Genomic DNA, 57671 nt, shown 5'->3' on the forward strand with positions numbered 1-57671 from the left:
TCCACGCTGCGAGCGGAGGAAACCGTGAAGGTGGGCGTGCTGCACTCGCTGAGCGGCACGATGGCCATCTCGGAGACGTCGCTGCGCGACATTTTGCTTTTTACCTTTGATGAGATCAACGCCAAGGGCGGAGTGCTGGGCAAGAAGATCGAGCCCGTCGTTGTGGATGGTGCGTCCAACTGGCCGCTGTTCGCTGAAAAAGCCAAGCAGCTCTTGGAGCAGGACAAAGTGGCCGTGACGTTCGGCTGCTGGACCTCGGTGAGCCGCAAGTCGGTGTTGCCAGTGTTTGAAAGCAACAAAGGTCTGCTGTTCTACCCGGTGCAGTATGAGGGTGAAGAAATGTCGCCTAACATCATGTATACCGCTGAAGCGGTGAACCAGCAGGCCACCCCAGCCGTGGACTACATGCTGGAGAAGGGCTTCAAAAAGTTCTACCTGCTGGGCAGCGACTACGTCTATCCTCAGACCACGAACCTGGTGTTGCTGGAATACCTTTTGAGCAAAGGTGTGCCGCTTGAAAACATCGGTGGTGGCTTCAAGAAAGATGAGTCCGGAAAGATCATCTCCGCCGGTAAATACACCCCATTCGGTCACACGGACTACCAACAGATCGTGTCCGAGATCAAGCAGTATGCTGCCGGTGGTGACACCTGCGTGATCAGCACGCTGAATGGCGACACCAACGTGCCGTTCTTCAAGGAGTATGCCGCAGCAGGTCTGACCGCTGAAACTTGCCCAGTGGTGAGCTTCTCGATCTCGGAAGATGAGTTCCGTGGTCTGCCTGCCAAGCAGTTGGTGGGTCAGTTGGGTTGCTGGACCTACTTCCAGTCGATCAAGTCCCCAGCCAATGAGAAGTTCATCTCGGACTTCCAAGCCTGGTTGGCCAAGAGTGATGTGCCAGGGATCGTGAAAGAAGGTCGCGTGACCTGCTCACCGATGGTGCTGAGCTATGATGGTGTGTATCTGTGGAAAGCCGCCGTGGAGAAAGCAGGCAGCTTCGAAGTGGACAAAGTGATCGCGGAACTGGAGAAGGGGATCAGCTTTGATGGTCCTGGCGGAACAGTGACGAGCCAGAAGAACCACCACGTGACGAAGAACGTGTATATCGGCGAAACGAAAGCGGATGGACAGTTCAAGATCCTGAAGTCCTACGACAACGTCTATGGCGAACCCTTCCTCAAAGGCACCTTCAAGCCTAAGGAGTAAGGTGTAGAGAACACTTCATAGTTCATAGACTGGAGCGTTCTGTATCCACAGAGCGCTCTTTTCTTTTATTTATAATTCATCGCGAGAAGGCGGCAGGAGTTGGCACTGATTGTGCGACACCCAGACCTACTTTCCGACCTAATTCGCTATGAATAAAGCTTGGCTTCACGGTATCTTTGCCGCCTTCATTTTCTCTTTGAGCGTTAGTCATGCCCAGGAGACCAAGACCGCTCGACAGATCATCTCTGAAGCTGTGCCATTAACTGAGGATAGTGATACTCAGGTTAAAATGATTCAGTCCATGACGGGGTTACCTGATCCTGAGGTGGAGCCTTTGCTCGCCGCATGGAAAGAAGGTTCGATTTATCTCGTGACCGGTGCTGATGGTAAGAAGGTGGCCGTGACTCTGGCGGGTGATCCAGATGCAGCTAAAAAAGAAGCGGCCATTCGCCTGGACACCAAGGAGCCCCTCAAAGATGCGGCGGGTGCGGCGGTGCGTGTTTCGCCCGGCAGCACGGAGGTGGCCGAGACGGATAGTAGCATTCGCCGTGCGATGAAGGCGGTCACTGATTTGGCTAAACTCACGGCTCCTGATGCCAAAGACAGGCTCATGGCCATCAGTCAGCTCGGCATGGAACGCGATCTGGCTAAACTGCCGATTCTGGAGGAGCGGCTCAAAGTGGAAACGGACAGTGGGGTGAAGCGTGCGGTGCAGGAAGCCATCGCCTTGACCCAATTGAAGAGTCCTGATGTGGCTGTGAAAATTAAGGGCTGTGAGGCATTGACCGATATCCATCCTCTCAGTGCCAAAGATTCCTTGGAAGCCATTATCAGGGAGGCGGATCAGTCGGGGAATACCGAGCTGTCATCGGCTGCTCTGAAAGCGCTCAACGCGGTGGAGTCTCATCGTTCGACGGTGAATTTTTTTGGCACGATCTTCCGTGGGTTTTCTTTGGGGTCCGTCCTATTGGTCGTGGCCATCGGTCTGGCGATCACCTTTGGATTGATGGGCGTAATCAATATGGCCCACGGGGAATTGATCGCAGTGGGGGCTTACACCACTTATGTGGTGCAATGCATTTTTGCAGATGGGTTGGCCATCTCTCCTTTCGGTTTTAACGTCTCCATTCCAGGGATGAAGGCCACGGGAACTCTGTATGAATTCTACTTTGTCGTGGCACTGCCGATGGCTTTCATCATGGCGGCTTTGGTGGGGTTGGCTCTTGAGCGCGGAGTGATCCGTTTTCTTTACCGCCGTCCATTGGAAAGCTTGTTGGCCACCTGGGGCGTCTCCCTCGTGCTGCAGCAGTTGTTCCGGTTAATCTTTGGTGCCAACAACGTCCAGGTGGGCAGCCCGTCCTGGCTGAGTGATAACTGGACGATCAATGATGTGATTCTGGGATGGAACCGCGTGTTTGTTATCGGCTTTGCCATTCTGATTGTTGTTGGCACATGGGCCTTGCTGACGAAAACGCCTCTGGGTCTGTTGATTCGTGCGGTGATGCAGAATCGCAACATGGCGGCCTGTTTAGGGGTGCGCACGGAGCGGGTGAATATGCTCACGTTTGGCTTCGGCAGTGGCTTGGCAGGGTTGGCGGGGGCCTTCCTATCCCAGATTGGTAACGTGGGCCCGAGCCTGGGGCAAAACTACATCGTGGACGCCTTCATGACCGTGGTCGTCGGTGGTGTCGGAAGTCTGATCGGCACCGTCGCGAGCGCGCTTGGCATTGGGGTTCTGGATCAGTCACTCCAGCAGATTCTCGGTAATCCGGTCCTTGGTAAGATTCTCGTTTTGGGAGGCATCATCCTCTTTTTGCAATGGCGCCCAGCGGGCCTCTTCGCCACCAAAACACGCAGTCTGGAATCCTGAAATCCAACTTTCACGACACCTTCTTTCATGACGCACTCCTTGCTCGTTCGCCCCATTGCCAAAAGAGAATGGACCTTCACTGCGGTCATCGCTTTTTTCTTCATCGTGCTGATGCCGTTGATGAACTATTTCGGCTGGATCAGTGACTTCACCATCAACCTCTGGGGGAAATATCTCTGTTACGCCATGCTGGCCATCAGTGTGGATTTGCTCTGGGGTTATACCGGGTTGTTAAGCCTCGGGCAGGCGCTCTTCTTTTCTTTGGGGGGCTACATGATGGGCATGTATCTCATGCGCATGATCGGGGATCTCGGGCAGTATCACAAAGACATGCCGGATTTCTTGGTCTTCCTGGGCTGGGAACAGTTGCCCACTTTCTGGAAGCCGTTCAGCAACTTCCCCTTCGCTATGGTGATGATGCTGTTGCTGCCGGGGATTGTCTCCTATGTCTTTGGCTGGCTGGCGTTTCGTTCAAGGGTTCGCGGGGTTTATTTCTCCATCCTGACGCAGGCCCTGACTTACGGTGCCTCGCTCATGTTCTTCCGCAACGATATGCTCATGGGCGGAAATAACGGCTTTACGGATTTCCGCTTCATCTTGGGTTTCGACATCCGCAGTCCCGAGACCAAGCGAGGATTGTTTATCGTGACGGCGCTGGTTCTCTCTCTGACTTATGTGGGATTGCGCTGCCTGACTCGGAGCCGATTCGGTCTGATTCAGCAGGCTGTGCGCGACAGTGAAAACCGCGTGCTCTTCAGCGGCTACTCATCGCCTAACTTCAAACTGTTTATCTTTGTCTTGAGTGCCTTGATCGGTTCCATCGGCGGAGCACTGTATGTGCCTCAGGTCGGCATCATTAACCCGAGTGAAATGACCACAGACAAGTCTCTCGAAGCCGTCGTTTGGACGGCGGTCGGTGGGCGCGGCACCTTGATTGGGCCGATCGTCGGCGCGGTCGGTGTCAATGCGCTGAAAAGCTGGGCCACTCGTGCCTACCCTGACCTTTGGCTGATCATCCTCGGCGGCATGTTCATCATCGTCGTGCTTTTCCTGCCGAAAGGGATCGTCGGGATTCCTGGGATGATCCAAGACTGGCTCAAAAAACGACAGCGCCTCAAGGAATCGGATGACGTCGCTGTGAAGCCTGAGGAAGAAGCTGCATAATTTCATTCACATGGACCATCCGCTCATTCTTAACGCAGAAGGCGTCAACAAGTCCTTCGCTGGTTTTAAAGCCATTACGGATCTCAATTTCTATCTCGTCGAAGGTGAACTTCGCACGGTGATCGGGCCGAATGGTGCTGGCAAAACGACCTTTCTGGATCTTATCACCGGCCGGACCAAACCGGACACCGGCACCATCACTTTTGGAGCATTGACAGAACTGGTGCCGCTGAGCGAGCACGAGATCGTGCGCCTCGGCATCGGCCGTAAATTTCAAACGCCGACCGTGTACACTGAGCACACGGTTTTTGAAAACCTCCTGCTTTCTCTGGAAGGGGTGCGAGGGGTTTGGCAGACACTCTTCAGCCGGACGACCAGCACGGACATTGACCGCATCGATGAGATTCTCAAGACCATCAATCTGGGCATGCGTCGCAATGACCTTGCGGGTTCTCTGTCTCACGGACAGAAGCAGTGGTTGGAGATCGGCATGTTGCTGGCTCAAAACTCCAAGCTGCTGCTGATCGATGAGCCTGCTGCTGGCATGAGTGACGACGAAACGGCACTGACAGGTGAGCTTCTCCTGAAGCTGGCTGGGAAACACAGCATCATCGTCATTGAGCATGATATGGTCTTCGTGAAGCAGATCGCCACGGGCCGAAAAGTGACGGTGCTCCATCAAGGCAGTGTGCTCTGCGAGGGCAGTGTCGATGCCGTGCAGAACGACCCCAAAGTGATCGAAGTGTATCTCGGACGCAAGAAAGCCGCCTAACCAAAGACATGCTTACTCTCTCTTCCATTCATGCATCCATCGGCGGTAGCCGCATCCTACGCGGTGTCGATCTGACCGTGCCCGATGGTCAACTGTGCTGTCTCATGGGCCGCAATGGCGTGGGTAAAACCAGCACCTTGCGCTCCATTGTCGGACTCTTCAAAACGGATAGCGGCAAGATCTCCTTGGCTGGGACGGACATCACCAAGCTGGCCCCTGAAGAGCGGGCACGACTCGGGCTTGCATATGTGCCTCAAGGTCGTGATATTTTTCCCTTCTTAACCGTGGAGGAGAATCTCTTGCTAGGGGCCACCGCCCGCGGGCTGAAGACCAATGGCAAGCTGGACCGGATCTTTACGCTTTTTCCCATCATCAAGGAATTCCTCCCACGCAAAGGGGGCATGCTCAGCGGTGGTCAGCAGCAGCAGCTTGCGATCGCTCGTGCTTTGTTGACGGAACCCAAGGTGTTGATTTTGGATGAGCCGACGGAGGGCATTCAACCGAACGTGATTGATCAGATCGGTGACGCTCTGAAGATTCTGCGCTCTGAAGACAAAATGAGCATTCTTCTGGTGGAACAATACCTCGACTTTTGCCGTGAATTGGCGGATGTATTTTACATCATGGACCGGGGTGCGGTCGTCGCTGAAGGTGGAGTCAAAGATCTCACCGACGAAGTGGTGAAAGAGCACCTGACGGTGTGATCCAATCTGTGTTTTGAAACTATGCCTGAGACTTCTTTGTCTATGATTTCGAAAATGAAGAACCGTGCTATCGGATGGTTCAGTGCTGCAACTGCAACAGTGCTGACGGCTCTGCCTTTGCATGCTCACCACTTGCCTCCGGGCATGGAGGACATCGATGAGTTTGAAGATGGAGCGGCCTTCATGGCGGGGATTCGCCATTTCGTCTCGGGGGCGGATCATTGGTTGTTCGCGGTGGCCATAGGTGCCATGGCGGTCACCGTGATGAGAAGACGTAACGCGAAAAACTTGATGGTTGCTTTAGCTCTCGGGGCAGGCGTTGGAACTGCGTTAGGCGTGAATCAAGTGATGATTCCCGGGGCATCGTGGAGTGTGTTCGCTGCCTTTTTGGCACCTGCTCTGGTGTGGTGCCTGAAGGACTCGTTGTCGGGATGGGGCAAAGCGGGGCTGGTGATGCTGGCTGCGGTGTGGCAGGGTAATCAACACGGGTTGGCTTGGCCTTTGGACTCTGCTTCAGGCTTCTACACGGTGGGGATTTTGAGCACCCTGATGGTCTTTGTCGCCGGTGGTTATGGTCTTGCCTGGGCTCTGCGAAAAATGGTGGTGGCGCTGAGCTCTCGGCGGCTTATTGGGGCGCACTGAGGTTGAGCCGTTGACTCATGGATTGTTGGCCTGTTTTCGTTTCGTTTTCTCCCCATGCACCTTTCCCCGCGCGAACAAGAAAAGCTGTTGATTGTTGTGGCTGCTGATGTGGCTCGTCGTCGGCTCAATCGAGGCCTCAAACTCAATCATCCTGAATCCGTTGCTCTGATCTCCGCAGAGATCATGGAAGGGGCTCGGGATGGCAAGACGGTCGCCGAACTCATGAGCTTCGGCAAAACGATCCTCAAGCGTTCCGACGTGATGGAAGGGGTCGCTGAGATGATCCATGAAGTTCAGATCGAAGCGACGTTTCCTGATGGCACCAAGCTGGTGACGGTGCATCACCCCATCGTTTGATGTCAACGCGACCGAGCTGAATCTAACGCTAAGGCTAGAATGTGTTTTGCGATCTGGATGTCTGAGACGTCCAGATCGCTTTTTACTGTCTGGATTCAGACCGTCGCGAGTTGACGTGTGGCCAACCAGGAGCGCCAGCCGCCAAAGTGGGTGATGTCCTCCGCGGTCTCTTCAACGATGCCTTCGCAAATAAAGCCTGTGACTTGACTGCCATCATCGAGGAGCACCTTGCCAAGACCCAAGGGAGCTCCGATTCCTTGCAGGAATGAGCCGACGGTGTGCTCGGGCATTTCCCAGATTTCCATGGCGATGGAGGATCCTCCGTCACTGACTCGAATCATGCCGGGCCGGTCTGGAATACGCCCTTTCGCACGCAGGAGGAAGAAGCGGTAGCACGGCGCACTGAGAGCATGGCGGACGAACTTGGCTTCGCGCTCACGAAGTTGCCAATGAAGGGCTAGGTCCTCCATGTGTGCGCCACAGACGGCGATTTGCATCAGGGGGCTTTTAGGTTTGGCCACGGTTTGAGGGGTGGGCAGAGGTGCTGCATCACTCAAGACGGAGGTTTTACCGATGGGCAGATTCAAGGACGCATGAAAGTGTGCGGCGCAGTCGAGAACCAAGGCATCATCACAAGCGGGAGCGTAGAAGGTGACACCCCAGGGAAGGCCACTGCCGAGAAAGCCCGCCGGGACGGCACAACCGCAGAGGTCCAGCAGGTTCATGAAGTTGGTATAACGACCCAGATTGCTATTGAGCTGGATCGGATCGGCCTCGACTTCTGCCTTCGTGTAAATCGTGCCGGTGGTCGGCATGAGCAAGGCATCCACCTCACCCCAGACAAGCTGGCTGGATCGCTTGAGCGTCGCGAGCTTGTATTGGGCCTTGAAGGCATCGACAGCGCTGCCTTTGAGTCCGCCCTCGATGATGGTCCGTGTCACGGGCAGCATAGCTTCAGGGTTCTCAGCAAGCAGTTCCTGAACCACAGCCGTCCGTTCTGCCACCCAGGGGCCTTCATAGAGTAAGCGGGCGGTATCGAGAAACGGCTGAATATCGACCTCGACGATTTGCCACCCCATCGTCACCACCATTTGAGCGGCGTCTTCAAAGAGCTTTCTGGCATCGTCATTGCCAAAGAAATCCAGCTGGTCCATGCGCGGCACACCGATGCGCGGCGGCCACTTCATCTCATGAAGTCGGCAACGGCGGCGGGCGTAGGGATCCGTTTCGTCATAGACGGCGGCGAGATTGAAGACATACGAGGCATCGGCGGCGGTTAACGCAAAGATCGAGACGCAATCCAAGGTGCGACAGGCTGGCACCACCCCACTGCAACTGAGCACGCCGCGCGTGGGCTTGAACCCGACCAGGTTGTTAAACGAAGCGGGCACACGTCCCGAGCCCGCTGTATCGGTGCCCAGCGAGAAGCTGCACAGGCCTTTCGCGACGGCGACTCCGGAACCACTGCTACTGCCCCCCGAGATGTAGTCGGGATTGAAGGCATTGTCTGGGGCACCATAGGGGGAGCGAACCCCGACGAGACCGGTGGCAAATTGGTCGAGATTGGTTTTCCCCATGGGAATGGCCCCAGCCGCGATCAGTTGCCCCACCACAAAGGCGTCCTGCTCCGCTTCGTAACTCCATGCTGGGCAGGCGGCCGTCGTGGCATAACCTGCACAATCGATGTTATCTTTGATGGCAAAAGGGATGCCGTAGAGCGGTTTGGTATCAGGAGACTCGCCTTCTAAAGCCTGCAGGGACTGTTGCAACTGTTCCAAACTGGGACGGCTGATCCAAATGGTGGGATCATCCGCAGCAGCACGCTGCCATGCTTCTAAGATGACTTCTTCAGGGGTGGTCGTGCCTTGGCGATAGGCCTGCAACAAAGTGGTGATCGAGAGATCCGGGATCATGCGTGGACGGTCAGGAGGGTTTGGCCAGGGGTCACGGACTGGCCCTCACGCACGTGCAGTGCAGCCACCGTGCCAGCACAAGTGCTGGAGACAGGAATCTCCATTTTCATGGCTTCCACGATGAGGACACATTGACCTTCTTCCACTTGATCGCCTGCCTTTACTTGTAGCTTCCATAAGCTTCCGCTGACCGGACTCACCACAGCTTCATGGCCTTCTGGGATGCTGACTTCGGCACTCCCGCTCGTCGTCGTGGGGGCCGATTCGGTGACATCCAGACCTGCCAGACGCCATCTTTCGCGCTCCGCCTCAAAGGCCTCGCGTTGCATTTTGCGGAATGAACTGATACTTTTAGACTCTCCTTCCAGAAAGCTCAAATAGTCGCTGAGGCAGAAGGTGCTGGATTCAATCTGGGGGGTGAACCGCCCTGCAGGGAACTCGCGCCGCAGCTCGATCAGTTCATCCGCACTGACGAGATAGAACCGCACCTGATCGAAGAATCTGAGCAGCCAGGGTTTGCCTTCTTCGAAGACATCCGTGACACGGTCGCGATTCCACATCTGAATGGTCCGGCCCACGAACTGGTAGCCGCCGGGACCTTCCATACCGTAGATGCACATGTAGGCCCCGCCAATGCCGACGGCGTTTTCCGGGGTCCACGTGCGGGCAGGATTGTATTTGGTCGTCACCAGACGATGTCGCGGATCGAGCGGCGTGGCCACCGGTGCACCGAGATAGACATCTCCGAGCCCTAAAACAAGGTAACTGGCATCGAGGACAATGCGTTGCACCTCGTCCTGACTGGACAGACCATTGATGCGTCGGATGAACTCGATGTTGCTCGGGCACCAGGGGGCATCAGGCCTAACGGACTGCATGTATTTATCAATCGCGAGCTGGGTCTGTGGATCATCCCAGGACAAAGGTAGATGGACAATGCGAGACGGCACTTCGAGATGCTCGACATCGTCTAACGACTCAATTTGCGCGATGATCAGTTGCTCGGCATCGGCGAGCCGGAGATGCTGACCGTCCACATGGATCTGTAGCGAACGAATGCCGGGGGTCAGATCCACAATGCCGGGGTGTTCCAGGGCTTTCAGCTTGAGATAGACGGCGTGCACCCAGAAGCGCAGGGCGATATCGAGCACGAGCGGGCCAAACTCGATCAGGAAGTGCCGATCCCCTGCTGGCCGGAAGACGACTTCAGGTCGGGATCCCTCAGCCGGGATGATGTGACGGATGGCGCTGGCGGGGACGCTGTGCTCGGGCAGGGCAGGCGGGATGAAATCGGCCCCGTTGAGGGCTGCATCCAAGCTGGCTTCGAGGGCTTCCGCTTCTTCGAGAGTGATGGCTTGAAAGCGGATTTTCTCCCCGGGTTTCAGTTGGCCCAGTTTCCACAGTTCCGCATGGGCGACCACCGCTGGGCAGACGAATCCGCCCAAGCTAGGGCCATCAGGACCGAGGATGATCGGCATATCGCCCGTGAAATCGATGGCCCCGATGGCGTAGGCGTTGTCGTGGATGTTGGAGGGATGCAGGCCGGCTTCGCCTCCATCGGCACGTGCCCATTGGGGTTTCGGTCCGATCAACCGCACCCCGGTGCGAGCGGAGTTATAATGAACTTCCCAGTCGGTGCCGAAAAACATCCGGATGTCTTCGGGGGTGAAGAAGTCGGGCGCACCATGGGGGCCATAGATGACGCGGATGATCGTGGGACCGTTGGCATCAGCGGTCACGGAGAGTGGGTGCACCTGGGCGATCTTTTCCGCTGCTGGTGTGGCGATGTCTTGCCCTAGATGTAAGACATCCCCCACTCGCAAGGCGCGGCCTGCATGACCGCCAAAGTTGCCTAACGTAAAGGTGGATCGGCTGCCGAGATAAAGGGGCACGTCCAGGCCTCCACGAATGGCAAGGTAAGCCCGGCAGCCTTGGCCATCGGCTCGTCCGAGTTTCAATGTCTGACCCGCCTGGATCTTGACGGGTTTCCAAAACGAAATCGGGGTGCCATCCAGCTCGGCCTTCAGGGGCGCGCCGGTCAGGGCAATCGTGGCATCCGTATTGAATCGTAATGTCGGGCCTGAAATGGTGATCTCCAAACCTGCGGCTCCTTCCTGATTGCCGACGAGGCGATTGGCAACACGCAGGGCTAGCGGGTCCATGGCTCCCGACGGTGGGACGCCGATTTCCCAATAGCCCAAGCGACCTGGATAATCTTGAACGGTGGTTTGCACGCCTGGCGCAAGGACGTCCAGGGTCGGGGGGTGATATTGAAACTGGGTGGCGAGGGCGCGTGTGGTGATGCGGCCTTCCATAAACAGCGGATCACGGATGACTTGCCGAAGGTAGGTGAGGTTGGTCTCGATGCCGCTGATGCGTGTCGCTTCCAGGGCTTCTTGGAGCTTGGTGATCGCTTCGGCTCGATCCTTGCCGTGAACGATGATCTTCGTCAGCAGGGGATCGTAATAAGGTGTGACTTCGGTGCCTGTGGTGACCCAGCCATCGCAGCGGGCCATGGGGGGAAGTTCAACTTCGGTTAGGCGTCCACAGCTTGGCTGAAAGTCCTTGTTCGGATCTTCGGCATAAACACGAACTTGGATCGAACTGCCCGAGGGGGTGAAGCGATAGTCGGCCAAGTCAAGGTTCTCACCCGCAGCGGTGCGGACCATCCATTCCACCAGATCCAGTCCGGTGACGGTTTCTGTGACTGTGTGTTCGACTTGCAGGCGGGTGTTCACCTCCAAGAAATAGAACTCTCCACTGTCGGCATCGTAAACGAACTCAACCGTCCCAGCGGAGCGATAATGAACGGACTCCCCCAGGCGCACGGCACAGTCCCACAAAGCTTGGCGGGTGGATTCAGTGAGATTCGGAGCCGGGGTTTCTTCAATGATCTTTTGATTTCGCCGTTGGGTGGAACAATCGCGTTCACCGAGTGCGACGACTTTGCCTTGGCCATCCCCAAAGATCTGGACCTCCACATGGCGAGCATTCACCACCAGCTTCTCCACAAAGACACCTCCGTCGCCGAAGCTGGATTTGCCCTGACGAACGACGGATTCAAAGGCCGCTCGGAGGGAATCCGCATCATCACAACGACGCATGCCGATGCCGCCTCCGCCTGCGGTGCTTTTCAACATGACAGGAAAACCAATGCGAGACGCTTCCTGAATGGCTTCATCTGCGTCCTGGAGGAGGTCGGAGCCAGGAACGAGGGGCACCTGACAAGCAAGGGCGCGTTCCCTGGCGGTATGCTTCAAACCGAAGGCCCGCATCTGATCGGGTGTCGGTCCCATGAAGGCGAGCCCCGCAGCTTCACAGGCCTCCGCAAACCCCGGGTTTTCGCTCAAGAGACCATACCCTGGGTGCACGGCTTGGGCACCCGAGAGTGTGGCGACTTCAATGAGCTTCGCCTGATTGATGTAGCTTTCGGAAACAGGTGCAGGGCCTAACAAATAAGACTCGTCAGCCATGGCAACGTGAGGAGCATCACGATCGGCTTCTGAATACACGGCCACAGAACCCATGCCGAGTTTCTTGAGGGTGCGAATGATGCGGCAGGCAATTTCGCCGCGATTGGCGATCAGAACTTTGGAGAACATAATTCAGTCCCAGATAAGAACTCTCACAGGCGTGGGGTTATAGGCGTTGCAGGGGTTATTCAGTTGCGGGCAGTTGGAGATGAGGGCGATCACGTCCATCTCAGCGCGCATTTCGACGTAGAAGCCGGGGCCTGAGACACCGTCGGCAAATCGGAGTTGGCCGTCTGGACTCACCGGCACATTCATGAAGAAGTTGATGTTGCAGGTGATGTCACGTTTTCCCAGATCATGGCCCCAGCACTGCACTCCCCGGATGAAGCTGTCTCGGCAGGCGTGCATGGGTTCTTTGTCAAAGGCGTAGCGCATGACATTGCTCTCTCTGGAGCAGGCACCCCCGAGCGTATCGTGATTACCGCAGGTATCGGCCACAATGGTAAGCAGAGGATTGCCCCGTGTGGACATCAACCGAGTCCCCGTGGTCAGATACAGAGCGGCTTGATGGCGGATGGTATCGCTGGCGCTGTAGCGTTCGACGGGATCATGGGCGCTGTAAAAGAGGGTATCGGCAGCTTGGTTACCTTCCAGATCCACGATGCGAAAGGTCTGGCCCTTTTTGATTTCATGGACCCAATGATCTCCGGCCAGAACGGTATGGTCGTAGCAAGCCTGTTCAGGATCGAGTGTTGAGGGGGTGGGAATGAAAGCACTCATTGGGCGAGTAAGTAGAAGTCCTGGGTGTTGCGGTAAGCCCGGGCGTTTTCAGGACGGACGGTCAAGCAGGGGTCGTCCTGCGCGGGAGGTTCACTCTGAAAGACCTCGAGCTTGATCCGGCGTGGATGGTAAACAGGATCGGGATCGAGCGGATGCTGGCAGGTGTTGAGAATCACCAGTGTGTCCATCTCAAAACGAAGATCGACCGAGTCACCCGCTTGGGAGTGATGACTGACGAAGTTCAACTTACCGGACTCGTCGGCAGTGACTTTGCTGAACCAATTGATGTTAGGCACGAGGTCTCTTTCTCCCATGCCCCATTTGGAGAGCTCGATCAAAAAGCACTCGCGGGCATTTCGGTAAAAGTCATTGCGGGCGGCCTGAAAGGTTTTGTCCCCATATTTTTGATGCACTAAGGCTGCATCACTGCCGCCGCAGACCGTGTCATGCCAGCCTGGAGTGTCCTGCGTGATGGAGGCAAACAGGCGGCCCATGTCTGAATGCAGACAGTAAGGGGCACGCAGGTAAAAGATGTGCTGCCCTTTGAGGGTGTCAGGCATGTTGTAGCGTTCATGCCGCTCAGTGGCGTGGTAGAGCAGCATGCCAACATTGGCACCGCCTTCGAGATCCGTGAGTCGGAGGGTCTTGTTGCGGCCAATGATGCGTGACCACATACCCGCACCGGTTAATTCGAGAGTGTAGAGAGGATGGCTCATTCGAGGTTGAGAGAAGTCATTGCCCTTCGGGTGGAGTCGCTGGGGGCGGTTCTTCCATTTGGGTTTGAATAGGTGGGAGTAAGGTTCGACTGAGGTTGAGCCGACCCGCCAGGACTCCTTTGCAGGCTAACAACTGATTGGCAATTTGACGCAAGCGCTTGGCGGGGCCCTGGACGAGGATGACCTCCATCGTATTGCTGTTTTCCAAGAGCACGTGAAGGGAACTGATCACATGGCGAATGTTCTCATGCTGAATGTCTGCGATTTGCTGCTTCAGCCCTGGACGTTTGTGATCGTAAAACAGCGTGATGGTGCCTGCCATCATTCGATTGCCCTTGAGGCTGTAGTAATCTGCGATGTGTTGAGAGAGGACTTCGGAGATGGCTTGGGAGCGGTTCTGAAACCCCCGTTCCTCCATCAGTTCTTCAAATTGATGAAACAGCGCATCGGGTAGCGAAATGGTGATTCGCTGAGCGTTTTCGGGTTTGGCTGAGTCACTGGACATTGCCCTGATTTTTTAGCACTGCTTGCGCCAAGCGTATGAAGTTTTTATCGAGAAGTATGACGATTGAAGTCTGTGGGTAAGAGCGAGAAAGGGGGGCTTATTCCACGTCATCACCCACCTCGGTGAGCCGAGTCATGGGTAGCTTGTCGAATTTGGGCTTCGCATGGCTATCTTCCGGATGAATGATGGTTTCCAGATGCTGCTTGGTCGCGATGAATTCGGGTGAACGAAGTTGATCGTGATTTCTGGGTCTGGGCACGGGCACTTCGACGATCTCCCGCACACGCCCAGGCCTTGGGTCGAGCACGAGAATGCGATCGGACAGGAAGATGGCCTCATCCAGATCATGCGTGATGAAGAAGATGGTGATGTCCACGTTCCTCCAGATCTGAAGCAAGTAGGCCTGCATCTGCTGGCGTGTCTGGGGGTCCAGAGCACCAAAGGGTTCATCCATGAGGAGGATGCGCGGCTCATTGGCAAGCGCTCGTGCAATGGCGGCACGTTGTTTCATGCCGCCGCTGAGCTGATGGGGATAGGCATCTTCAAATTTATCCAACCCCACCAAGGCTAACCATTCACGGGCATGAGATTCATTGGTGGTGGAGGCCTTGCCGGCCATGCGGGGGCCAAACATGACATTCTGTTTCACCGTCAGCCATGGGAACAGGGTGTAACTCTGGAATACCATGCCTCGATCACGCCCGGGGCCGTTGACGGGCACGCCATCGACGAGCACTTGACCTTCCGTCGGAGTTTCTAGACCGGCGAGAATGCGGATCAGGGTGGATTTGCCGCAGCCTGATTGGCCGAGCACACACATGAACTCACGACGATGAACATCGAGATGAATGTCTTTCAAGGCCACCACCTCACCTCCCTTGGAAGGAAAGCGTTTATGCAGCCCGGAAATCTGTAATAGTTTGGGACGCGCTTTGAGTCGGTCAAAGCGTGCTTTCACCGCCGGGGCTTGCTCCAGATAGTTCAGGCTGCTGATCATGAAGCGGTCGTGGTGGAAGTGGACTCCGAAGGGATCTGGGCAGGAAACTTGCGTCGTGTGAGTCCTGCGATTTTTGACACCAATCGAGTGATGATGCTTTGGCGAGATTGCTCCATCCAGGGGAAGAGGAATCGACCGATGAGATCCAGAAGCTGGTCCATGAAAAAGCCGGATAAGCCGATCAGAAGAATGGCCGGATAGACGATGTCGAACTGGAAGCGCCGTCCATGCGTGTCGATCACCTCGGCCAAACCACTTTTGAAACCCAGCAACTCGGCAATGACCAGCCAAGTCCATGCCGTGCCGAAAAGAAGACGAAGATCATTGTAAAGGTTCGGCAGAATCCCTGGGACAACCACGTGCGCCAGGAGTTGGCGCTGATTGGCCCCGAGTGTCTGCGCTGCCTCAAGTAAAGAGCCATCCAGGCGGCGGGTGGTTTTCGCGATGGTGAGGATGGCGCAGGGAAGGGTGCCGAGAAAAACGAGCATGATCTTCGGCCCGAGATCGAGACCGAAGATGGCCATGAGCACCACGCCAAAAGCGGGTGCGGGCATGTAGCAAAAGAAGTTGGTGAAGGGCTCGATGAGCTTGGAAAAGAAATCGAAGGTGCCTGCGATGATGCCCAAGGGCGTGGCGACTAAAATGGCCAGTAGATAACCCAAGACGATCGTGCGCCAGGACTCACCGTAACGTTGCAGCAGCGTCTTGCGTTCAGAACCGGGTTCATCGCTGTCAGCGGAGGGGGCGTCGGCACTGATGCCTTTCCAGAAGGATTTGGCGACCACGTCTGGAGGCACCAGATAGACCGGGCGGGATACTTCCTCGGAGGAATCTGGGATCAGCTTCAAGAGTGACTCCGTCGGCCATTCCGGCGCGACTTGATCGAGCAAAGCCGCGTTGGCTTGGATGATCTTCAGGTTCTCATCGGTCAAAGGTTGTTTGGGGGCCTCGAGTTGGCCCTTGGCCAACTGGGTCCAAACTTTACGAATGGCCTCATCATCGGTTTCAAGGCCTCGGTTTAACCAACCGTTAATCACCGCGGTGGGATAGAGCTGACGCAGGATTTTTTTGTTTTGACGACTTGAGCTGGTTAACGGAGTTCCTGCTTTCCTTGCGGCACGGATGTCTTCGTTATCCTGCTCGATGGCGGAGGTGAATTGCTTCCAGGTCACCGGGTCCACGCGATCCCCAGCCGTGTAGATATTCTGCACGCGAGGGCTTTCGGCGGAGATGGTCACGAGGTGGGCCACTTTCCACCACGGACCGTAGGCTGCCACGCACCAGACGATGAGTGGCAGACTAAAGGACATGATCATCAGCAGGGAGGCACGGGCCTGATCGAGTTCTTTACGAACTCCAAACCAGTGTTTGCCTGCGGATGCCATGAGAAGGAGGTCAAGTCAGAGTGAAGGATCGTGAGACGAGCCGTTATTTCCCCAGCACTTCTTTAGTGAAGGAGGGATCGAGATAGGCTTCAATGTCCGCAGGCTTTTCATAGACCTTGAACTTCACATTGAAGTCATCCACCACCTTGGTGCTGCCGTAAATGGAGCCGAGGCCATCGGCTTTCTCCCAGGCTTTGAGGGCTTCTTCGGGGGAGAGGATTTTGGTGCCGTCCAGCAGAGGTTCATACTCCGCAGGCTTTACCCCGACACGCTCAGCCAGGATGGCCAGGGCATCGTCCAGGTTTTTCTCTTCGCTGAGGTAGGAGACAATGCGATACCACACCTTGACCACTTTCAGCCATTCATCACGGCGGGCTTTGACACTGGCGGGATCACAGAAAAGGCCGTCATAGATCAGGCCGGGGGCGTCTTTGGAGGTGAAGACGGGTTTCGAGCCGGGGACCAGTTTCAGGGCTTGGCCTGAATTGGGCTGCCAAGCAGCGATGGCGTCCACTTCACCCGAGGCGAACACCTGAGGCGTGTTGTTGGTGGGGGTGTTTTTAATGGTGATGTCTCCTTCTGCCATGCTGTTGAGCTCCAGCCCTTTGAGAAGCAGGAGGTGTTCGACAAAGCCTTCTTCAAGAGCGACGGTTTTGCCCTTCAGATCTTTGAAGGAGGCGATGCCGGGTTTGACAACGATCATGTCATTGCCATTGGAGTAGTCATTGAGCAGGATGGCGACGGAGGCTTTACCCGTGGCACCCGTGACGAGGGCATCTCCGTTGGTGACGCAGACGGCATCCAGCTTGCCTGCCGCATAGGCTTCCATGGACTTCACGTAATCCATCCAGACAAATTCAGTCTCGACGCCTTCTTCTTTAAACCAGCCCTTCTTGATGCCGATTTCCCAAGCGACCCAACCGGGCCAGTCGGAATAACCAATTTTAAGCGGTTCGGCAGCCAAGCTGAGGAAAGGGGCTAGGCAGGGGAGGAGTAGAGCAAGGACTTTTCGTTTCATGGAGTCGTGGGTTCGGGTTTCAAAAAGGCCTCAATACCAAAAGCACTCCACGTGCCAATGCCATACAGGTATCCTGGTGCGTTCATACTAATCAGGGTATAAAATCATAATTCGGATGTGCGTTTTTTTAGATTGGCTAGCATGCTTTCTGCTTTTGAAAGGAATCCTTCATGATCATACCCGGCCAAATCATCCACCCACCCGACGCTGAGGATCTCGATGCCAATGTCGGGCTGGCCACCAAAAGGCTTGTTGTTGCGAATACGGGCGATCGGCCTGTGCAAGTCGGCAGCCATTTCCACTTTTATGAGGTGAATACTTCGCTGGATTTTGACCGGGCGGCCTCGCTCGGTTTTCGTCTGAATATCCCCGCCGGCACTGCGGTGCGCTTTGAGCCGGGAGATACCCGTGAGGTCGAAGTGGTCGCCTTCGCCGGTAAGCGCGAGGTGTATGGCCTGAACAATTTAGTCAACGGACCCCTGCCCGCATGAAGATCACACGCAAACAACACGCCAGCATGTTCGGCCCAACGGTGGGCGATCAGGTGCGCCTCGCCGATACGGAGCTCTTCATTGAAGTGGAGCGGGATCTCATCGCGGAGAAAGGGGGCTACGGCAACGAGGTCAAGTTTGGCGGAGGCAAGGTCATCCGCGATGGCATGGCGCAGTCGTGCTTGGCCCTGGATGCCGAGTGCCTGGATCTGGTCATCACCAACGCGACGATTTTAGATGCCGTTCAAGGGGTGATCAAAGCCGATATTGGGATCAAGCATGGTCGCATTGTTGGCATCGGTCATGCGGGTAATCCTCTGCTGCAGGATGGCATTGATATGGTGATCGGCGCGGGCACGGAAGTGATCGCCGGTGAGGGATGCATCATCACCGCTGGGGGCATTGACACCCACATTCACTTCATTTGTCCTCAGCAGATCGATCATGCTCTCGCCAGTGGCGTCACGACGATGCTCGGTGGAGGCACAGGTCCGGCCCATGGCACCTATGCCACCACATGCACACCTGGGATCTGGAACATTCATCGCATGCTGGAGGCGGCGGATGAGTATCCGATGAATTTGGGCTTTTTAGGCAAGGGCAATTGCTCCACACCTGCTCCGCTCCGCGAGCAGATTTTGGCAGGAGCGATTGGCTTGAAATTGCATGAGGACTGGGGCACCACACCTGCGGCGATTGATACCTGTCTGGGGGTCGCCGATGAATTGGATGTGCAGGTGGCGATCCATACGGATACGCTGAATGAAGCTGGCTTTGTGGAGAGCACGCTCAATGCCTTCAAAGGACGCACGATCCACACCTATCACTCGGAGGGGGCTGGCGGTGGTCACGCTCCCGACATCATCAGGGTGTGTGGTGAGGCCAATGTCTTGCCCTCCTCAACCAACCCGACACGCCCCTTTACCATTAACACCATTGATGAGCATCTGGACATGCTCATGGTCTGCCATCACCTGGATTCCAAGATTCCAGAGGATGTGGCGTTTGCGGAATCTCGTATCCGTCCTGAAACCATTGCGGCGGAGGATTTGCTGCATGACCTCGGAGCGATCTCGATGATGTCGAGCGATAGTCAGGCCATGGGACGACTTGGCGAGGTCATCACTCGCACGTGGCAGACAGCGCACAAGATGAAGACCCAGTTTGGCAAGCTGGATGGTCCTGAGCATAACGCCGCCGATAACTACCGTGCGCTGCGTTACATCGCCAAATACACGATCAACCCGGCTCTTACGCACGGCATCGCTCATGAAGTGGGCAGCATCGAGGTCGGTAAGCTTGCGGACCTGGTGGTATGGAAGCCGATGTTTTTCGGAGTGAAACCAGAGGTCGTGCTGAAAGGCGGCATGATCGCCATGGCCAACATGGGCGATCCCAATGCCAGTATCCCGACTCCACAGCCGATGTTTTACCGGCCTCAATTCGGTGCGCATGGACGCGCGAAGTTCAATACCAGTATCACCTTTGTGAGCCAAGCAGCGCTATCTAGCGGAGTGGTCAAGCAGCTCGGTGTGTGTAAGAAACTGAGCGCTGTGCAAACCTGCCGAACGGTGAGTAAGCGCGACATGCTCTGGAACAATTACCTGCCCAAAATCGAAGTGGATCCAGATACCTACACCGTGAAAGCCGACGGCCGAGAACTCCGTTGTGAACCCGCCAGTGTCTTGCCCATGGCCCAGCGGTATTTCCTTTTCTAGAGCCTTATTTTATCCATTGTGGAGATATCCATCACTGACATAATATGAGGAATGATTCTGGAAACCATTCCCGAGATTCAGTCGCTCACGGTCGATCAGAAACTTCGACTCGTCTGGGAGATTTGGAATGATGTTTCGAGAGATGCATCGCTATCTCCCAGATCTGAATCGTTGCTTGCTGAGCGACTTGCTGAATATGACGCCAACCCTACTGCTGTCCGCACCACGGATGAAGTCACTGCTGGTATTCAACGTCTCAAGCAGAGATTGGCTTCAGAGCGACCATGAATCAGACCCTATGGACGCTTGGGGCAGAGATGGATGTCCAGGCCATTTACGAACGTCTCGAAGTATTGGAAGAGGGGATGGGCGATCGGTTTTATGGAGAAGTCTTGGCCGATCTCAAGTTATTGGAGGCGTTTCCAGAGATTGGCTCTCTGGTTTATGGAGACAGGCTTCGACGGGTCTTTGTTTTCAACCGCAACTATGGTCTCTACTATGTGGCCGAGAAAAGCAGGCTGGTGATACATGCCTTGTTAGATCTCCGGCAAGATCCGGATCAGATTCGGCGTCGTTTAGGGAGGGCATGATGTCATGATCTTAGTGCAACGAATGCTCTCGGAGACGTCCATGCGACCTGTCTCCGAGCAGGTGGAGCTTCTCGTCGAGCGACGGCTTTTTCTCAAGCGGCGTTGGCGTGGTGTGGCTGGGGATGGAACCGAGTTCGGTTTCGATCTCGAGTCACGACTGAAGCATGGAGGCGTGGTTTATCAGACCGAATCCGTGGACTATGTCGTGCGCCAGGAGACGGAATTGGTTTATCAAATCCGCCCTGAAAATCCCGAGCAGGCGGCTTTGATGGGATGGAAGATTGGTAACCTGCATCTCGGTGTGCAGGTGATTGACGGGTTCATCCGCATCGTTCACGATACTGCTGTTCTCCAACTCTTTGAACGTGAAGGTTGGGCCTATGAAGAAGTTCACGTTGTGTTTAACCCCTTGCGTGTGACGGCCCATGCTTCCTGAGTGGTTGCCTTGGTTACTACAGGTCAATGATTCCCAGTTCCCCTCGGGGGCCTATGCTCATTCCATGGGCTTGGAGGAACTTGTGCAGCGTGGCGTGGTGCAGAAGCCGGAGGATTTGGAGAGGTTTCTTCAGCATCAGATCATTCCCAGTCTGTTGGCCTTTGAATTGCCCTTTTTGGTGAAAGCCCACGCCTGTGCGGCTGCTGGGGACTATGCTGCTTTACGCCTGATGGATGATGAGTTGGAGGCCTGGAAATTAGCGGCGGAGTTGCGCCAAGCGAGCCGCCAGTTGGGTTCTCGGCGTTTGGCGCTGGTGCAGAAGCTGGATGCGGATCCTGCGCTTACCTCCTACGCGCAGAGTGAGGCTCCCTGTCATCACTTGATCGTGTGTGCCTTGGAGTTGAGACATCTTCCGGTGACGGCCGTCGTCTGTGCCTTCGCTTTGCAAACCATCAGTGGTTATGCCATCAGTTCGATGAAACTCATCCGCCTAGGGCAGGAGCGCTGCCAGCTGATCATCCGGGGTTGCATGACCCTGATCGCTCCTCGTTTAGACGCCTTGATCTCGACCCCGTCCGAACGTCTCGGCTGGTTCAATCCTCTTCTCGAAATCGCCTCGATGCGTCATGCACGGGCCAACGAACGTCTTTTCATTTCTTAATTTAACATGAGCAATCCACGACCTTTACGGATCGGCATCGGAGGGCCTGTCGGCTCTGGTAAAACCATGTGTGTGCTGCGCCTCTGCCAATGGCTGAAGGATGAGTATTCTCTCGCGGTCATTACCAATGACATCTACACCCGTGAAGATGCGGAGTTTTTGCTGCGCCAGAATATCCTGCCGGCGGATCGAGTCATGGGTGTGGAAACCGGCGGCTGTCCGCATACGGCGATCCGTGATGACATCAGCATGAATATGGCGGCGGTGTTGGAGTTGGAAAAGCGCCATGCGGATCTGCAACTGCTGATCATCGAAAGCGGTGGAGACAATCTCTCCGCGACCTATTCCCCTGAATTGGCGGATGTTTTCATCTTCGTCATCGATGTGGCTGAAGGGGATAAAATCCCGCGCAAGGGTGGCCCCGCCATTCGCACGAGTGATTTGCTGTTGATCAATAAGATCGATCTTGCGCCCTATGTGGGGGCGGATCTTGACGTGATGGATCGGGATGCCAAGCTGATGCGAGGTGAACGCCCCGTGATCTTTGCCGATATGAAATCGGAGAAGGGCAAGGATGCCTTGCTGGGATGGCTGAAAAAAGAGTATCTGTTTGTTTGAGTGACTGGGTGAATCCTTGGTTAGGTGCGGATGAAACCGCTGCTAGCCAGGGGCATTGTTTGAATCAGATTTCTTTTTCGGCCTCATGCGTGGTCATCTCACTCTCACCGCTTCTGCCTATGACGATGGCCGGACTTATCTGAGCCAACAGTCTTTCCGTGCACCCCTGCACCTGAGTAAACCCCATGAGGATGCGGGGGCTTTGGTTGTGAATATCGTCAATCCGACAGCTGGTATTTTCGATGGCGATTGCATCGAACTAGCCGCTGAAGCGGAGAGCCGAGCTTCGGTGATCTTGACCACCCCCAGTGCCAGTCGCGTTTATCGCTCGCGCAGCGGAGGGCCAGCACGGGTCTTTCAAAAGTTCACGGCACGCTCAGGCTCTCATTTGGAGTTCTTTCCTGAGCCGTTCATTCCACAGGCAGGGGCACGTTATCAGCAGCAGACCGAGCTGCATGTGGAGGGAAGTGGGACCTTGCTTTATTTTGACTGGCTGAGCCCGGGGCGAGTGGCCAGTGGTGAAGTCTTCCAATATGCCGAGCTGCTCTGGGATCTGGATGTCTGGTGTGATGGAGTCCTGGCGGCTCGAGAGCGTTATCGGCTTTCTCCAGAGGATGATAGCCTGGAGTCCATGCTGCGAATCAGTCCGCAGGCTCATTATCTGGGGTGTTTCTTTTTAGGGGCACCTTCATTACCGGTAGAATCATTGGAGGCGCTTAATTCGCCGGAGGCTTATCTGGGGTTTGGCCCTCTCAAAACGGGTGGATACACGATCAAAGCGATTTGTCGCGATAGCCTCAGTGCTCGACGGGTCTTGCAGGATCTGCGTCGTCTATTATACACGGCCCTCGAGAAGCCGATGCCGACCTTGGGACGTTATCTTTGAGAAGATGCTCAGCGGGGTGCGCCTGGGGAGGCGTGTTGGTGGATGCATATCGAAACTTTGGGCTCTTTTTTGAGTCTGGTTTCACGGTCTATCACTAGGTGATTTCCCCTGATTCCACCGAGTGGACACGATTCTTCAGAGTTGAGAGCGGCGATGGCGAAACCGCTGCCTAAAATCCTCTTGCACCTCCGCCCCTCCCACCGGAAGTCTGAGGCTCCATTTTCCCGACCATGCAAAGCCTTTGGAACGATACAGAAGCCGCCACCTTTGGAACCGACCTGCTGGGCCAGCGTGTTTACACGAGCCGCTTGCTCGGTCGCAATCCAGCCTTGGTTCTGCATGGAGGGGGTAACACCTCCGTCAAAGTCACTGAAAAGGACTTCTTTGGAGATGATGTCGAGCTCTGCTATGTGAAAGGCAGCGGATGGGACCTCGCGACCATCGAGCGCGAAGGTTTCTCACCTGTGCGCATGGACGCTCTGATCAAGATGTCCAAGCTCGCTTCGATGAGTGATGCGGACATGGTGCTGCAGCAGAAGGCTGCCATGACCAACCCGAATGCCCCGGCGGCGAGCATCGAAGCCATTTTACATGCCATCCTGCCATTCCGGTTCGTGGATCATAGCCACGCCAATGCGATCTCGGCGCTGACTTGCAATGCGGAGGGCGAAGCCCGTGTGAAGGAACTGTATGGCAATCGCGTGATCATCGTCCCCTACGTGATGCCCGGCTTCATCCTGGCCAAGACGGTGGCGGATCTGATTTCAGGTCGTGACCTGCGTGCGGAAGGCGTGCAAGGACTCGTGCTGCTGAAGCACGGTCTGTTTACCTTCGATGACGATGCTCGTAAGAGTTATGAACTGCACATCGAGATGGTGACGATGGCCGAGGAATATCTGGCCCAGAAAAGTGGCCAAGCGGCTGCGGCTCAGACTGAGGCTGCGACCGATCTCAAGGCTCTGGCAACGCTGCGCCAAGCCGTTTCGAAAGTTCGTGGATATCCCCAGATTGCGCGGTTGAATGCCAGCGCAGAAGCGGCCGGTTATGCGGGCTTGGCGGGTGTGGCTGAGTTTGGCACCCGTGGGCCCTTGACTCCGGACCACAGCATCCGCACGAAACGCGCTCCGGCGTTCATCGGTGAAGACATTGCGGCTTCCGTGCAGAAGTATGCGGATGATTACAAAGCCTACTTTGACCGGAACGCTGCCGGTCACACCCAGCTCGATGCGGCCCCTCGGTTCGCCATCTGGCCTAACCAAGGCGTGGTGAGCTTTGGCGATACGCTGAAGGATGCTAAGATCGTCGCTGATATTGCCGAGTCCACCGCAGCGACCGTGCAGTTGGCTGAGAAGGTCGGTGGTTGGGAGCCACTGCCTGAGAAGGACATCTTTGAAATCGAATACTGGGAGCTAGAGCAAGCCAAGCTGCGCAAAGGCCCTGCACGTAAAGTGCATCAGGGCAAGGTCGCCCTCGTGACCGGTTGTGCTGCGGGTATCGGTTTTGCCATCGCCGAAAGTCTGGCCGAGCAGGGAGCCCAAGTGGTGGGTCTGGACATTGACAAGGAGATCCCCGACATCATGAAGAAGATCGGTGGGGTCGGGATCGTGGTGAACCTGACGGAAGACCAGCCCGTGCAGGAGGCCATCGACTTTGTGGTCAGTGAATACGGTGGTATTGATATCGTCGTCAGCAACGCCGGCATCTTCCCCAAGAATGAGCATCTGGATGTGATGCAGCAGATGGATTGGGATCGCACGATTTCGATCAACCTGACCAGCCATCAGAAGCTGATGAACAAGGTCATCCCATACGTGAAGCTGGGCATCGAGCCGAGCATCATCTTCGTGGGCAGCCGTAACTTCAAAGCCCCCGGCCCAGGTGCTTCTGCCTACTCCTGCAGTAAGGCTGCGCTCACTCAACTCTGCCGTGTGGCGGCCCTGGAGCTCGCTCCCTGGAGAGTGCGCGTGAACATCGTGCACCCCGATGCCGTGTTCGATACCAAGCTCTGGACCCCCGAGGCCCTTCAGCGCAGCGCTGAGCGCTACGGCATGACGGTGGATGAATACAAGACCAAGAACCTGATGAAGGTGGAGATCAAGAGCAAGGACATTGGCAACATGGTCTCCGCCATGGCATCGCCACTGTTTGCTAAGGTCACCGGGGCTCAGATCCCTGTGGATGGTGGCAATGATCGGGTGATTTGATGGCTTAGAGCAGTCTTGATCTTCTCCGGTGCTCATTTAAACTGGTCCAATGAGCACCCATCAACTCATGCATGAAGCGGAGGACCTGTCTTCTGAGGAACTCCGTGAATTGATCGGTCAACTGGTGGAACTGAAGAACAGCCGCTTGGCTCAGGAGCAAGCGGAAGGGAAAAGTGCGGTGGAATTGTTCCGCCAGCTGCAGCGCCAACTGCAACTGACGCCTGAAACTGCGGCTCAATGGAAGAGTGCGGTTGCTGAGGCGCGTGAATGAATTGCGGTCATGGTCTATCTGGACACCAATTTTCTGATCGATGCTTTGGTGCCTGGAAGTTCTCAGGAAGCTCAGGTTTTGCAGTGGCTAACGTCGGGTGAGAGTCTTCATGTGAGTACGTTGGTTTGGGGAGAGTTTCTGTGTGGTCCATTGTCTAGCGCTGCGGAAGTCCTGGCTCGCAGTTTATTTCCCATGGCAGAACCTTTGACCCGAACTGATGCCGAGATGGCTGCCCGACTTTTTAACGCCACCGGGCGACGGTCGAAAAGTTTTGCTGACTGCTGTATTGCAGCAGTCGCTATTCGCGAATCGGCTCAGTTGGCGACGAGCAATCGGAGCGATTTCTTGCCGATGACGGGGCATGGCTTGAGCTTGGCTTGATTTCCCGATAGCGCGTCATCCATCTCCGAGCGATAAAAGGGGCATGCGTTCTGATTTCTTCCGTAAGCCCACCGGCTCCCGCACACCGCGCCCAGGTTCTGCCCAGGGGCCGCGTCCTGGCGGGGGGAAGCCTAGCGGTCCGCGACAGGATCGTAGTCAAGGTGGCACCTCCTGGGAAAAATCGGCGGATTGGTATGACCGGATTCTCGGGGAGCGCGGGTCGGAGCTGTATCAGGCGGTGGTGATTCCTCAGGCTCTTGATTTGCTCCAGCCTCAGCGTGGGGAATTCATTTTGGATCTCGGATGTGGGCAGGGCGTGTTTTCGCGCGCGATGGCCGATAAAGGCGCGAAGGTGACGGGGGTGGATGCCGCACCGACGCTGATCGCCAAGGCGAGAACCTATCAGAGCCGGACACCGATCCGTTATTACGATCGAGACGCCGCAGAGCTCGGTGGGTTGGGAGAGTTTGATGCCGCATCCGCCATCCTCTGCCTGCAAAACATGGAGCATCTGGATAAGGTGATCGCCGCGACCGCAGCGGTTTTAAAACCCGGCGGACGCATGCTCTGGGTGCTGAATCACCCGGCTTTCCGGATCCCTCGCCAGACCTCCTGGGGCCATGAAGAAGAGCGGAAAATTCAGTATCGTCGAGTGGACGCCTACAGCAGCACGCTGGGCATCCCCATCACCATGCACCCCGGCAAGGCGGACAGCGAGAGCACGGTCAGTTTCCACCGGAGTCTGGAGACCTTGACTGCGACAGGCTTCGCGGCGGGACTCAGCATGGTGGGATTGAAAGAATGGTATTCGCACAAAGAAAGCCAACCTGGGCCGCGTGCTCGTGCTGAAAACCGGGCTCGCAAGGAGTTTCCGCTGTTCCTGGCCATGCTTTGGCGAAAGTAAGTGCGTCACAACGTGGTTTTAAACGGCTAGCATTCTTTCCGATGAAATACCTCGCTCCCGTCTGTTTCCTGGGTCTTCTCCTCGCGGCTTGTGCCAGTAAACCTGCGCCGGAAAGTCCGGTGGAGGCCCTGGCGGGGCGCGCCTATTTTGTGACGTATGTGAAGCCGATCTTTGAGTTGCAGTGCCTGCGCTGCCATCAGGGGGCCAATCCTCCGGCGGGTTTATCCCTCGTTCAGCGCAGTGGTGCGTTTGCTCCGAGAAAGAGAGATAAGGCTTACATCGTTCCTGGAGATCCTGAGGCATCGCTGCTTTACACGGCCGTGACGCGGGAGGGAACGCACCCTCTCATCATGCCGCGTCTGGACATCACCCTAACCGATGATGATATTGGTGCCTTGCATGAATGGATCGAAGACGGTGCATACTGGCCTGACAATCCAGACGGTTTTCTTCAACCCCGATACAACATCGAAAATCCTTGATTTGACAAGGTTTAGCGTGCGGGCAACTCCAAGTGATACAATTCTCACTAACTAGTTTTTTAGAGGCTCTGTCACAAAAATACCCACATGCGCCAGTTTGCGCGTAGCTGGCCTGAGGGTTGCTCGACAAGGTTATCCTTGTCCTAACCAACCGACATTTTTACATGGGCAAAGAATACGACACCACTCCCCAGACCGTCCCGCATGTAGCGACGAAATATCGCACCATCTGCACACCGGTCCCTCATCCAGATTCAGTCCAACACATTGAGCGGAGTCGCAAGTATGAGCCCCTGTCCATGCGCGGCATGCCTCCCATCGTCTGGGATCGGGCCGAAGATATTTCGGTCTATGACAAGTATGGTAACCGCTGGTTAGACTGGAGCAGCGGCGTGCTGGTGACCAATTGTGGTCACGGTGTGCCCGAGGTGCGTCAGGCGATCATTGATCAGGTCAACAGCGGTTTGATTCACAACTACGTCTTCCCGAGCGAAGAGCGTCCTGAATTGGCCGAATTGATCGCCAGTGTTTCTCCAGAGCCGCTGAAGAAGGTGTTCCTCCTGAGCACTGGTAGCGAGGCCACCGAGTGCGCGATCAAGTTGAGCCGCGCGCACGGCATCGCAGTCGGTGGACGTGAAAAGATCGGCATCATTGGATTCGAGCGTGGTTATCATGGACGCACTCTGGCTTCTCAGCAGGCGGGTGGTATGGCCGGGCAGAAGACCTGGATCGTGAATATGGACCCGGCCATCATCAACGTGCCATTCCCGGATGGGTATTGGGAAGATGACAGCAGCTTCGATGGTTTCCTTCAGGCGGTGGAGAAAAGCGGCATGAAGCCCTCACAAATCGCGGGTGTGATCATGGAGAGCTATCAGGGTGTCGGTCCTGACTTCGCGCCGGTGGAATACATCCAGAAACTGCGTGCCTGGTGCACGGAGCATGACGTGGTGCTGACCTTCGATGAAGTGCAGTCAGGCTTTGGCCGCACAGGTAAATTCTGGGCCTTTGAGCATTACGGCGTGGTGCCGGACCTCATCTGCTGTGGCAAGGGCATCTCGTCATCCCTGCCTCTGAGTGCGGTGATCGGGCGTCCCGACATCATGGACCAGTTCCCGCCTGGGTCGATGACCAGCACGCATACAGGCAACCCCGTCTGCTGTGCCGCCGCTCTGGCCAACATCCGCAAGATCCTCAACGACGATCTCACGGGCAATGCGGCACGCTTGGAGCCTGTCCTCCTGGCCGCCTGCAAAGCCATTCAGGAGAAATACCCGGACGTGATCGGGAACGTGACTTGCGCCGGGCTGGTGGCCGGGATCCAGACGGTGAAGAAGGGCACAAAACAGCCTGACCATGATCTGGCTCATCGAGTCATTGAACTCTGCTATCAAAAGGGGCTGCTGTTCTTCGCACCCGTGGGTGCCTGGGGCCAAACTGTGAAAATCTGTCCGCCACTGACCATCCCACAGGAGGCTCTGGAGGAAGGCATCGCTGTCATGAGTGAAGCTTTTGATGAAGCTATTGACGAAATGTATGGCGAGGAAGAAGTCGAGGAAATCGACGAAGCGGTGGCTGAGCTTGTTTGATCCTTAACGATCACTGAAAAAAGAAAACCATGACCGTCGATCGCGGTCATGGTTTTTTGTTGGGGACGCTGGAAATGAAATTCGCAGAGGGGATCAAGCGTGCCTGCCTTTGAAGGTCAGCTCGGCGATGCCGGATTTATCCAGCCCACCCAGGCCCAGGCTCACCATCTTTTGGTATTGGGAGATGGTGGCATTGTTCAGAGGCAGCGTGAGGCCGACGCTCTCCGCCATGCCTCCGGCGATGCCGCTGTCCTTGGCCGCATGCTCGGCTGAGAACCAGCAATCGTGCTCACGGGCCACCATGTCGGCGCTATCGGTCTCCAGCACGCGGCTGTTGGCTCCGGTTTGGCTGAAGACTTCCCGGATCATCTCGAGATCATGACCGAGGGCGGCGGCGAGTCCCAGGCCCTCGGCAAGGCCGGCGGTGTTGATGTTCATCACCATATTCACCAGGGCCTTCACCTCAGCGGCGCGGCCTGGGCCGCCGATGTAGCGGCGGTTGACGCTCATGTTTTCGAGCACGGGCAGGACCTTTTGATACACGGCTTCATCGCCGCCGAGCATGAGGTAGAGCTTGCCCTCACGGGCATGGCTGATGCTGGAGGCCATGCTGGCTTCCAGGCTATCGGCTCCGGCTTGTTTAGCGGCTTCGTAAATCTCGCGATGCACGGTGGGAGAGACGGTGGCGCAATTGATGAAGATCTTGCCTGAGGCACCTTGCAGCAGGTTGTCACCCGGGCCGAAAAAGATGCCGCGCATGGCTTCATCATTGGTGACGACGGTAAAGATGATGTCGGCGGCTGCGGTGACTTCGGCCAAAGTGGCGGGGGCGGCGCAGCTGAGCTCTGCGGCGAGGGAGTCTGACAGCAGGCGGTGGCTATCGTAAACCGCCGTGATGGGATAATCACATTCTTTGAGACGGCGAGCCATGTTGGCTCCCATTTTTCCGACTCCGACAAAGGCAATGGTTGGTTTCATACAAGGAGATGCAAGCAGGTCTGACGTGAGCTTTGGAGAGAAACCCTCAGGCCGCCGTTTGGATTACGGTTCTAATCCGCTCCGGTGCAAGATTTTCTCGATCTGAGTTGGGTCAAAACAGTCAAGGCAATCCCGAGGCGGTCAGGAGAACTCACCCGTTTCTACGGCTGCGCTGAAGCGGTGAGATCGAAGGGGAAACTGGTCTCCCCTGGAAACAGCACGGAGAATTTGGGGTGCTCAACGCCGGATAGATAATTCCGAAACACGATGGCCAGCGGCGTGGCCTTCGTGGCGCGGATCCGCCAGCCTTTGCTGCCTTCAGGGACCGTCGTCTTCCAAGTCCCTGTCAGCACGACGATGTCGTCTTCGCTATCCAGAGGGGCACGGTCAAGACCGGTGAATTCAAAGCTGAACTCGGGTGTGATCTGCCCTGTCGGTTCGAAGATGAACTCGATGTATTTTTTAACCAGCTCTTGAGCCTTTGTTTTGAGTTCCGTGACACGTTCTGGGCTGAGGCTGGCCACGATGGGTTGCATCAGGGAAGGGGCGGTGTTGGGATCGGCTGAAAAACAGCGTGGATCGACCTCGACCGTCAGTGTGCATTGGCCTTCGGGCGTAAAAAAGGTGCGAACAGGAATGTCCGGGACCGGGTGGCCATGGACGAAACTGGCAAGAAACAGGAGGAAAAGACTCAGGCAGTTTTTCATGGAATTTTAGGCTTGTATGCAAACAAACTTTATGATCAATCGTTGGATGAACTGCAACGTTTGTGGTTGCCTGTGTCCAACAACAATCCTTCAAAATCTATGAAAAAAGCTCTCGCTACTCTTGCTCTGGCCTCTCTGGCACTTGGTTCCGCTTACGCCGGTTGCGGCAAGGTGGTCACTAACGAAGGCAAACTGAAGTCCTTCGACGCCTCTACGAAAGCCGTCGTCGTCGTGGAAGGCGGTAAAGAAGTCAAACTGACGCTCACCCCATCCTCCAAAGGTGCTGAAGAGGCTGAAGGTCTCGTGGGTAAGAAAGTCAAAGTGGACAGCGAACACGGTAAGATCACCAGCATCGCCAAGGCGTAATCAGCCCCATTCATTGTCTTGGAAAAGGCTCGGCAGAAATGCCGGGCCTTTTTTGTTTTTGGGGACAAATCAGCGGGCTTGGCGTCGTTGTCTGGAGCCATGCGTTATCTTTTAGCTGCCGTTTGTCTCAGTCTAGCTTCCCTCGTTCAAGCTGCCAATCAGCCGAATATCGTCGTCATCTTCATGGACGATATGGGGTATGCCGACGTGAGTTGTTTCGGTGCGCAGGGCTATACGACTCCGAACATTGATCGCTTGGCTCAAGAAGGGCGGAAATTCACCAACTTTCATGTGCCACAGCCCGTCTGCAGTGCCTCCAGGGCTGGCTTACTGACCGGTTGCTACCCGAATCGCATCGGCATTCATGGGGCGCTCTCCCCGAAAGCGACACACGGCCTCAGTGCTGATGAAATGACCCTGGCCGAACTGGTGAAGCAAAAAGGCTATGCCACGGCTGCTGTCGGCAAGTGGCACCTGGGGCACTTACCGCCCTTTTTACCCACCCAGCATGGCTTCGATGAGTATTACGGCCTGCCGTATTCCAATGACATGTGGCCATTTCACCCCGAGGCCAAGCCTGGTTCTTATCCCAAGTTACCGATGATCGAAAACGATCACGTCGTGGATGAGGAGGTGACGCCCGAGGATCAAACCCGCCTAACGACGGATTACACCACGAAAGCGGTCGGTTTCATTGATCGAAACAAAGATAAGCCGTTCTTTCTTTATCTGGCACACAGCATGGTGCACGTGCCCCTTTATGTGAGTGAGAAGTATAACGGGAAGTCGGGTAAAGGATTGTTTGCCGACGTGATGATGGAGGTGGATTGGTCCGTGGGGCAGGTGATGCAAGCGTTGGAGAAAAATGGCTTGAAGGACAATACCTGGGTGATTTTCACCTCCGACAACGGCCCGTGGCTAAGCTATGGCGATCACGCGGGCTCTGCGGGAATCTTGCGTGAAGGGAAGGGGACCATCTGGGAAGGCGGCACCCGTGTGACGGGTATCATGCGCTGGCCAGAGCAGATCCCTGCGGGCACGACCACAGACACCATGATGATGACGATCGATCTGCTACCCACCGTGGCGGCTGTGATCGGTGCCGATTTACCCGATCATCCCATTGATGGCATGAATGTGTGGCCCATCATTCATGGCGAGGAAGGGGCGAAAAACCCGCATGATAGCTATGCCTTCTATTACCATCAAAATGAACTCCAAGCCGTGACCAGTGGCGATGGACGCTGGAAACTCATCCTGCCACATACCTTTCGCACGCTGGGAAATCAGTCCAAGGCCACCGGAGGCAAGCCTGTGAAATATCAGCCTGAAAAAGTCCTGGAAGCTGAGCTCTACGATCTTTACGCAGACCTCAGTGAGTCAAAAAATCTCGCTGCTCAGAGCCCTGAAATAATGGCCGAATTGCAAAAGCAAGCGGTGCTAATCCGTGCCGAATTGGGTGACCAATTAATGAAGATGCCGCGTGGAAAAGGCACTCGAGAAGCTGGTCATGCATTGGCAAAGTAAATACGTTGTGATTCAGCATTGAGTTGGGACGCTCCTATCGAAGGAGGTAAGGCGGCACCTGAGCGTGCCTTCTGAGGCCATTTTTCCCTGATTTCAGGCCTTTTCGGTTACTTTTTCGAAGTTTCCGAAAATCGCGTCTTGCTGCTTGAGGCCCTTTGCGGATAAAAATAAAAAATCCCTTCTGTGCAGCAACCCACGGGCCGAAACAGAAAAGGAAATTTCCCCCCCCCAGCCATCATGAAAATTCACACAGCTCTCGCTATTCTCGCGTTCGGTGTCGGCACAGCAAGTGCCCAGACAGCTGCCCCCGCCGTCAAAGTGGATGGTGGAAAATTGGAAATCAAATCCATCCAAACGCCTCAGTTCCAAGCTAGCAATGTTGGCGAAAAGCGCTGGCGGCCCAAAGATTGGATGGAAGTGGATTTTTCTTTCCAGATCAAGCTCCCTCAATCTGCCGGTGGCAGGAACGGGGCGCTGGACTCCCTGGCGGTGACTTACTACATCGCGCTGAATGCGCAGACGAAAGATGGCAAATACGAAGTCATCAAAGGGGCCTTCAATTACGTCGATATTCCCGCATCTGAAGATTGCCATGCACTGGCTTATGTGAGCCCGGCGACATTGCGCCGTTTGCTTCAGAAAGATGGTTTTACCCCCTCTGACATCAAGGCTTGGGGTTATGAAGTGACGGTCGGAGGACAGCGCATCGAGGGCAATTCCAGCATGGGAAAAGCTCCGTGGTGGGAAAAGACAGAGAGTTTCTCCATGAACGAAGGTGTGATGCTGGCGAAGACCGAGACCCCTTTTGGTATCCTGTGGGGTGATTACGACGTCAGCGCCAAGAAGCAGTAATCCCTGCTTTCTCATCTCTTCTTTAAAGCAGGCTTTAGAAATAAAATAGCATGGCAGACAGCAAAAGCATAGCGGTCCTGAATCTCGGCTCACAGAGGTTGTCAGGTGCCATTTTCGGTAAATCAGGGGGCGACCTCGTGCTGAAGAAATACGAGTTCATCGACATGACGGGAGATCCCACGGTCGATACCTCCCGGATTCCTCAGTTGAAAGTGGGTGTCCAGGAGCTTGTGGATCGCCTCAAGATCAAAGGGAGTTCCGTTTGCTACGCTGTGGCCGGCCACACCGTGTTTTCCCGTTTCGTTAAGCTGCCTCCCGTTCAGGGGGATCGGATGGATCAGATCGTCGAGTTCGAAGCTCGCCAGAATGTGCCTTTCCCGATCAACGAAGTGACTTGGGACTATGAAGTGGTCTCCGAAATGGGTGAGACTGAAGTGGTTATCGTGGCGATCAAATCGGATTCTCTCAATGAGATTAACGATACCGTCGCCGGAGCAGGTCTGAAGACGAGTTGCGTTGATCTGGCTCCACTCGCCCTGTTCAATGCTTTCCGTTACAGTTATCCCGATGTGGATGAGCCTGTGGTGATTATTGATCTCGGAGCTCGGTCAACGAACCTTGTCTTCATCGAAGATGGTCGATTCTTCACCCGCAACGTTTTGGTCGGTGGCGCAACCATCACCAATTCGGTTTCCAAGGAATTTGGCATTGGTTTCGGTGATGCAGAGCAGCAGAAGCTTTCGGTCGGTTACGTCGCCCAAGGCGGTGCTGTTGAAGAGGATTCTGACCCCGCCATTGCTGCTTTGTCGAAGGTGATTCGTAACTCGGCAACGAGACTGCATGGGGAGATCATGCGCACGATCAACTACTACCGCACTCAGCAGGGTGGTTCCCAGCCGAAACGGGTGTTTGTCTGTGGGGGCGGCGCCCTTCTCGGCAACATGGCCCTTTTCTTGGAAGAGAAGCTGAAGCTTCCGGTGGAAGTCTTCAATCCTCTCCGAGGCGTTCAGTTGGCGGGAGTCAGTGCAGATGCAGTCGCCGCTGATGCCCCTTTCATGGGCGAATTGGTGGGCTTGGCTCTGCGTTCCTCGGGGGGGTGCCCTTCCGAGATTGAATTGGTGCCAGATGTTGTCGCCAATGCTCGTGATGCAGCCCGCCGTGCCCCAGCCTTGATCACTGCAGGCCTCTGCTTGTGGGCAGCTCTAGGGGCTGGAATGATGTATTTCAAGAATACGGAGCGTGTGACCCAGGAGAAGCTGAGCGCCATGCAGGCTGAGAATAATGGCCTCATTGGGATCGCGAATCAAATTCGAGCCCTTGATGGGGTGCAGGCACAATCCATCGCGATGGTTCAACCGCTGATGGAAGCCGTGGGCGATCGTTCCTACTGGGTGCGCTTGCTCAGCGAGATGAATGGTAAGTTCGAAAATGACCTCATCTGGTTGACCACCATTGAACCCTTGAAGGATGGCAAGCCATTGACACCGCCCCTCTTCGGTCAAGAAGAGAGTGCTGCCGCAGAGAGCCCGACGAAGCCCAAAGCTGGCCAGGCCCCTGTTTACGAATTGCGCATTCAAGGCCTTTATCGCAAAAACGATGAGGGGGAACAAGTGGTTTACCGCTTCGCCAGCGCCTTAGCTAAGATGAGCTGGTTTGCCGCTGATAAGTTTGAAGAAAAGCGTGCCAATTTCGTGAGCGCCGAGAGCGGTGTCGAAGAAGACCGCTATGCTTATAAGTTTAACATCAAGCTGCCCCTGAAGCAGCCCATGCAGTTCTAAAAAATGAGTTGGATCCAACAAAACAAAGGGCCGGCTGCCATCCTCGGCGTCACGGCGGCAGGCGTGGCAGGTCTCGGTTACATGCTGTTTTCCTCCTATTCCAGCTACTCCGCTACCCTGGAGCAGTTTGATTCGGTCAACACCAGCATTGCGGCCATGAAGAGTGCTGCGCTGGCACCCACTCCAGAAAACCTGGCTCTCAAGCAGAGCTTGGTGAAAGAGTTTACGGACGCCACCGGGCGTCTGTCGCTGGTGCTCAATAAGCTTCAGGTTAACAATGCGCCGACGACTGATACGGAGTTCCAGGCGAAGCTGAAGGCCAAGATTGCGGAATCACGCAAGACCGCCGCCGATCACGGCATGGGATTGCCTGCCGTTTATAATTTGGCCTTTGATCGCTACACCGGGGAATTGCCCAAGTCTAACGATGAAGCGACCGCACTTTCTGGTTATCTGGATGCGGTGGACACGCTTGTAAATACCTTCGCAAAAGCCGGAGTTAAGCAGCTTGAGATGCTGGAGCGTTCCGAACTGGATTCCGAAAAAGCGGCATCCACAAAGCCTGCTCCTCGTGCTGCGCAGACCCGTCCAGGTGTCCCCGGGCGTCCGGGTGCCCCAGCTGCGGCTGCTCCGAAGCTTTCAGAGCGCCGTCAGGTTAAAGTTCTGCTCACTTTGGATCAAGCCGCTCTTCAGATTCTTCTGAGCAATCTGGCAAGCCCTTCAGAAATGCCCTACTTCACAGTGGTGCGTTTACTGCGCATTGAGAATGAACGTAAGGATGGGCCGCTTCGTTCCGAAGCAAATGTCCCTGCACCGGCTCAAGCTGTGTCTGAAGACGGTGTCTCCGCCCCGCTCGTCCCAACTGAAAATCAGGCGGTAACGACGACCAGAGCAGCGGAGCCTGCACCGGTGGATTCTGTAGCCGTTCTTGGTAACGAGAAGCTCAGGGTCTTCATGGAGATTGACTTGGTTTACTTCTTGAACGCTCAAACTGCCAATGCTGGCACCAAGTGAAGTCGAGAGATCGTCATCACGACCTAAAATCAAATTTGTGATATGCAGAACAGGAACGGGAATTACGAAAAAGTCCTTTTAGGCGTCGCCGCAGCGATTGCCCTCGGGGTCGCAGGTTACCTCGTCTGGACAAGCCAGAGCTTTAGCGAGCGTCTGGTGCGGCGGACTGGCAACTCCAAGAACGATCCAGGACAGCCGCCGACTGCTTTGGTGGATGCGACCATCAAGCGTTTAACCGAGAAAACAACTTGGGTGTCGCCGGTCATCAACGGCAAGCCTGTTCCTCTGAATAAATCGATTCTTTTGGTTAAAAAGGGAGATCAGCTGTTCGACCTTCAATTGGAAGAACCGCAGCTTCGCCCGCCAATGACCAATTCTTACTTGGTGCAGAATGATTTGCCCAACATTCTGTCTCCTAACGTGGGAGATCTAGACGCTGATGCAGACGGGTTCAGCAACCTCGAAGAGTTCAATGCTAAAACGAGCCCGCGTGATCCCAAGAGCCATCCTCCGTTTACCGACAAGTTGGTTCTCAAGCGCCGTATCACCTACGATTACATCATTAAACTCAACAGTAGTTCTTCGCCGTATCAGGTGCAGAGGCTGAAGCCAGACCCCAAGAAGAGCGTCTTCGTTTCACCTGGAGATGAGTTCGGTTTCGATAAGGACGTGATTCGCTTCAAGGCGGTGGGCTTTGAGGCCAAAAAGACAGCCGATCCTACGGTGGGTGAAAAAGATGTGTCTGAGCTAACGATGATCGACAAGGCAACCAACAAAGAGTTTAAGCTCGTGCGTGGATCCGAAACCAATTTGGCGGAGTATGAAGCCGAGTTTGAATTTCTCTTGGGTGACCGCCCAACCCGGACGGTTAAGAAGGGGGACACCTTCCAGATTCCAGGCATTGGCACCACCTATCGCCTGCTCGAAATCGAGGAAAACAGCGCTGTGATTCAACCTGTGGACGGCGGTGAAGCCATCACTGTAACCAGAGGCTAACTTTTTACAAACCAACCAAAAAAACATCTCGCCAGACAGACGCAAATCCTGCTAAACAGCTCGGCTCATTGTTAATTTCGACAAATCGCTCCCTTTTATGATGCACCTCTCTCGAATGAAGAAAAAACAGATTGCCTTGATGGTCGCTCTCGCAGCGCCTGTGGCCGCTACCACTGCTTTTGCAGGTGAAGGCGGCGCCAGCGTTCCCGGCATTGCCGAGCGAGAAATCGCTCGCCGCGCCGCCCGCATTGAGGATGCGCGCCAAGCGATGGAAAAAGGTGACGAGTTTTTCGGTAAAGGTGACTATGAGGCTGCTTTGGCACAGTATCGTTCTGCCAAAGACATCCTGGACCAACTGCCCAACGCTCCATTCATCCAAGACTGGCGGGATTTGGCCAATCTCAAGTTTGCTGATTGTGCGATCGTCGTTGCTCGTGAAAAAGCCAAGATCGGTGATTATGTGGCAGCGAGAAAGCTGATCGAAGAAGCGGAATTGGCGGTTCCAGGCCACCGTGCAGCTCGTGTCTTTGCTAAGCATCTGGATGATCCCGATCGCTGGCCGCCCGCACTGACTCCTCAGCATGTGGAAAATGTGGACAAGGTGAAGAAAGGTCTGCTTCTGGCCAACAGTGCTTTGGAGATTGGCGACTATAACAAGGCTCTGGAAGCTTTTGAGGACGTCATCCGCATTGACCCTTACAACTCGGCCGCCCGCCGTGGTATGGAGAACACGGAGAAGCGCCGGGCAGAATATTTTGATTCTGCTCGTGATCATCAGCGTGCACGCATGCTTAACATGGTCAATGAAGCCTGGGAGCACAAACCCCCAGTTCGTGGCTTGGTAGTCGATCCGATCGCCGCAGGCGGCGCAGAGCCTACCGTGTATCTGACTCGGAAGATGCAGAGCATCATCTTTCCTCAGGTTCAATTCGCAGGTGCTAGCATCGAGGAAGCGGTGGAGTTCCTCCGCGTCAAGAGTCGCGATCTGGATTTGACGGAAACCGACCCTGCCAAAAAAGGTGTCAACATCATTCTCAAAGCTGGTGATACGGCTTCCACAGCGACGATCAGCCTGGACCTCAAGGATGTTCCTATGGTGGAAGCCCTTCGTTACGTCACTGAGCTGGCTCAGATGAAATACAAGGTCGAGCCTTTTGCGGTCATGATCGTTCCCGTTTCGGATGCGACTCAGGAGCAATACACTCGTATCTACCGTGTTCCGCCTGATTTCCGTAGCCTGGGTGGTGGTGGTGCCGCTGCGGCTGCCCCAGCAGCCTCCGCAGACCCATTTGCCTCGACATCAGCCGCTCCGACCAGCAGTCTGATCGTTCAGCAGTCTGCTCTCGATATCTTGAAGTCTCAAGGCATTCAGTTCCCTGAAGGAGCTTCGGCGGTGTTCAACCCGGTCACTTCTCAGTTGATCGTCAAAAACACACAGCCAAACCTTGATCTGGTTGAGGCCTTTGTGGACTCGATTCGCGGCCAAGGTCCGAAGCAAATTTATATCACCTCCAAATTCGTCGAAGTTTCCCAGAAGAATACCGACGAGCTTGGCTTTGACTGGTTGCTCGGAACGGCTGGTAGCAATGTTGAAATCGGTGGTGGCACAGACGGCAACTCCGGCCTGAGCAGCTCCACCATGGTTTATCCGGCCAACATCGCCAGCATGGTCACAGGTGGTGTCATTTCCCCAGTCAGCCGTGGTCTGAGAACGGGTAACAATGCCATCAGCGGAAATGCCATTGATGCCCAAATTACCGGTCTCTCTGATGTCTCCGAAGCACCGGGCGTGTTCAGTGTGGCAGGTGTTCTCACGGACCCACAATTCGGTCTTGTGATTCGTGCATTGGCTCAACGCAAAGGTGTTGATTTGATGAGTGCCCCGAGCGTCACCACCAAGGGCGGGCAGCGTGCAACGATCGAGGTGATTCGCGAATTCATTTATCCGACTGAGTTCGATCCACCGCAGATCCCTACTAACGTGGGCAGCACAACCGGTGGTGGTGGTGCAACCGCGATCCCTGTGACGCCGACAACCCCGACTGCTTTCGAAATGCGTCCAGTGGGTGTGCGTATGGAAGTGGATCCCACTGTAGGTGCGGACGGTTACACCATCGACTTGAACTTGGCTCCTGAAGTGACTGAGTTTGATGGGTTCATCAACTACGGTAGCCCGATCTACAGCGTGACTCCAGCATCGCCTCTTCAGCGAATCTTCAACGCAGCTGGTGTGTTGATTGCTGAAATCGATCCTGTTCCTGCTTCTCGTGTGGAATTGACTCCGAACGTGATCAATCAGCCCGTCTTCTCCACCCGTAAGGTGCAGACGGCTGTTACGATCTGGGACGGTCAGACGGTGGTTCTCGGGGGCCTGATTCGTGAAGACGTGCAGGACGTGGAAGATAAAGTGCCCGTTTTGGGCGATCTGCCCTTCGTTGGTCGCTTGTTCAAGTCCAACGTCGAAGACCACTTCAAGCGTAACCTGATGATCTTCGTCACTGCTAAGATCATTGACCCAGCGGGTCAGCCGATCAATCCGAACATGCAGAATGGTGGCCAGGGTAACGCCGCCGCCTCGGTCGGTGGCGACAATCCGCTGCTTCCATCCGTCGGGAACTAAGTTCACGGTTTGACTCCGTTTTCAAACAGGCAGGTGATCCTTGATCACCTGCCTGTTTGCTTTTACAGGATCAACTAAAGATATGAAATCTTGGATCGTCACCGGAGGGATCGGCTGCGGCAAAAGCTCGGTGTCAGCCATGCTGGCTTCCCACCTGTTGCCCAAAGGGAGCCGTTTTTTTTCGGCCGATTTAGCAGTCCAGAAACTCCTGGATGCTCCAGAGACGTTGGTGCAATTGCGTGCACGGTTCGGTCAGAAAGCGATCGAAATGCGTGAAGGGAGAGAGGTCGCTAATCGGGCATGGCTGAGAGGAGAGGTTTTCGAGCGGGATCAGCAAAGACTTCTCTTAGAAGGGATTTTGCATCCCGGGGTTTTAGTGGCTCTGGAGAAGGATCGAGAGGAGCAGCGAAAGGCGGGAGTAAATCTTTTCCTTGCGGAGGTGCCTCTGCACTATGAGATTGGAGGCTCAGTTTCAGCAGATCTGATCATCGTGGTGGCTGCCAGCCAAGCGGTTCAGAAAAGGCGGTTGATGGAAAGTCGAGGTCTCGACGAATCAATAATCGAAAAGATGTTGAGGGCTCAGTGGCCCATCGAAGCCAAAGTTGAGAAAGCGGATGTGGTCATCTGGAATGATGGTGATCGCGCTGCTCTCGAAGCGCAGGTGCTGACACTGGTAAGACAGCATTGGCAAGCATGAATCCAACCGACACCTTAGAGACCCCTCCCCAGGTCCAGTCCCCCACTCCTGAAACCCAGCCTGTGGCTACATCCGACGCATCGGCTTCGGGGGTGACTGCATCTGGTGTGGAAACGTCCAGCGCCTCTGAGCTTGCCCCGGTAAGTGACAATGCTGAGCCGAAAGAGAAATTCTCCCCACCCGGAGCTGAGCCGCCATTTCCCGTGGAGATTTCGTTAAACGATCTTCAGGATGCTTCTCTGGCGGAGATCCAAGCCCAAGCTGACGCGGTGGGTTTCAAAATGAACGCGAGCCGTTCGAAGCATCAGCTCATTTATGATCTGCTGGCCTGGATGGCCGATCACCGCACGAGAGTGAAGGTGGACGGGATTTTGGAGATTGGGCCGGAGAATTTTGGCCTCATCCGCTATCCTAAATACAGCTTCGCTCCCCTGCCGGAGGATGTTTTCATCCCTCTGTTTCTGGTGAGGAAATTCAATTTACGTCCAGGCAACCGCATCACGGGCTATGCACGGGCGCCGAAAGATCGTGATAAATATTTGGCCATCGATCGCATCTTGGAGGTGGATGGTGTCTCCATCGACACTTGGCAGCCGCCGACTCACTTTGACAAGCTGACGGCGATGTTCCCGAACGAGCGGATCATCTTGGAGATGCCCAAGCCTTGCCCGGTTTCTGTGCGGATCATGGACCTGATCGCACCGCTAGGGAAGGGGCAGCGTGGTTTGATCAACGCGTCTCCGCGCTCGGGTAAGACCGTGCTGCTTAAAGACATCGCGAAAGCGATCGTGCATAATCACAAGGAGATCTCGTTGATCATCCTGTTGTTGGATGAGCGTCCTGAAGAGGTGACGGACTTTGAGGAATCCGTCAACGGCTGTGAGATCTACAGTTCCACATTCGATGAAAGCCCGAAGAGGCATAGCCAGTTGGCTGAGATCGTTCGCGAGCGCGCCTGCCGCCTCGTGGAGGCAGGTAAGGATGTCGTCATCTTGCTCGACTCACTGACTCGTCTGGCCCGTGGGTATAACAGCATGACGGGTGGCAAGGGCCGCACCATGTCTGGCGGTATGGACTCCAAGGCCATGGTGAAGCCGAAGAAGTTTTTCGGTGCTGCTCGTAATGTCGAGGAAGGTGGGAGTCTAACCATTATTGCAACGGCATTGATCGAGACGGAAAACCGCATGGACGATTTGATCTTTGAGGAGTTCAAAGGCACCGGCAATATGGAAGCCACGCTGGATCGTGAGATCTCGGAACGGCGCATTTTCCCGGCGTTGCATGTGCTCAAATCGGGGACTCGCCGTGACGATCTACTTTATCACCCGGAGGAGTTCAAACGGGTCTCTGCCATCCGCAAACAACTCGCCCAGGTGCCGGCTGTGGAAGCCCTCGAACTGTTGATCCGCAATATCAACCGCACGAGCAACAATGCTGAAATTTTGCTGACAGGCCTGAAATGAGCACGGCTCCGCGATTGACTCCTCCCGAAGTTATCCCAGGCGATTACGTCTTTATCGATTCGCCGGATCAGCTTCAGCAATGGCTTTTGGAAACAGAAGCACATCTGGCGCAATCTGCGGATAAACGTTGCTGTTTGGATACGGAGGCGGATTCGCTGCATCATTATCACGAAAAGCTTTGTTTGCTCCAGGTCGCCTGTGCAGGGCGATTCGCATTGGTCGATCCTTTGGCGATCTCCGATGTCTCGGCTTTGCTGAATCTTCTGGATCGGCATGAGCTTTGGTTCCATGGCTCCGACTATGACCTAACGATGCTCCGCCGCACTTATGGTTGGGCGCCCAAGGTCGTGCGTGATACGCAGATCGCCGCCCGCCTTGTCGGCATGCGGCAATTCGGCTTGGCCGCGTTACTCCAGACGGTTTTCGGTCTGGAAATCTCGAAAGCCTCGCAGAAGGCGGATTGGAGCCGTCGTCCCTTGCCTCCACATATGCTCTCTTATGCGGTCGATGATGTGAGGTATTTGTTGCCGCTGGCAGATTACCTCATGCAATTACTCCGCGAGAAAGGACGTGAGTTTTGGTTCGAGCAAAGCTGTCTTGAACTCCAAGAGGATGTTGCCGCGCGCAGTGCGGCACCGAAGGAAGATCCTTGGCGGGTGCAGGGCAGTGGACGTCTTCATCCGAAGGGGTTGGCCATCTTAAAAGCCATGTGGGAATGGCGGGAGAAAATCGCGATGGAGAAGGACATTCCATGCTATCGCGTCATGTCGAATAAACAGATGGTGGCGTTTGCCGAGGTCTTTGAATCGGGTGGGGTCATGCACCCCCCCGCGGGCTGGCGTCCGAAATGGAAGAAGGAATTCCACGAGCTCGTGGCTGAAGTCTTTAAAGCCGGTCAGTCCGCTTGGCCTCAGCGAGTTAAGAAAGCGAAAGCTCGGCTCACGGATGCTCAGCGTGACCAAATCGATCAACTCTGTGGCATGCGCGATAAAATCGCTGAAGCGCTAGATATCGAGAGCAGCTTGTTAGGCTCCCGGAGCACTTTGGAGGAAGTCGTGGCCGTGCAGGCTGGGGTCGGTGCCTTGATGGAATGGCAGCGTGAGATTTTAAAAGCGCCTCTGGAGAGCGTTTTGAGTGCTCAACCTCAGATGAGTTGATCGCGACGATACGATCCCCTGTGCATCGGGTGAATCACAACTGGACCCGATGACAAACTTCAAATCGGTTGCCGCAGGGATCCTCGAAAAACATCGCATAGTAGCCCGGTGCATAAGCCATCGGGCCTTCAATGTTTTGAGCTCCCGCTAGATCGGCGATGTCGGCAATGGCGTCCACGTCCTCCACGGATGCAGCCCAGAAGGCGATGCGGTTTTCATTCGGCACATGCCGCTCAGATTCGGTGACTCCGAAGAAGGCGGCCACACCGTGATCGGCAGCTTCATACTGGAGCCATCCGGGCACATTCATACGGCGTGAGAAACCCAACGCTGGCAGCAACGTTTCGTAAAAGAGAGTGGCCTCGGCGAGGTTCGTGACACGAAGATCAATATGATCGTAAAGTCGGCGCATGACGATTCAAGGGGGGGACTACTGAATCGGATCAGGGCCTCACAATGGATGGGGAAAATAGATGGCGAGGTGACAGGTGCCTGATCAACGCGGACTCTCGAAAAAGATGTAGTTGGTCGAGTAATCGCTGAATTCAAAATACACGCGCTTTTCGCCGTTGTTTTTGATGCCATCGAAGTTCTCATCCAGCACTCCGTAGCCAAACCGATAAGGACGTGCAGTCACGTCAGTGGTCGCTGTCGCCGTCGTTAATTTATCGACCTGGATGAACTTTCGCACCAGCTTTTCCCCGGCGTAAATCTCCAGCACGCCGTTGACGCCGGTCCAATTCTGAAGTGAGCGGCCAATCTGGTTTTGAGTTTCCTGAGTGCAGGATGCCAAAAAGATGAGTGAACTGAGTAAAAGTAAGTATTTCATACCAGAAGCATGTTCGGATCACAGTGACGCAGCGAGTGGAAAGGGTTCCGGTTTTTGTAGGCGGAAGGAGCTTATCGAGTGGCAACAAAAACGGGCAGACCGGAAGGCCTGCCCGCATGAGAAGATTCAAATCCTGGTTAGGCCTGTGAAGCCGAGAGGTCTTTGTTGAAATACACCTTGATGTATTTCATGCCTTTGCGGTCATCGAACCCGCGTTCGAGAAGAGGATCGTTTTCAGTCGAATTGTTGCTGGGTTTGACGTGAATCTCCACACCGGTATCGAGCTTCAGCACGGCACTGATGCGCTTTTTCGCCTTTGTGACGTCCTTTTTGGAGATCTCAAAGGATTTCTCCAGAGGTTGGCCTTGCTCTTCTTCGATCTTGGCTCGGTGCTCTTGGAAGCGGCTCACGGCTTCGGGCGTCTTCAGCACTTCTTGTTCGAATTCTTCCAGATCAAACTTTTCACGCTCTTCAAAGTATTCGAGGGCATCGCGGGCTGCAGAGCAGGTTTCCCAAGGTGGAGTGTCATCTTCAGGTGTGGACTCTTCCAAAAACTCCACGGCCATCTTGGCATAGGCGTTGGTGAGGAAGGCGGAGTCCGGCACAGGTTCCACCCCAAGGAAATCACGCACCCAGAAGCGGGAGTCGCTGCCGCTGCGATCAAAGGTGAGGACGTAATAGCCCTTCTTGGACCAATGGTCGAGAATCAGACAGCCCTTATCGATCTTATCAGGATTGATGCCCTGCTCGGTGGAGATTTGCAGGTCACCGTCCTTGGCGGTGATGCTGAGGAAGGGGACCACGCTTTCGGACTTCAGGATGCAGAGTCCTTGAACGAATTGATCGTCCACCTGGGCCTCTTTGATGTGGGCGATGCAGAGGTCCCCCGATTTGATGTTGGGGTGATTGGACTTCGAGTAGAGGTGTTTGGCGATTTCGACTCCTCGCTTCAGTAGCCCATCTTTGCTTTCGAAGATGGCTTTCACGCAGGTGTTCATCTCGTGATGATCCAGCGAGGAATGATGGGTGAAGCGATGCGGCGTGAGATTTTTGAAGGGCTTCAGAAAAATACCCGTCAATGTGGGCTGGTCTTCCTCAGAAATGGCGAAGACTTCCTTCGAAGTCTGGAGGGGTTCTTCACGTTGAGGATTGCCCACTTTGGCAAGCACGACATGAGTGGCGGAGGCGGTGTTGAGGCGGAGCTTCACAGACATAAAAAGGGGGGCGCGAGCTTAGACAGGAAAACGGTTTGGAAAAGAAAAAGAGGGCTTTTTATGCGACGATTCAGTCAGCACGGCCCGTTTGGGGCCGCGTAAGATCCGGGTAGATCTGGCGATCCAGATGGACTCAAGGTTTAAGACCGTGGAGATCCGGCACTAGCCTCGAGTGAGCAGCTTGTTTTTCTCGTCCAGTGAAACGTCTTGGGGCTCACTGAAAGCCATCGTCAGCGTGGAGCCATCGCCTTGGATCACACGGAGCTGAAGCAGGCGGAAGGTCTTGGGCGAAATCTGGAGATCGAGCTGTTTCAGATGTCTGCGGATGAAGGGGGCTTTAGGCCGTAGAGAAATGGCGGTGACATCCGCGTTCTGCTCCACCGCATCCACCAGGAAGTGCTGTTGGAGCTCCTCGGGAGAAGCTTCATTGCCACTGAGAAAGCGTGACCACATGCGATAACGGGCATCCTTCGCGTCAAGATTTTGCCATTCGCCATCGCCTTCGCGGACCCGAAAATCGGTCAGGTCATTGACCAAGACCGTCTGCGGCGGCTGGCCGAGTTCCCAGCGAAAGGCACCGTCTTTAAAGCGCCAAAATTTACCCGAGGTCGTCACCGGATTTTTCAGGGCAGGAGTGGACCGTGTCTGGCGGAAGTTCACCACCATGTCAGGCATGGTTTTCTGCGCTTCAGCCCATTGCTTGAGTAACGGTGGCAGGGGCTTAGGGGCGGGGCCTTGGGCTTGAACGACAGCGGCATTCACCAGAAACAGTGCGACCCAAAGGAGCCGAAGAGGATGGAACGAGTTCATAGCGATTCAGGGCAGGGATGATTTGATCTGACGAACATACGCCTGCACGTCGGGTGCCAGCAAAAACGCTGAGACAACTACAACTCGCCGCGCACCCGCTTGTAAGACTTCGGGCAGTCGCGCCGCATTCACTCCACCGATGCAAAAGATGGGGAGCTGAACTTGTCGATGAACCTCGGTAATATCGTGCAGACCGATCGGCACATAGTCGGGTTTCGTGCCGGTGGCATACAGCGGGCCAAAGCCAATGTAATCAGCTCCTTCGGCCTCTGCGGCTACGGCTTGGGCGAGGCTATGCGTGGACTTACCCACAAAGACGCCCGGTCCTACGGCGGCACGAGCTTTTGCCACGGCATCATCGTCTTGTCCCACATGCACACCTTCACTACCGACGCTGGCGGCGATTTCGAGATGGTCATTGATGATGAGTGGCACACCATGCTCTCGGGTGATGGGATGCATCACCCGAGCGAGTTTTTCGATCTCCGATAGCGAAAGCTTCTTGGCCCGCAGTTGGAGCAAATCCACTCCGCCCTCACACAGGGCTGCCGTCATGGACTCGACCTGAGCCGGGGCGCAGTAGCCGAGATCAACGATCCCGTAGAGACGTGCGGAAGACAGGGCTGGAAAAGCCGGAGTGGACATCTGAATCGGTTTCAGGACGGACTTAAGACTCGGTGTCGGTGGATTCGGGCTCGGTGCCTGATTCAGCCTCGGAGGATGGAGCGTCAGTTTCGGCGGCGGCTGGAGCTTCGGCTGAAGTTTCACCCGTGATCTCAGGCGTTCCTTCGCTGTTGGCTTCGGCTTCCTCTTCGTCATCGGCGATCACGATGGCGACGTCTTGGATGACTTCGTCCTTCTTGAGGTCCATCAGCTTCACGCCTTGAGCGTTACGACCTGTCTCACGAATATCGGAGACTCGGATGCGCACGTTTTGACCCTTGCTGGTCATGAGCATGAGCTGGTCAGAATCCGCGACAGCCAGGGCTGCGACGACCTTGCCCGTCTTCTCGGTGACATTCATGGTGATCACGCCTTTGCCACCACGATTGGTGAGGCGGTATTCTTCGAAGGCGGTGCGTTTACCCAAACCATTTTCGGAGACCACGAGCATGCGCTTGGTGTGATCCACGGCGGTGAGGGAGACGAGGAAATCGCCTTCCTCGACACGGATACCACGCACCCCGGTGGAGGCACGGCCCATGGAGCGAACGTCGGTTTCCTCACAGCGCACACACATGCCTTCGTGGGTGCTGAGGCAGATCTGGCTCTGACCATCGGTGAGGATGACCTGGATGAGGTCGTTTCCTTCTTCGATGTTGATGGCGATGATGCCGTCCTTGCGGATGTTTTTGAAGGCATCCAGACCGGTCTTTTTCACGGTGCCATCTTTGGTGGCGAAGAGCACGTATTTCTCAGGGCTCCACATGCTCTCATCGGCCACGCCTTGAGCTTCGAGACGCAGGACGCTGTTGATCTTCTCTTCCGGGCGGAGGTTCAGCACGTTTTTGATGCTGCGGCCACGACCGGTGCGGGGTGCTTCCGGGAGCTGATAGACGCGCTCCACATACACACGGCCTGTGTTCGTGAAGAACATGAGGAAGTCGTGCATGTTGGCGCTGAACAGCGTCTCCACGAAGTCGTCTTTGTCTTCTTTGGAGGCGGCTTCCCGGGCTTCCATGCCCTTCAGACCTTTGCCACCTCGAGCCTGGAGACGATACTCATTGGTCGGTGTGCGTTTGACGTAGCCGAAGTGCGTGAGCGTAACGATGTTGGGCTCGTTCGGGATGAGGTCGATGGTTTCAATACCACCACCAGCGGCATCGATACGGGTGATGCGTGGGGTGTTGTATTTGGACTTAATGGCCTGCAGCTCATCTTTGATGATGCCCAGCACGCGCTGTTCTTTGGCCAGGATGTCCATCAGATCGGTGATGGTGGCCAGGAGTTCATCGTAGTCGCCCTTGATCTTGTCGCGCTCCATGCCCGTGAGCTGGTAGAGACGCAGTTCCAGGATTTGATCCACCTGGGTATCGGTGAAAATGTAGCGGTCTCCCTGCACGCTGGGTTGGCTACGGATCAAGATGCCCAGACGTTCGGCTGTGGCGGTGCTGAATTCGTAGGACTTCAGTCCGGCACGAGCTTCATCGCGGTTACGGCTGTCGCGAATGATGCGGATGAAATCATCCAGATGGCCGAGGGCCAAGAGGTAGGCTTCCAACTTCTCGGCCTGTTGCTCGGCTTTGCGCAGGAGGAAACGTGTGCGGCGGATGATCACCTCACGACGGTGCTCGATGTAGCAGGCGATGGCGTCCTTGATGCTGAGCACGCGTGGGCGGCCTCCATCGATGGCTAGCATGTGAATGCTGAAGCTGCTTTCCAGGGCGGTGAACTTGTAGAGATTGTTCAGCACGACCTGAGCGCGAGCGTCGCGCTTCAGTTCCACCACGACACGGGTGTTTTCATCCGACTCATCTCGCACGGAGGTGATCTCAGCGATGACTTTCTCATTCGCCAATTCGGCGATGCGTTTCACCAGTTCCGCACGGTTTACGTTATACGGGATCTCGGTGATGATGATCTGCTCGCGGTTGTTATTCTCCACGATCTCCGCCTGACCGCGCACCCGCACGCTGCCGTGGCCAGTCTCTATATACTCGCGAATGCCATCCACGCCTTGAATGACGCATCCCGTCGGGAAGTCGGGGCCTTTGATGAACTGATTCAGGCCGATGTTAGTGATGGAAGGATCATCGATCTGTGCGCAAACAGCATCCACCACTTCACCCAGATTGTGAGGAGGCATGTTTGTGGCCATACCCACGGCGATACCCGTGCCGCCGTTCACCAAAAGGTTGGGGAAAGCCGCAGGGAAGACGGTCGGTTCAGTGAGACGTTCGTCATAGTTAGGCACGAAGTCCACCGTGTCCTTCTCCATGTCGGACATGAGCGTGCCGCCCAGCGGGGTCATACGGGCTTCCGTATAACGCATGGCAGCCGGAGGGTCACCTTCCACCGAGCCGAAGTTCCCCTGGGGGTCGATCAAGGTCTCACGCATGGCCCAGGGCTGACCCATGTGCACCAGCGTGGGGTAAATGACCGCTTCACCGTGGGGGTGATAGTTACCGGAAGTGTCACCGCAAATCTTGGCGCACTTCATCTGCTTCTTCGGCGGATACAGCCCCAGTTCGTGCATCGCAAACAGGATGCGTCGTTGAGAAGGCTTGAGGCCGTCTCGCACGTCCGGCAACGCACGAGAGATGATGACGGACATCGAGTAATCAAGGAAGGAATTCTTGACCTCGTCGGCAACGGAGATGGGCCGGGTGTTGGATTCTTGCATGGGGAAAGGAGAGACTAAAAATGATTAGGCCCTGGAGAGGGCATTGGCGGAAACAAAGAGATTGCGGACGCGGAATTCAGCAGGGCTCTCCTGCAGGAGGATCATCCGCAAACCATGCGTTTTGGCTGCAAAGAATGGAATTTCGAGAATCCTTTTCGATTCTTGAGCCCAGTCAGGGGCGGAAATCCCATGTTGATGGCTCAGCCATGCTGCTGCTGCTGCAAGATAAGCATCTGCAACGCCTCCATCTTGAAGTCGGGCGTCAAGCAATGCAGGCTCTTCTTGCAGAAGTGCGGCATCTGGCGCCACTCGAAACTGGTCTAGATAATCACGCAAAGCGTAGCCAAACTCTTGCTTAGTGGTCACCGTGGCAAACTGAGCGGCTAAGGTTGGTATGTGAGTCGGTGCACGATTCATCCAACACCTCCCTCACTTAAAATTTCTTCGACAAAGTAACGTGTTTTTGGGGTGAGATTGGATTCAGGATAATAGCGACAGACAATTTCCAAAACCTGACCCGTGCTTTGAAGCCCGAGATGTTTAATCAGAGTTAGAACATCTTCTTTGTCGCCTGAGGTGTCATAGTCGCCAGCTCGAGCGGCTAGACATTTCATGGCTAAAAGATATTGCGCCGAGGGTCGCAAGATTCGCAAGTGACTGAATTGAGGCATGCCTTCAGCCACGAGGTCGCCTACTTGAGATACCCAACCTTTGACGCCATCGTTTAGCCAGATCGAAGGTAAATCCAATTCGTCAGCAACTTCCTCTACCGCGCCAGCTACAATCGTTTTTGGCACGAAGATTCCATCGACATCGCGAGTGCTTTGACGAGCATCGAAGGCGAGGATCATCGCGGCACCGCCGAAAATGCATAACTCTCCCGTCACCTCTTTAGATGCGAGCTTGTCGTTCAAGGCCGCCAAGGCGGCAATGATTTGCTCTTTAGATAACTGGAAGTTGGAACTCATGAAGCTTTGCGGCCTATGGGACCGATATCGACAACATCAAACATCCAAATTCCGCACGTTGAGCGCGTTCTCTTCGATGAAGTGTTTGCGGGGTTCGACGATGTCGCCCATGAGAATGGTGAAGATGCGTTCCGCCTCTTGAGCGTTGGACTCATCCAGTTTGACCTGGAGAAGCGTGCGCTTGTTCGGGTCCATCGTGGTTTCAAAGAGCTGCTTGGCGTTCATTTCACCGAGACCTTTGAATCGTTTGATCTCCATGCCGCGTTTGCCGATTTCCATGACCTTGTCGAGGATGCCGGGGATGCTGAAGACCGGGTGGCTACGAGCATGGTCACCGTCACCTTCGATCACTTCGAACAGCGGGGTATCCTGGCTGCTGAAGTGGTTCACATGCAATCCGAGTTCATCGAGCTGCTGGAAGCGCTTCTTCATGCCATTGGCCTCATGAATTTCAATGAGACGAGCACGGCGGTGGGATTTGGGGGCTGGAGCCGTAGGGTTGCCATTCTCATCCACCTTCACTTCAGGTTTGCCGAAGAGATGCAGGTCGTTGTTTTCGCGGGCAAAGGCGGCCAGTTGCTCATTGCCCAAGAAGTAGCGGATGTTCACTTCATTGCCTTCACGGATGGTCACCATGTAGTGGGGCAGTGCACCGGTGGCTTCATCACGCTCTTGCAGGTAGGTTTCGAAATCACCGCCGTGACGACGGATGATATCAGCAAACTTGGAGACCGGCACCAGCAGGTCCAGGATGGACTTCAGATGCTCGTCCGAGACGGTGCTGTTATCGCCGAGATTGCGCAGGTGGATTTCACCAGAGCCCATTTCCAGGAGCATGGCTTCCATCTCGGCATCGTCTTGCACATACTCTTCACGCTTCTTACGCGTGACCTGATACAGCGGAGGCTGAGCCACATAGATGTGACCGCGCTTCACGAGCTCTGGCATCTGGCGGAAGAAGAAGGTGAGCAGCAGAGTGCGGATGTGAGAGCCGTCCACGTCGGCATCGGTCATGATGACGATTTTGTGGTAGCGCAGCTTGTCGATGTTGAAGGAGCCTTCCACCTCGCTATCGCCACCGATGCCGGTGCCGATGGCGGTGATCATGGTCTGGATTTCCTTGTTCTGGAGCACCTTTTCCAGACGAGCCTTCTCGGTATTGATCAGCTTACCACGCAGAGGCAGGATTGCTTGGTTATGACGGTTGCGGCCCATTTTGGCAGAGCCACCAGCGGAGTCACCCTCGACAATAAACAGCTCGGTCTTGCTCGGGTCACGCTCGGAGCAGTCGGCCAGCTTACCGGGGAGGCCACCGCTGCTCATGGCGTCCTTACGGATCGCTTCGCGGGCCTTACGGGCAGCTTCGCGGGACTTCGCCGCGATGATGATGTTATTGATCACCGTGACCGCTGTCTCCGGATTTTCATCGAAGTGGCGCATGAGGCCTTCATAGACGATGGAGCTCACCACGCCTTCGACCTCGTTGTTCACCAGCTTAACCTTGGTCTGGGAATTGAAGCGCGGGTTAGGCAGCTTCACGCTCAGCACGCAGATCAGACCTTCGCGGCAGTCATCACTTTCAATGTCCGGCAGCTTGTCTTTGAAGCTTTTAGGATTGGCCGTGATGTAGGCCTTAACGGCGCGGGTCAGGGCCGATTTAAAGCCGCTGTAGTGGGTGCCTCCGTCTGAGTTAGGGATCGCATTGGCGAAACAAAGCGTTTGTTCATTGAGACCTTTGTTCCACTGAAGAACACAGTCGGTCAGGATGAACTTTTTCTTGTCGTCAATCATCACCTCACGGCGACCGGCCAAGGCGATCGGCTCCGGGTGGATCTTGTCTTTGTCCGCGCCGAGTTCGCGTACGAACTGCTTCACGCCATCCTTGTAAAACAGCGTTTCCTGCCGCTCCTTCTCACCACGTTCATCGGTGAGGGTGATGTGGATGCCTGGGTTCAGGAAGGCCAGTTCACGCAGTCGTGTGAGCAGACGCTCATAGACGAACGTGGTGGTCATCGTGAAGATCGTGGCATCGGGGAAGAACGAGATCTTCGTGCCCGTGCGGGTCGGCTCATCCAGATCCCCGAGAACGGTCAGAGGCTCGGTGGTTAGACCGCGCTCGAAGCCGATGGCATAAACTTTGCCGTCACGATAAACTTCACACTTAAACCAGTCCGAGAGGGCGTTCACGCACTTGGCACCCACACCGTGGAGACCACCGGAGAATTCATAGGCACCATCGCCAAACTTGCCGCCTGCGTGCAGGTTGGTCAGCACCAGCTCGACGGTAGGCATGCCCTTGGCGTGCATCTCCACGGGGATACCACGTCCATCGTCTTCCACGCTCAGGGAGCCGTCGGAATGAATCGTGATCCAGACGTTTTTACAGTAGCCGGCCAGATGCTCGTCGATGGAGTTATCCACCACCTCAAACACGCAGTGGTGAAGACCACGTTCATCGGGATCGCCGATATACATCCCGGGGCGGAGGCGGACGGCTTTGAGCCCTTCCAAGTGCTGGATTTGTTCGGCACCGTAGGCCTGGTCGGAGGCGACGGCGGTCATGTTTGACTCGATGGAATCAAGGATTTCGTCTGACATAAAAGTGATCGGTTTCCCATCGCCTGAGTCTGTCCAAAAAACCGCTTCAGAAACGTGCCCGATGGGGAGGGAAACAGGCTAGCAAGCTGCCCCCTCCTGCCAAGGCTTTTTGGTGGAAAAGTGACGTTTTTTCGCCCGCCAAATTCGGCGGCGAGCCAATGACCGTCAAAGCCCTGAAAATCGGGTGTTCCACATGTTCCTCACTGTGGCCATTTGCAGGCTGAAAAAGACGCTTGATTTCTGGTGGAGAACGTTCCGAAAAATGACGGCCTTTGGGCGCGTGAGCGGTCCCCCAAATGCTCCTAAAGCGTTGCTGTCCCGGCGGTATTCTCAGGGGCAGGGGATAGCGAGGCCGACGAGAGGTCGGCATGCAGCATGAGGATGGGAAGAGGCGTGCCGACGGCACGTCGGCGCTCCATCGGTCACTTCACCTTCCAATTCTCGTCAAAGAAGTCTGCCGCCACCACCTTGCCGGCGCTTTCAGCCGTTGGCGGTTCGGTGATGTCCAGAATGGCCCAATCGGGCAGCTTGGGGTTTTGCAGGGAATTGGTGCGGTCGTGCGCTTCACGGAAGGTGAGGCCGGAGTTGAGGACGATACGGCTAGCCCATCTCAATCGATTCCATCGGTAACTCAATACGGGGACATGACTTTTTGCATCATAAGATTTACCCGCCATGGTCAAAGTGGATGAAGTCCATTGAAATGGCAGCTTCGCTGAAATCCGGGCGATCACTGAGTTTCCTTGGGCATCACCCCAAAGGCAAAGGCGGGGAAGATCATCCAGGTCGGCATCATCAGGTATTTCAGATGCCAAAATCACTTTGGGATCTCCTCTCATCAGGCTTCGCCAGCGCTGAATGAAATGCTGGGATTCCGCTTTAACCCACGCATCGACTTGCGGATTTGCACAAGGCTTGTCAGGCAAAACGATAGTGAATGCTTCCTGAAAGAAAGAATCGATCAAACCATCGTCTCCCAAACCTTTGGAGCCAGCCAGGTTAAATTTCCCGGCATAAGTCCATCCGCCGCGAGACTCTTCCTCAGGAGCCTCCCAGGCATATCCGTTGGCACGGCTATCGATCTCATGGAGTGCCTGTCCATCGATAAGCAACTTGAAGCCTTTGTAGGCCTCATTGCGAAGGAAATCTGGATCCAGATAGAACGATGCTACATTCTTGGTTTTGACTCGCAGGAGTTTGGCCGCCTCATCGATCTCTGCCTCAATTCGTCCGTCTTCCCATTGTTTTTTGAGAGCGCCTAGTTCGACCCAAAACATCTTGTTATAGCGGTTGGAACGTGTTTGCAGCACCACCTTCTTCGGCATGGGATCACGACCTTTCTCCACGGCTTGTTCAATCAAGGCCTGCACTTCTTTGATCACTTCGGGGTGATACTTGTGGCCCATGCCTGGACCGATGAGGTGCGGGCGGGTGATGCCTTCTTTGGCTAGCACTTCGGTCATGTATTCGGCGCTGTCACGCTGGGTGTCATTTTCACCGCTGTAGCTGATCAGGGGCACGTTCTTGAAGTTGAGGGCGTAGTCAGGCACGTCATACACGCCCCACAGCACCTGCTCATACCACGGCGGCATCTTATCCGGGGTGAGCTTCTGGTAGCGTTTCACATCCACGAAGCCCGCGCCGGTATGCACGCAGGCCCATTGATCGGCAAAGTGAGCGCCGATGTGCCAGGCACCGGCTCCGCCCATGCTGAAGCCAGCCAGGGCGATGCGGTTCTCATCGACGTTGAATCGAGCCTTGGCATCATCGCGAGCCTCGAACACATCGGTTTCCCCGGCGCTTTTCCAGCCGTTGCAGTAGCGGCCGAAGGGGTGGATCACAATCGTGCCCTTGGGCTGGAACTGCCCCGGCTTTTTGGCGTTGAGTCGGCTGTAAACGAAGTGCAGATCCGTGGCGGTATCACCCCGACCATGCAGCCAGACCCACATGGGCACGGGTTTCTTCCCCTGGCCAAAGGATAAGCCTTCAGGCACTTCCACACCGTAGGGTTGGGCGCTGCCATCGATCTTGGAGTAAAAGCCGAGCACCTTTTGCCCGCTGCCTTCCACCCAGGGGGTTTTGTTTTGCTTCAGGCTGGCGATGCGCTTCTGGGCCTCATCCAGGAGGGCGGTGGCTTTCTTGATGCCGTCCTCGGGTTTCTTGTCATACCACTCATCGAAGTCGAGCGCGTAACGCACGGCCTTGATGAAGATGGCAGCATCGGCGGAGCGCTCGTGCGACTGCACTTTTTTGAACTCTGTCGTGACCTCGGCCAGTTGCTTTTCGATGGAGCTTTCTTGCTCAGCGCTCAGCGCTGCCGTCGGTTTCGGGGGGAGGCTACCGCGGAAGGAGGCGGTGGCCCCATCGGGGCGGAGTTGAGCCGAGGCCAGAGTGGCGAAGGAGAGAGCAAGAAGCAACGGGCGATGCATGGCGGGGAAGGGGACTTAAACGTGGAGAGACGGGTGGAACTTCCAAGCTCGTTCCACAGATGACACGAGTGGCTAGGGTGTGTTTTAAAGTTCGGGAGAGGCTCGCCCGTGAGAAAGTGCTGAAGAGCAAGGCGAACGCCGAAGGGGCTAGGGTGACATAGCCCCAAGGTGTTCAACGCAGCGATTCGGCGCTTCGCTCACAGGGCCCTCCGGGTTGAGTCAGAACGAAGGCCATGGCGGCGTTACTTCGCTGGGCCTGTATCGCAGAGGATACAGGCACGGCGCTCGCGCCTTGCCCTGACCTCCGTTCTGACTCAACGAGCTCTTCCCCCATTTTAAAACACACCCTAGAAACGGATCATGAGACTAAGGCTGGGCCGTCTTAGCCCAGGTGCCGTCGGGAAGCTGGACCTCCATGTCCCAGGTGATGGTGGCTTGCGGGTCCTCCACTTGCACGGAGAACTCAAAGGGGAAGTGAGTGACTTCCTGCCGCTGCGCGGGGCCGTCTCCGATGCGATAGTGCAAGACCGCAGCCTTGGCGTCATGGAGGCCACAATTCACATAGGCGTAGAAGTCTTGCCAGAGGAAGGGGGGCACGGCGAGGCGGGTGGCAAGAGCCTGCCACGGGGATTGACCGAGGGGCCGACGCTCCATGACGGGTAAAGTCGGAAGGCTGGTTTTCGCGGTGGGCGCTTGGCGATGGGTGAGCACATCCAGTTTCACCTCATCCAGGGTTAAAACCAGGAATCCCTGGGTGGGGAGGCTGATCTCGGCCACGCCATGGCTCATGGGAACGTCCGGCGCTTTTTGATTGTTCAGCTTCGCTTGAAGATGGGTTTGCGTTAAGGCTCGCCCCAAGAGGGACTCATCGATATGCAGTTGCACTTTTTGTTCGGCGAGGGCTTGGTTGAGAAGCAGGATGTGCAGCTTCCCGTGTCCTTCGGCCAGCAGGTGATCGACTTTAGGATTGTTCAGCGTGACGGCTTTCTGATTGAGCCAGGGCCACGCTGCATCTTCATAAACATGGCCCGGTGCATGTCCCCAGAGGCGACTGTCAAACCACACGTAACCCATCTGGCGCGTGGTGGGGAAGATCACTTGGCCATGGGACCTCACTTCGGCGTCGGTAAACAAAAAGTCTAACACCGAGGCGGTGAAAGGAGCGATGTGATGGACATACAGGGACGTGATGTCGGGGCCTTTGACGGGATAGTCTGCACGACGAAACTCATCGGTCTGCCCATCGAGATAATAGCCGGGGTAATTGGCATAACGACCGATCATGGCGTTGCGTGCGGCGATGCGAAAGGCGGGATCTCCGGTGAGATGGCTCATGCGCAGCAGATTGGCCGCCCACACACTCATGAGGATGTTGGCCTGGCCCTCCCGGCGGACATAGGTGAAGGGATGCTCAAGCCCGAGTCCAATGTTGCTCACGGTCCAGGCAGGGACTTCGCGTTCAGGGATCTTCGGGGCTGGGGTATCAATGGAGCCTTCAGTGGCAGGGCCCTCATAGACACCCACACGTTTGCGGCCATTTCCCCACCACCAGATGGAGCGTGCATGATCATAGACACCCCCGGGATTCAGTTTCACAGTCTGGCTGCGGGTTGGGAGCTTGGGTTGGGTCCAGAGGGTGGTGATCAATTCGCGAGCGCCCTCGGTCGCCGCTGTGAGGAATCGTTTTTCCCCGGTGGCTTCATAGAGATGCAAGAGCCCTTCCCAGTTGGAGGTGTAGGAGACATTGACAAAGTGGCGATCACCCGGGTCCTTCAATGGGGCAGGGGCTGCGAGTTGGGCGAGATACTTGTCCCCCAATGCCACAGCCTCATGCTTCCACGTCGTCTCACCCGTGGCCTGATACAGGGCTAAGGCATCATCGAAGGGCTGGCCATGACCATTGGGCGTGGTGCGTCGCAGTTGCTGATCCGCCGTCAAGGCCAGTTCGGCAAAGGCCCCTGTGCGGCCTTGAGTCATGGTCAAAGCGGAGGCGTAGGTGGCGGCACCGAACAGCTTCACGGGACCCTGCATCGGCTGATGCTGATAGTAGTTGTCTCCGATCTCTGACTCGATGGCGAAGTGGGCCGAGGGGCGAGACAGTAAGAACTCCAAGGAGGGTCTCGCCAACTGCTCGTAAAGGGTCCGGTCACCCGTGAGCAAATAAAGGCTCAGATAGACCAACGGCGAGCTCTGAGTGACCACGTTACGGCTCTCGATCTGCACGCTGCCTTTGGCCTGGGCGTCCCAGCCGGAAGCCGCTTCATCACGCATCAGTTCTAGTAGATTAAAAACACTCTCGGTCAGGGAAAACGTCGTGGGTTCGCGATAGTCCTTCAGGGCGAAAAGCTCATCGGCAATGCCTCGATAAGCGGCATACCAGTCGCCGGGTTGGACCCAGAGACGAAAGCGCGAGCTGATCTCGGTGCCTTCTGAGCGGCTGCCGGGTAAGCCCATGACGGGGGAATAAAGCATCGGTTGAGCCTGCCCCTCTTCATTGCGTAAGCCGAAGCCATAGCGCGAATGATCTTCCCGTAACCATGCATAGGGGATCTGGTCGGGATCGGCCACGAGGGCGCAGGAGACTCGGTTTCG

The 57671-nt window shown here is 55.6% G+C and carries 52 protein-coding genes (1 of these 52 running past the window's edge); 31 read left to right on the forward strand and 21 right to left on the reverse strand.

Annotated features, from left to right (window positions below; translation table 11 throughout):
- The 7 genes from urtA to B5D61_RS16670 form a co-directional block, all read left to right on the forward strand.
- The coding region (gene urtA, locus B5D61_RS16640) for an urea ABC transporter substrate-binding protein (protein WP_139373312.1) at positions 1-1206 on the forward strand (1206 nt) is incomplete at its 5' end.
- A 148-nt stretch (positions 1207-1354) separates the two neighbouring features.
- Positions 1355-3076 (forward strand): urea ABC transporter permease subunit UrtB, encoded by a 1722-nt coding sequence (gene urtB, locus B5D61_RS16645; RefSeq protein WP_078814550.1) that lies wholly within the window; start codon positions 1355-1357, stop codon positions 3074-3076.
- Positions 3077-3103: 27 nt separating this feature from the next.
- A complete protein-coding gene (gene urtC / locus B5D61_RS16650) occupies positions 3104-4240 on the forward strand; it encodes an urea ABC transporter permease subunit UrtC (protein WP_078814551.1) in 1137 nt (378 codons plus the stop codon).
- A gap of 10 nt (positions 4241-4250) precedes the next feature.
- On the forward strand, positions 4251-5012 hold the full coding sequence (urtD, locus tag B5D61_RS16655) for an urea ABC transporter ATP-binding protein UrtD (protein ID WP_078814552.1): 762 nt from the start codon (positions 4251-4253) through the stop codon (positions 5010-5012).
- Between the two features lie 8 nt (positions 5013-5020).
- Complete coding sequence (gene urtE / locus B5D61_RS16660; RefSeq protein WP_078814553.1) at positions 5021-5716, forward strand: urea ABC transporter ATP-binding subunit UrtE; 696 nt, start codon at positions 5021-5023, stop codon at positions 5714-5716.
- A 54-nt stretch (positions 5717-5770) separates the two neighbouring features.
- Entirely contained in the window at positions 5771-6358 is a 588-nt protein-coding gene (locus B5D61_RS16665; protein WP_176159486.1) for a HupE/UreJ family protein, read from the forward strand.
- Between the two features lie 54 nt (positions 6359-6412).
- Positions 6413-6715, forward strand: coding sequence for an urease subunit gamma (locus B5D61_RS16670; RefSeq protein ID WP_078814555.1), 303 nt, complete (start codon positions 6413-6415; stop codon positions 6713-6715).
- A gap of 95 nt (positions 6716-6810) precedes the next feature.
- On the opposite strand, the gene atzF is transcribed toward B5D61_RS16670, so the two are convergent.
- From atzF to B5D61_RS16710, 8 genes are all read right to left on the reverse strand, one after another.
- Positions 6811-8628: an allophanate hydrolase gene (atzF, locus tag B5D61_RS16675; RefSeq protein ID WP_078814556.1), complete on the reverse strand. Its 1818-nt coding sequence runs from the start codon at positions 8626-8628 to the stop codon at positions 6811-6813.
- Complete coding sequence (uca, locus tag B5D61_RS16680; RefSeq protein ID WP_078814557.1) at positions 8625-12230, reverse strand: urea carboxylase; 3606 nt, start codon at positions 12228-12230, stop codon at positions 8625-8627. Before uca ends, atzF begins: the two co-directional genes overlap by 4 nt.
- A gap of 3 nt (positions 12231-12233) precedes the next feature.
- Positions 12234-12881 carry an urea amidolyase associated protein UAAP2 gene (locus B5D61_RS16685; RefSeq protein WP_078814558.1) on the reverse strand — a complete coding sequence of 216 codons (648 nt, stop codon included), beginning with the start codon at positions 12879-12881 and terminating at the stop codon, positions 12234-12236.
- On the reverse strand, positions 12878-13597 hold the full coding sequence (locus B5D61_RS16690) for an urea amidolyase associated protein UAAP1 (protein ID WP_078814559.1): 720 nt from the start codon (positions 13595-13597) through the stop codon (positions 12878-12880). The genes B5D61_RS16685 and B5D61_RS16690 overlap by 4 nt, the downstream gene beginning before the upstream one ends.
- 16 nt (positions 13598-13613) lie before the next feature.
- Positions 13614-14102 carry a nickel-responsive transcriptional regulator NikR gene (gene nikR / locus B5D61_RS16695; RefSeq protein ID WP_078814560.1) on the reverse strand — a complete coding sequence of 163 codons (489 nt, stop codon included), beginning with the start codon at positions 14100-14102 and terminating at the stop codon, positions 13614-13616.
- 97 nt (positions 14103-14199) lie between these two features.
- On the reverse strand, positions 14200-15099 hold the full coding sequence (locus tag B5D61_RS16700; RefSeq protein ID WP_078814561.1) for an ABC transporter ATP-binding protein: 900 nt from the start codon (positions 15097-15099) through the stop codon (positions 14200-14202).
- Complete coding sequence (locus tag B5D61_RS16705; RefSeq protein WP_078814562.1) at positions 15096-16484, reverse strand: ABC transporter permease; 1389 nt, start codon at positions 16482-16484, stop codon at positions 15096-15098. The genes B5D61_RS16700 and B5D61_RS16705 overlap by 4 nt, the downstream gene beginning before the upstream one ends.
- 43 nt (positions 16485-16527) lie before the next feature.
- On the reverse strand, positions 16528-17502 hold the full coding sequence (locus B5D61_RS16710; protein ID WP_078814563.1) for an ABC transporter substrate-binding protein: 975 nt from the start codon (positions 17500-17502) through the stop codon (positions 16528-16530).
- Between the two features lie 173 nt (positions 17503-17675).
- Here B5D61_RS16710 and B5D61_RS16715 point away from each other — a divergent pair, with 173 nt between their 5' ends.
- The 14 genes from B5D61_RS16715 to B5D61_RS16780 all read left to right on the forward strand — a co-directional run bounded on the left by B5D61_RS16715 (position 17676) and on the right by B5D61_RS16780 (position 28733).
- Positions 17676-17993: an urease subunit beta gene (locus tag B5D61_RS16715; RefSeq protein ID WP_342753386.1), complete on the forward strand. Its 318-nt coding sequence runs from the start codon at positions 17676-17678 to the stop codon at positions 17991-17993.
- On the forward strand, positions 17990-19711 hold the full coding sequence (ureC, locus tag B5D61_RS16720; protein ID WP_078814565.1) for an urease subunit alpha: 1722 nt from the start codon (positions 17990-17992) through the stop codon (positions 19709-19711). Before B5D61_RS16715 ends, ureC begins: the two co-directional genes overlap by 4 nt.
- 51 nt (positions 19712-19762) lie before the next feature.
- On the forward strand, positions 19763-19999 hold the full coding sequence (locus tag B5D61_RS16725; RefSeq protein WP_078814566.1) for an addiction module protein: 237 nt from the start codon (positions 19763-19765) through the stop codon (positions 19997-19999).
- Entirely contained in the window at positions 19996-20301 is a 306-nt protein-coding gene (locus B5D61_RS16730; RefSeq protein ID WP_078814567.1) for a type II toxin-antitoxin system RelE/ParE family toxin, read from the forward strand. Before B5D61_RS16725 ends, B5D61_RS16730 begins: the two co-directional genes overlap by 4 nt.
- A 40-nt stretch (positions 20302-20341) precedes the next feature.
- Positions 20342-20737, forward strand: a complete 396-nt coding sequence (locus B5D61_RS16735; RefSeq protein ID WP_176159487.1) for an urease accessory protein UreE — start codon at positions 20342-20344, stop codon at positions 20735-20737.
- Positions 20727-21398: an urease accessory protein UreF gene (locus B5D61_RS16740; RefSeq protein WP_078814569.1), complete on the forward strand. Its 672-nt coding sequence runs from the start codon at positions 20727-20729 to the stop codon at positions 21396-21398. The genes B5D61_RS16735 and B5D61_RS16740 overlap by 11 nt, the downstream gene beginning before the upstream one ends.
- 6 nt (positions 21399-21404) lie before the next feature.
- Positions 21405-22016, forward strand: a complete 612-nt coding sequence (gene ureG, locus B5D61_RS16745) for an urease accessory protein UreG (RefSeq protein ID WP_078814570.1) — start codon at positions 21405-21407, stop codon at positions 22014-22016.
- Between the two features lie 85 nt (positions 22017-22101).
- Positions 22102-22902 carry an urease accessory protein UreD gene (locus B5D61_RS16750; RefSeq protein ID WP_139373313.1) on the forward strand — a complete coding sequence of 267 codons (801 nt, stop codon included), beginning with the start codon at positions 22102-22104 and terminating at the stop codon, positions 22900-22902.
- 230 nt (positions 22903-23132) lie between these two features.
- Positions 23133-25106, forward strand: a complete 1974-nt coding sequence (locus tag B5D61_RS16755) for a bifunctional aldolase/short-chain dehydrogenase (protein WP_078814572.1) — start codon at positions 23133-23135, stop codon at positions 25104-25106.
- A 49-nt stretch (positions 25107-25155) separates the two neighbouring features.
- Positions 25156-25377 (forward strand): hypothetical protein, encoded by a 222-nt coding sequence (locus B5D61_RS16760; RefSeq protein WP_078814573.1) that lies wholly within the window; start codon positions 25156-25158, stop codon positions 25375-25377.
- Positions 25378-25386: 9 nt separating this feature from the next.
- A complete protein-coding gene (locus tag B5D61_RS27210; RefSeq protein ID WP_078814574.1) occupies positions 25387-25758 on the forward strand; it encodes a type II toxin-antitoxin system VapC family toxin in 372 nt (123 codons plus the stop codon).
- Between the two features lie 43 nt (positions 25759-25801).
- The gene (locus tag B5D61_RS16770; RefSeq protein WP_078814575.1) at positions 25802-26662 is read left to right on the forward strand and encodes a class I SAM-dependent methyltransferase; all 861 of its coding nucleotides are present in this window, start codon (positions 25802-25804) and stop codon (positions 26660-26662) included.
- A gap of 41 nt (positions 26663-26703) precedes the next feature.
- Complete coding sequence (locus B5D61_RS16775; RefSeq protein ID WP_078814576.1) at positions 26704-27144, forward strand: c-type cytochrome domain-containing protein; 441 nt, start codon at positions 26704-26706, stop codon at positions 27142-27144.
- A gap of 164 nt (positions 27145-27308) precedes the next feature.
- On the forward strand, positions 27309-28733 hold the full coding sequence (locus tag B5D61_RS16780) for an aspartate aminotransferase family protein (protein WP_078814577.1): 1425 nt from the start codon (positions 27309-27311) through the stop codon (positions 28731-28733).
- A gap of 93 nt (positions 28734-28826) precedes the next feature.
- On the opposite strand, the gene B5D61_RS16785 is transcribed toward B5D61_RS16780, so the two are convergent.
- Both B5D61_RS16785 and B5D61_RS16790 read right to left on the reverse strand, forming a co-directional pair.
- Positions 28827-29711 carry an NAD(P)-dependent oxidoreductase gene (locus B5D61_RS16785; RefSeq protein WP_078814579.1) on the reverse strand — a complete coding sequence of 295 codons (885 nt, stop codon included), beginning with the start codon at positions 29709-29711 and terminating at the stop codon, positions 28827-28829.
- 161 nt (positions 29712-29872) lie between these two features.
- Positions 29873-30418, reverse strand: a complete 546-nt coding sequence (locus B5D61_RS16790) for a hypothetical protein (RefSeq protein WP_078814580.1) — start codon at positions 30416-30418, stop codon at positions 29873-29875.
- Between the two features lie 99 nt (positions 30419-30517).
- Here B5D61_RS16790 and B5D61_RS16795 point away from each other — a divergent pair, with 99 nt between their 5' ends.
- The 10 genes from B5D61_RS16795 (at position 30518) to B5D61_RS16840 (ending at position 42888) form a co-directional block, all read left to right on the forward strand.
- A complete protein-coding gene (locus B5D61_RS16795) occupies positions 30518-30784 on the forward strand; it encodes a hypothetical protein (RefSeq protein WP_139373314.1) in 267 nt (88 codons plus the stop codon).
- 99 nt (positions 30785-30883) lie between these two features.
- Positions 30884-32311, forward strand: a complete 1428-nt coding sequence (locus tag B5D61_RS16800) for a sulfatase family protein (RefSeq protein WP_078814583.1) — start codon at positions 30884-30886, stop codon at positions 32309-32311.
- 234 nt (positions 32312-32545) lie between these two features.
- Complete coding sequence (locus tag B5D61_RS16805) at positions 32546-33163, forward strand: Amuc_1102 family pilus-like protein (protein ID WP_342753387.1); 618 nt, start codon at positions 32546-32548, stop codon at positions 33161-33163.
- 50 nt (positions 33164-33213) lie between these two features.
- Positions 33214-34941, forward strand: coding sequence for an Amuc_1101 family PilM-like pilus complex protein (gene mul2B, locus B5D61_RS16810; protein WP_078814585.1), 1728 nt, complete (start codon positions 33214-33216; stop codon positions 34939-34941).
- Positions 34942-34944: 3 nt separating this feature from the next.
- Complete coding sequence (locus B5D61_RS16815; RefSeq protein WP_078814587.1) at positions 34945-35955, forward strand: Amuc_1100 family pilus-like protein; 1011 nt, start codon at positions 34945-34947, stop codon at positions 35953-35955.
- A 42-nt stretch (positions 35956-35997) separates the two neighbouring features.
- On the forward strand, positions 35998-36951 hold the full coding sequence (locus B5D61_RS16820; protein ID WP_078814589.1) for an Amuc_1099 family pilus-like system protein: 954 nt from the start codon (positions 35998-36000) through the stop codon (positions 36949-36951).
- Positions 36952-37066: 115 nt separating this feature from the next.
- Entirely contained in the window at positions 37067-39571 is a 2505-nt protein-coding gene (locus B5D61_RS16825; RefSeq protein ID WP_245846555.1) for an Amuc_1098 family type IV pilus outer membrane protein, read from the forward strand.
- 82 nt (positions 39572-39653) lie between these two features.
- On the forward strand, positions 39654-40268 hold the full coding sequence (coaE, locus tag B5D61_RS16830; RefSeq protein WP_078814591.1) for a dephospho-CoA kinase: 615 nt from the start codon (positions 39654-39656) through the stop codon (positions 40266-40268).
- Positions 40265-41731: a transcription termination factor Rho gene (gene rho / locus B5D61_RS16835; protein ID WP_078814592.1), complete on the forward strand. Its 1467-nt coding sequence runs from the start codon at positions 40265-40267 to the stop codon at positions 41729-41731. Before coaE ends, rho begins: the two co-directional genes overlap by 4 nt.
- Entirely contained in the window at positions 41728-42888 is a 1161-nt protein-coding gene (locus B5D61_RS16840) for a ribonuclease D (protein WP_078814594.1), read from the forward strand. The genes rho and B5D61_RS16840 overlap by 4 nt, the downstream gene beginning before the upstream one ends.
- A 34-nt stretch (positions 42889-42922) precedes the next feature.
- Here the strand turns inward: B5D61_RS16840 and B5D61_RS16845 are convergent, their stop codons facing one another.
- The 11 genes from B5D61_RS16845 to B5D61_RS16895 all read right to left on the reverse strand — a co-directional run.
- Positions 42923-43300: a VOC family protein gene (locus tag B5D61_RS16845; protein WP_078814595.1), complete on the reverse strand. Its 378-nt coding sequence runs from the start codon at positions 43298-43300 to the stop codon at positions 42923-42925.
- An 84-nt stretch (positions 43301-43384) separates the two neighbouring features.
- On the reverse strand, positions 43385-43717 hold the full coding sequence (locus B5D61_RS16850; RefSeq protein ID WP_078814596.1) for a hypothetical protein: 333 nt from the start codon (positions 43715-43717) through the stop codon (positions 43385-43387).
- 137 nt (positions 43718-43854) lie between these two features.
- Entirely contained in the window at positions 43855-44931 is a 1077-nt protein-coding gene (locus B5D61_RS16855; protein WP_078814598.1) for a nucleoid-associated protein, read from the reverse strand.
- Positions 44932-45093: 162 nt separating this feature from the next.
- On the reverse strand, positions 45094-45741 hold the full coding sequence (locus tag B5D61_RS16860; RefSeq protein WP_078814599.1) for an outer membrane lipoprotein carrier protein LolA: 648 nt from the start codon (positions 45739-45741) through the stop codon (positions 45094-45096).
- Positions 45742-45747: 6 nt separating this feature from the next.
- A complete protein-coding gene (thiE, locus tag B5D61_RS16865; RefSeq protein WP_078814600.1) occupies positions 45748-46386 on the reverse strand; it encodes a thiamine phosphate synthase in 639 nt (212 codons plus the stop codon).
- 22 nt (positions 46387-46408) lie between these two features.
- Complete coding sequence (gene gyrA / locus B5D61_RS16870; protein WP_078814601.1) at positions 46409-49084, reverse strand: DNA gyrase subunit A; 2676 nt, start codon at positions 49082-49084, stop codon at positions 46409-46411.
- A 24-nt stretch (positions 49085-49108) separates the two neighbouring features.
- A complete protein-coding gene (locus B5D61_RS16875) occupies positions 49109-49501 on the reverse strand; it encodes a hypothetical protein (protein ID WP_078814602.1) in 393 nt (130 codons plus the stop codon).
- Complete coding sequence (locus B5D61_RS16880; protein ID WP_078814603.1) at positions 49498-50052, reverse strand: hypothetical protein; 555 nt, start codon at positions 50050-50052, stop codon at positions 49498-49500. Before B5D61_RS16880 ends, B5D61_RS16875 begins: the two co-directional genes overlap by 4 nt.
- Before the next feature lie 36 nt (positions 50053-50088).
- Positions 50089-52650: a DNA gyrase subunit B gene (locus B5D61_RS16885; RefSeq protein ID WP_078814604.1), complete on the reverse strand. Its 2562-nt coding sequence runs from the start codon at positions 52648-52650 to the stop codon at positions 50089-50091.
- 422 nt (positions 52651-53072) lie between these two features.
- On the reverse strand, positions 53073-55079 hold the full coding sequence (locus B5D61_RS16890; RefSeq protein ID WP_078814605.1) for a prolyl oligopeptidase family serine peptidase: 2007 nt from the start codon (positions 55077-55079) through the stop codon (positions 53073-53075).
- Between the two features lie 366 nt (positions 55080-55445).
- Positions 55446-57671, reverse strand: the 3' portion of a protein-coding gene (locus tag B5D61_RS16895; RefSeq protein ID WP_078814606.1) for a glycoside hydrolase family protein. It continues 1239 nt past the right edge of the window; only the last 2226 of its 3465 coding nucleotides appear in the window; the start codon falls outside the window, past its right edge; it ends in the stop codon at positions 55446-55448.

The sequence above is a fragment of the Prosthecobacter debontii genome (genome assembly GCF_900167535.1).
GTDB classification, from domain to species: Bacteria; Verrucomicrobiota; Verrucomicrobiia; order Verrucomicrobiales; family Verrucomicrobiaceae; genus Prosthecobacter; species Prosthecobacter debontii.

What these genes read in the sequence shown, in the direction of transcription:
- urtB (WP_078814550.1), top strand. Translation starts at nt 1,355, where the DNA reads ATGAATAAAGCTTGGCTTCACGGTATCTTTGCCGCCTTCATTTTCTCT.
- urtC (WP_078814551.1), top strand. Translation starts at nt 3,104, where the DNA reads ATGACGCACTCCTTGCTCGTTCGCCCCATTGCCAAAAGAGAATGGACC.
- urtD (WP_078814552.1), top strand. Translation starts at nt 4,251, where the DNA reads ATGGACCATCCGCTCATTCTTAACGCAGAAGGCGTCAACAAGTCCTTC.
- urtE (WP_078814553.1), top strand. Translation starts at nt 5,021, where the DNA reads ATGCTTACTCTCTCTTCCATTCATGCATCCATCGGCGGTAGCCGCATC.
- B5D61_RS16665 (WP_176159486.1), top strand. Translation starts at nt 5,771, where the DNA reads ATGAAGAACCGTGCTATCGGATGGTTCAGTGCTGCAACTGCAACAGTG.
- B5D61_RS16670 (WP_078814555.1), top strand. Translation starts at nt 6,413, where the DNA reads ATGCACCTTTCCCCGCGCGAACAAGAAAAGCTGTTGATTGTTGTGGCT.
- atzF (WP_078814556.1), bottom strand. Translation starts at nt 8,628, where the DNA reads ATGATCCCGGATCTCTCGATCACCACTTTGTTGCAGGCCTATCGCCAA.
- uca (WP_078814557.1), bottom strand. Translation starts at nt 12,230, where the DNA reads ATGTTCTCCAAAGTTCTGATCGCCAATCGCGGCGAAATTGCCTGCCGC.
- B5D61_RS16685 (WP_078814558.1), bottom strand. Translation starts at nt 12,881, where the DNA reads ATGAGTGCTTTCATTCCCACCCCCTCAACACTCGATCCTGAACAGGCT.
- B5D61_RS16690 (WP_078814559.1), bottom strand. Translation starts at nt 13,597, where the DNA reads ATGAGCCATCCTCTCTACACTCTCGAATTAACCGGTGCGGGTATGTGG.
- nikR (WP_078814560.1), bottom strand. Translation starts at nt 14,102, where the DNA reads ATGTCCAGTGACTCAGCCAAACCCGAAAACGCTCAGCGAATCACCATT.
- B5D61_RS16700 (WP_078814561.1), bottom strand. Translation starts at nt 15,099, where the DNA reads ATGATCAGCAGCCTGAACTATCTGGAGCAAGCCCCGGCGGTGAAAGCA.
- B5D61_RS16705 (WP_078814562.1), bottom strand. Translation starts at nt 16,484, where the DNA reads ATGGCATCCGCAGGCAAACACTGGTTTGGAGTTCGTAAAGAACTCGAT.
- B5D61_RS16710 (WP_078814563.1), bottom strand. Translation starts at nt 17,502, where the DNA reads ATGAAACGAAAAGTCCTTGCTCTACTCCTCCCCTGCCTAGCCCCTTTC.
- ureC (WP_078814565.1), top strand. Translation starts at nt 17,990, where the DNA reads ATGAAGATCACACGCAAACAACACGCCAGCATGTTCGGCCCAACGGTG.
- B5D61_RS16725 (WP_078814566.1), top strand. Translation starts at nt 19,763, where the DNA reads ATGATTCTGGAAACCATTCCCGAGATTCAGTCGCTCACGGTCGATCAG.
- B5D61_RS16730 (WP_078814567.1), top strand. Translation starts at nt 19,996, where the DNA reads ATGAATCAGACCCTATGGACGCTTGGGGCAGAGATGGATGTCCAGGCC.
- B5D61_RS16735 (WP_176159487.1), top strand. Translation starts at nt 20,342, where the DNA reads ATGCGACCTGTCTCCGAGCAGGTGGAGCTTCTCGTCGAGCGACGGCTT.
- B5D61_RS16740 (WP_078814569.1), top strand. Translation starts at nt 20,727, where the DNA reads ATGCTTCCTGAGTGGTTGCCTTGGTTACTACAGGTCAATGATTCCCAG.
- ureG (WP_078814570.1), top strand. Translation starts at nt 21,405, where the DNA reads ATGAGCAATCCACGACCTTTACGGATCGGCATCGGAGGGCCTGTCGGC.
- B5D61_RS16750 (WP_139373313.1), top strand. Translation starts at nt 22,102, where the DNA reads ATGCGTGGTCATCTCACTCTCACCGCTTCTGCCTATGACGATGGCCGG.
- B5D61_RS16755 (WP_078814572.1), top strand. Translation starts at nt 23,133, where the DNA reads ATGCAAAGCCTTTGGAACGATACAGAAGCCGCCACCTTTGGAACCGAC.
- B5D61_RS16760 (WP_078814573.1), top strand. Translation starts at nt 25,156, where the DNA reads ATGAGCACCCATCAACTCATGCATGAAGCGGAGGACCTGTCTTCTGAG.
- B5D61_RS27210 (WP_078814574.1), top strand. Translation starts at nt 25,387, where the DNA reads ATGGTCTATCTGGACACCAATTTTCTGATCGATGCTTTGGTGCCTGGA.
- B5D61_RS16770 (WP_078814575.1), top strand. Translation starts at nt 25,802, where the DNA reads ATGCGTTCTGATTTCTTCCGTAAGCCCACCGGCTCCCGCACACCGCGC.
- B5D61_RS16775 (WP_078814576.1), top strand. Translation starts at nt 26,704, where the DNA reads ATGAAATACCTCGCTCCCGTCTGTTTCCTGGGTCTTCTCCTCGCGGCT.
- B5D61_RS16780 (WP_078814577.1), top strand. Translation starts at nt 27,309, where the DNA reads ATGGGCAAAGAATACGACACCACTCCCCAGACCGTCCCGCATGTAGCG.
- B5D61_RS16785 (WP_078814579.1), bottom strand. Translation starts at nt 29,711, where the DNA reads ATGAAACCAACCATTGCCTTTGTCGGAGTCGGAAAAATGGGAGCCAAC.
- B5D61_RS16790 (WP_078814580.1), bottom strand. Translation starts at nt 30,418, where the DNA reads ATGAAAAACTGCCTGAGTCTTTTCCTCCTGTTTCTTGCCAGTTTCGTC.
- B5D61_RS16795 (WP_139373314.1), top strand. Translation starts at nt 30,518, where the DNA reads ATGAAAAAAGCTCTCGCTACTCTTGCTCTGGCCTCTCTGGCACTTGGT.
- B5D61_RS16800 (WP_078814583.1), top strand. Translation starts at nt 30,884, where the DNA reads ATGCGTTATCTTTTAGCTGCCGTTTGTCTCAGTCTAGCTTCCCTCGTT.
- mul2B (WP_078814585.1), top strand. Translation starts at nt 33,214, where the DNA reads ATGGCAGACAGCAAAAGCATAGCGGTCCTGAATCTCGGCTCACAGAGG.
- B5D61_RS16815 (WP_078814587.1), top strand. Translation starts at nt 34,945, where the DNA reads ATGAGTTGGATCCAACAAAACAAAGGGCCGGCTGCCATCCTCGGCGTC.
- B5D61_RS16820 (WP_078814589.1), top strand. Translation starts at nt 35,998, where the DNA reads ATGCAGAACAGGAACGGGAATTACGAAAAAGTCCTTTTAGGCGTCGCC.
- B5D61_RS16825 (WP_245846555.1), top strand. Translation starts at nt 37,067, where the DNA reads ATGAAGAAAAAACAGATTGCCTTGATGGTCGCTCTCGCAGCGCCTGTG.
- coaE (WP_078814591.1), top strand. Translation starts at nt 39,654, where the DNA reads ATGAAATCTTGGATCGTCACCGGAGGGATCGGCTGCGGCAAAAGCTCG.
- rho (WP_078814592.1), top strand. Translation starts at nt 40,265, where the DNA reads ATGAATCCAACCGACACCTTAGAGACCCCTCCCCAGGTCCAGTCCCCC.
- B5D61_RS16840 (WP_078814594.1), top strand. Translation starts at nt 41,728, where the DNA reads ATGAGCACGGCTCCGCGATTGACTCCTCCCGAAGTTATCCCAGGCGAT.
- B5D61_RS16845 (WP_078814595.1), bottom strand. Translation starts at nt 43,300, where the DNA reads ATGCGCCGACTTTACGATCATATTGATCTTCGTGTCACGAACCTCGCC.
- B5D61_RS16850 (WP_078814596.1), bottom strand. Translation starts at nt 43,717, where the DNA reads ATGAAATACTTACTTTTACTCAGTTCACTCATCTTTTTGGCATCCTGC.
- B5D61_RS16855 (WP_078814598.1), bottom strand. Translation starts at nt 44,931, where the DNA reads ATGTCTGTGAAGCTCCGCCTCAACACCGCCTCCGCCACTCATGTCGTG.
- B5D61_RS16860 (WP_078814599.1), bottom strand. Translation starts at nt 45,741, where the DNA reads ATGAACTCGTTCCATCCTCTTCGGCTCCTTTGGGTCGCACTGTTTCTG.
- thiE (WP_078814600.1), bottom strand. Translation starts at nt 46,386, where the DNA reads ATGTCCACTCCGGCTTTTCCAGCCCTGTCTTCCGCACGTCTCTACGGG.
- gyrA (WP_078814601.1), bottom strand. Translation starts at nt 49,084, where the DNA reads ATGCAAGAATCCAACACCCGGCCCATCTCCGTTGCCGACGAGGTCAAG.
- B5D61_RS16875 (WP_078814602.1), bottom strand. Translation starts at nt 49,501, where the DNA reads ATGAATCGTGCACCGACTCACATACCAACCTTAGCCGCTCAGTTTGCC.
- B5D61_RS16880 (WP_078814603.1), bottom strand. Translation starts at nt 50,052, where the DNA reads ATGAGTTCCAACTTCCAGTTATCTAAAGAGCAAATCATTGCCGCCTTG.
- B5D61_RS16885 (WP_078814604.1), bottom strand. Translation starts at nt 52,650, where the DNA reads ATGTCAGACGAAATCCTTGATTCCATCGAGTCAAACATGACCGCCGTC.
- B5D61_RS16890 (WP_078814605.1), bottom strand. Translation starts at nt 55,079, where the DNA reads ATGCATCGCCCGTTGCTTCTTGCTCTCTCCTTCGCCACTCTGGCCTCG.